This is a genomic window from Pseudomonas sp. PS01270, assembly GCF_029959775.1.
In the GTDB taxonomy this organism is placed as follows: Bacteria; Pseudomonadota; Gammaproteobacteria; order Pseudomonadales; family Pseudomonadaceae; genus Aquipseudomonas; species Aquipseudomonas atacamensis.
The window spans coordinates 1-48,926 of record NZ_JASCPT010000029.1 but is presented as its reverse complement, the minus strand read 5'-3'; the positions used below and the strand labels follow the sequence as shown (position 1 = coordinate 48,926).

At 60.8% G+C, this 48,926-nt stretch carries 51 protein-coding genes; 5 read left to right on the top strand and 46 right to left on the bottom strand.

Features of this window, described 5'->3' with window-relative positions; translation table 11 throughout:
* Positions 1–80: 80 nt before the first annotated feature.
* The 26 genes from QMX86_RS11515 to QMX86_RS11390 form a co-directional block, all read right to left on the bottom strand.
* Positions 81–1,079 (bottom strand): ADP-ribosylglycohydrolase family protein, encoded by a 999-nt coding sequence (locus tag QMX86_RS11515; RefSeq protein WP_071173205.1) that lies wholly within the window; start codon positions 1,077–1,079, stop codon positions 81–83.
* Positions 1,076–1,789, bottom strand: coding sequence for a GntR family transcriptional regulator (locus QMX86_RS11510; protein WP_073472290.1), 714 nt, complete (start codon positions 1,787–1,789; stop codon positions 1,076–1,078). The genes QMX86_RS11515 and QMX86_RS11510 overlap by 4 nt, the downstream gene beginning before the upstream one ends.
* A gap of 272 nt (positions 1,790–2,061) precedes the next feature.
* Positions 2,062–3,030, bottom strand: a complete 969-nt coding sequence (araH, locus tag QMX86_RS11505; protein ID WP_038861078.1) for an L-arabinose ABC transporter permease AraH — start codon at positions 3,028–3,030, stop codon at positions 2,062–2,064.
* Positions 3,031–3,042: 12 nt separating this feature from the next.
* Entirely contained in the window at positions 3,043–4,590 is a 1,548-nt protein-coding gene (gene araG, locus QMX86_RS11500) for an L-arabinose ABC transporter ATP-binding protein AraG (protein ID WP_041479431.1), read from the bottom strand.
* A 53-nt stretch (positions 4,591–4,643) separates the two neighbouring features.
* Positions 4,644–5,648: a substrate-binding domain-containing protein gene (locus tag QMX86_RS11495; RefSeq protein WP_016770973.1), complete on the bottom strand. Its 1,005-nt coding sequence runs from the start codon at positions 5,646–5,648 to the stop codon at positions 4,644–4,646.
* 137 nt (positions 5,649–5,785) lie between these two features.
* Entirely contained in the window at positions 5,786–6,604 is an 819-nt protein-coding gene (locus tag QMX86_RS11490) for an SDR family oxidoreductase (protein ID WP_243240954.1), read from the bottom strand.
* A gap of 3 nt (positions 6,605–6,607) precedes the next feature.
* Positions 6,608–6,760 (bottom strand): hypothetical protein, encoded by a 153-nt coding sequence (locus tag QMX86_RS11485; protein WP_218574829.1) that lies wholly within the window; start codon positions 6,758–6,760, stop codon positions 6,608–6,610.
* A 114-nt stretch (positions 6,761–6,874) separates the two neighbouring features.
* A complete protein-coding gene (locus tag QMX86_RS11480; RefSeq protein ID WP_282384543.1) occupies positions 6,875–7,750 on the bottom strand; it encodes an SMP-30/gluconolactonase/LRE family protein in 876 nt (291 codons plus the stop codon).
* Positions 7,751–7,883: 133 nt separating this feature from the next.
* Positions 7,884–8,600, bottom strand: a complete 717-nt coding sequence (locus QMX86_RS11475; protein WP_016770977.1) for a FadR/GntR family transcriptional regulator — start codon at positions 8,598–8,600, stop codon at positions 7,884–7,886.
* 192 nt (positions 8,601–8,792) lie between these two features.
* Positions 8,793–9,353, bottom strand: a complete 561-nt coding sequence (locus tag QMX86_RS11470) for a DUF1285 domain-containing protein (RefSeq protein WP_122602287.1) — start codon at positions 9,351–9,353, stop codon at positions 8,793–8,795.
* Positions 9,354–9,367: 14 nt separating this feature from the next.
* On the bottom strand, positions 9,368–9,973 hold the full coding sequence (locus QMX86_RS11465) for a DUF4823 domain-containing protein (protein ID WP_016770979.1): 606 nt from the start codon (positions 9,971–9,973) through the stop codon (positions 9,368–9,370).
* A 127-nt stretch (positions 9,974–10,100) separates the two neighbouring features.
* The gene (locus QMX86_RS11460; RefSeq protein WP_076563802.1) at positions 10,101–11,069 is read right to left on the bottom strand and encodes a radical SAM protein; all 969 of its coding nucleotides are present in this window, start codon (positions 11,067–11,069) and stop codon (positions 10,101–10,103) included.
* A 138-nt stretch (positions 11,070–11,207) separates the two neighbouring features.
* The gene (locus QMX86_RS11455; protein ID WP_016770981.1) at positions 11,208–11,846 is read right to left on the bottom strand and encodes a TetR/AcrR family transcriptional regulator; all 639 of its coding nucleotides are present in this window, start codon (positions 11,844–11,846) and stop codon (positions 11,208–11,210) included.
* Between the two features lie 351 nt (positions 11,847–12,197).
* Entirely contained in the window at positions 12,198–12,989 is a 792-nt protein-coding gene (locus QMX86_RS11450; protein ID WP_122707409.1) for a TatD family hydrolase, read from the bottom strand.
* 15 nt (positions 12,990–13,004) lie between these two features.
* Entirely contained in the window at positions 13,005–13,361 is a 357-nt protein-coding gene (locus QMX86_RS11445; protein ID WP_016770983.1) for a PilZ domain-containing protein, read from the bottom strand.
* A 42-nt stretch (positions 13,362–13,403) separates the two neighbouring features.
* Positions 13,404–14,387: a DNA polymerase III subunit delta' gene (locus QMX86_RS11440; protein ID WP_073472277.1), complete on the bottom strand. Its 984-nt coding sequence runs from the start codon at positions 14,385–14,387 to the stop codon at positions 13,404–13,406.
* Complete coding sequence (tmk, locus tag QMX86_RS11435) at positions 14,380–15,012, bottom strand: dTMP kinase (protein ID WP_016770985.1); 633 nt, start codon at positions 15,010–15,012, stop codon at positions 14,380–14,382. The genes QMX86_RS11440 and tmk overlap by 8 nt, the downstream gene beginning before the upstream one ends.
* A gap of 19 nt (positions 15,013–15,031) precedes the next feature.
* The gene (gene mltG, locus QMX86_RS11430) at positions 15,032–16,201 is read right to left on the bottom strand and encodes an endolytic transglycosylase MltG (RefSeq protein ID WP_110645996.1); all 1,170 of its coding nucleotides are present in this window, start codon (positions 16,199–16,201) and stop codon (positions 15,032–15,034) included.
* A gap of 3 nt (positions 16,202–16,204) precedes the next feature.
* On the bottom strand, positions 16,205–17,020 hold the full coding sequence (gene pabC, locus QMX86_RS11425) for an aminodeoxychorismate lyase (RefSeq protein ID WP_073472272.1): 816 nt from the start codon (positions 17,018–17,020) through the stop codon (positions 16,205–16,207).
* Entirely contained in the window at positions 17,020–18,264 is a 1,245-nt protein-coding gene (gene fabF, locus QMX86_RS11420; protein ID WP_038860467.1) for a beta-ketoacyl-ACP synthase II, read from the bottom strand. Before fabF ends, pabC begins: the two co-directional genes overlap by 1 nt.
* A gap of 108 nt (positions 18,265–18,372) precedes the next feature.
* Positions 18,373–18,609, bottom strand: coding sequence for an acyl carrier protein (gene acpP / locus QMX86_RS11415; protein WP_003175607.1), 237 nt, complete (start codon positions 18,607–18,609; stop codon positions 18,373–18,375).
* Between the two features lie 196 nt (positions 18,610–18,805).
* Positions 18,806–19,549, bottom strand: a complete 744-nt coding sequence (fabG, locus tag QMX86_RS11410) for a 3-oxoacyl-ACP reductase FabG (protein ID WP_016770989.1) — start codon at positions 19,547–19,549, stop codon at positions 18,806–18,808.
* Between the two features lie 16 nt (positions 19,550–19,565).
* On the bottom strand, positions 19,566–20,504 hold the full coding sequence (fabD, locus tag QMX86_RS11405; protein WP_024013921.1) for an ACP S-malonyltransferase: 939 nt from the start codon (positions 20,502–20,504) through the stop codon (positions 19,566–19,568).
* Positions 20,505–20,627: 123 nt separating this feature from the next.
* Complete coding sequence (plsX, locus tag QMX86_RS11400; RefSeq protein WP_073472269.1) at positions 20,628–21,638, bottom strand: phosphate acyltransferase PlsX; 1,011 nt, start codon at positions 21,636–21,638, stop codon at positions 20,628–20,630.
* Between the two features lie 4 nt (positions 21,639–21,642).
* On the bottom strand, positions 21,643–21,825 hold the full coding sequence (gene rpmF / locus QMX86_RS11395; RefSeq protein WP_003179396.1) for a 50S ribosomal protein L32: 183 nt from the start codon (positions 21,823–21,825) through the stop codon (positions 21,643–21,645).
* A gap of 13 nt (positions 21,826–21,838) precedes the next feature.
* On the bottom strand, positions 21,839–22,366 hold the full coding sequence (locus QMX86_RS11390) for a YceD family protein (RefSeq protein WP_003204262.1): 528 nt from the start codon (positions 22,364–22,366) through the stop codon (positions 21,839–21,841).
* 105 nt (positions 22,367–22,471) lie between these two features.
* Here QMX86_RS11390 and QMX86_RS11385 point away from each other — a divergent pair, with 105 nt between their 5' ends.
* Positions 22,472–23,050, top strand: coding sequence for a nucleoside triphosphate pyrophosphatase (locus tag QMX86_RS11385; protein ID WP_110645993.1), 579 nt, complete (start codon positions 22,472–22,474; stop codon positions 23,048–23,050).
* An 85-nt stretch (positions 23,051–23,135) separates the two neighbouring features.
* Here QMX86_RS11385 and sppA read toward each other — a convergent pair whose 3' ends face one another.
* From sppA to rluC, 3 genes are read right to left on the bottom strand one after another with little or no spacing between them, the layout of a single operon-like run.
* Entirely contained in the window at positions 23,136–24,125 is a 990-nt protein-coding gene (sppA, locus tag QMX86_RS11380) for a signal peptide peptidase SppA (protein WP_071173216.1), read from the bottom strand.
* 24 nt (positions 24,126–24,149) lie between these two features.
* Positions 24,150–24,812: an HAD-IA family hydrolase gene (locus QMX86_RS11375; RefSeq protein WP_016770993.1), complete on the bottom strand. Its 663-nt coding sequence runs from the start codon at positions 24,810–24,812 to the stop codon at positions 24,150–24,152.
* Positions 24,799–25,758, bottom strand: coding sequence for a 23S rRNA pseudouridine(955/2504/2580) synthase RluC (gene rluC / locus QMX86_RS11370; RefSeq protein ID WP_071173217.1), 960 nt, complete (start codon positions 25,756–25,758; stop codon positions 24,799–24,801). Before rluC ends, QMX86_RS11375 begins: the two co-directional genes overlap by 14 nt.
* Positions 25,759–26,457: 699 nt before the next feature.
* On the opposite strand from rluC, the gene rne reads away from it, so the two are divergent.
* A complete protein-coding gene (gene rne, locus QMX86_RS11365; RefSeq protein WP_282384542.1) occupies positions 26,458–29,724 on the top strand; it encodes a ribonuclease E in 3,267 nt (1,088 codons plus the stop codon).
* 190 nt (positions 29,725–29,914) lie between these two features.
* Here rne and QMX86_RS11360 read toward each other — a convergent pair whose 3' ends face one another.
* The 12 genes from QMX86_RS11360 to QMX86_RS11305 form a co-directional block, all read right to left on the bottom strand.
* Positions 29,915–30,511 carry a nucleotidyltransferase family protein gene (locus tag QMX86_RS11360; RefSeq protein WP_282386559.1) on the bottom strand — a complete coding sequence of 199 codons (597 nt, stop codon included), beginning with the start codon at positions 30,509–30,511 and terminating at the stop codon, positions 29,915–29,917.
* Positions 30,508–31,488 (bottom strand): XdhC family protein, encoded by a 981-nt coding sequence (locus QMX86_RS11355; RefSeq protein ID WP_282386556.1) that lies wholly within the window; start codon positions 31,486–31,488, stop codon positions 30,508–30,510. The genes QMX86_RS11360 and QMX86_RS11355 overlap by 4 nt, the downstream gene beginning before the upstream one ends.
* Positions 31,488–33,809: a xanthine dehydrogenase family protein molybdopterin-binding subunit gene (locus tag QMX86_RS11350; protein WP_282386554.1), complete on the bottom strand. Its 2,322-nt coding sequence runs from the start codon at positions 33,807–33,809 to the stop codon at positions 31,488–31,490. The genes QMX86_RS11355 and QMX86_RS11350 overlap by 1 nt, the downstream gene beginning before the upstream one ends.
* Positions 33,806–34,276, bottom strand: a complete 471-nt coding sequence (locus QMX86_RS11345) for a (2Fe-2S)-binding protein (RefSeq protein ID WP_073472255.1) — start codon at positions 34,274–34,276, stop codon at positions 33,806–33,808. Before QMX86_RS11345 ends, QMX86_RS11350 begins: the two co-directional genes overlap by 4 nt.
* A 250-nt stretch (positions 34,277–34,526) precedes the next feature.
* Entirely contained in the window at positions 34,527–35,546 is a 1,020-nt protein-coding gene (murB, locus tag QMX86_RS11340) for a UDP-N-acetylmuramate dehydrogenase (RefSeq protein ID WP_122746710.1), read from the bottom strand.
* Positions 35,543–36,007, bottom strand: coding sequence for a low molecular weight protein-tyrosine-phosphatase (locus tag QMX86_RS11335; protein WP_282386548.1), 465 nt, complete (start codon positions 36,005–36,007; stop codon positions 35,543–35,545). Before QMX86_RS11335 ends, murB begins: the two co-directional genes overlap by 4 nt.
* Entirely contained in the window at positions 36,007–36,771 is a 765-nt protein-coding gene (gene kdsB, locus QMX86_RS11330) for a 3-deoxy-manno-octulosonate cytidylyltransferase (RefSeq protein WP_073472249.1), read from the bottom strand. The genes QMX86_RS11335 and kdsB overlap by 1 nt, the downstream gene beginning before the upstream one ends.
* Positions 36,768–36,953, bottom strand: a complete 186-nt coding sequence (locus tag QMX86_RS11325) for a Trm112 family protein (protein ID WP_003179363.1) — start codon at positions 36,951–36,953, stop codon at positions 36,768–36,770. Before QMX86_RS11325 ends, kdsB begins: the two co-directional genes overlap by 4 nt.
* Positions 36,954–36,976: 23 nt before the next feature.
* A complete protein-coding gene (gene lpxK / locus QMX86_RS11320) occupies positions 36,977–37,987 on the bottom strand; it encodes a tetraacyldisaccharide 4'-kinase (RefSeq protein ID WP_110645987.1) in 1,011 nt (336 codons plus the stop codon).
* Positions 37,987–38,415 (bottom strand): biopolymer transporter ExbD, encoded by a 429-nt coding sequence (locus QMX86_RS11315; RefSeq protein ID WP_016771006.1) that lies wholly within the window; start codon positions 38,413–38,415, stop codon positions 37,987–37,989. The genes lpxK and QMX86_RS11315 overlap by 1 nt, the downstream gene beginning before the upstream one ends.
* Entirely contained in the window at positions 38,412–39,047 is a 636-nt protein-coding gene (locus tag QMX86_RS11310) for a MotA/TolQ/ExbB proton channel family protein (protein WP_016771007.1), read from the bottom strand. Before QMX86_RS11310 ends, QMX86_RS11315 begins: the two co-directional genes overlap by 4 nt.
* Before the next feature lie 101 nt (positions 39,048–39,148).
* Positions 39,149–41,383: a DNA internalization-related competence protein ComEC/Rec2 gene (locus QMX86_RS11305; protein ID WP_282386542.1), complete on the bottom strand. Its 2,235-nt coding sequence runs from the start codon at positions 41,381–41,383 to the stop codon at positions 39,149–39,151.
* Between the two features lie 136 nt (positions 41,384–41,519).
* Between QMX86_RS11305 and QMX86_RS11300 the strand changes: the two genes are divergently transcribed.
* A complete protein-coding gene (locus tag QMX86_RS11300) occupies positions 41,520–42,038 on the top strand; it encodes a DUF2062 domain-containing protein (RefSeq protein WP_016770668.1) in 519 nt (172 codons plus the stop codon).
* A 139-nt stretch (positions 42,039–42,177) separates the two neighbouring features.
* Here QMX86_RS11300 and QMX86_RS11295 read toward each other — a convergent pair whose 3' ends face one another.
* The 4 genes from QMX86_RS11295 to QMX86_RS11280 form a co-directional block, all read right to left on the bottom strand.
* Positions 42,178–42,957, bottom strand: coding sequence for an ABC transporter permease (locus tag QMX86_RS11295; RefSeq protein WP_282387260.1), 780 nt, complete (start codon positions 42,955–42,957; stop codon positions 42,178–42,180).
* The gene (locus tag QMX86_RS11290; protein ID WP_282387262.1) at positions 42,954–43,886 is read right to left on the bottom strand and encodes an ABC transporter ATP-binding protein; all 933 of its coding nucleotides are present in this window, start codon (positions 43,884–43,886) and stop codon (positions 42,954–42,956) included. Before QMX86_RS11290 ends, QMX86_RS11295 begins: the two co-directional genes overlap by 4 nt.
* A gap of 133 nt (positions 43,887–44,019) precedes the next feature.
* Positions 44,020–44,643 (bottom strand): glutathione S-transferase, encoded by a 624-nt coding sequence (locus QMX86_RS11285; RefSeq protein ID WP_024013937.1) that lies wholly within the window; start codon positions 44,641–44,643, stop codon positions 44,020–44,022.
* A gap of 43 nt (positions 44,644–44,686) precedes the next feature.
* A complete protein-coding gene (locus tag QMX86_RS11280; RefSeq protein WP_282387264.1) occupies positions 44,687–45,346 on the bottom strand; it encodes a transglutaminase family protein in 660 nt (219 codons plus the stop codon).
* Positions 45,347–45,593: 247 nt separating this feature from the next.
* Between QMX86_RS11280 and QMX86_RS11275 the strand changes: the two genes are divergently transcribed.
* Positions 45,594–48,041, top strand: a complete 2,448-nt coding sequence (locus QMX86_RS11275; RefSeq protein ID WP_110601722.1) for an acyl-CoA dehydrogenase — start codon at positions 45,594–45,596, stop codon at positions 48,039–48,041.
* A gap of 73 nt (positions 48,042–48,114) precedes the next feature.
* Complete coding sequence (locus tag QMX86_RS11270; RefSeq protein ID WP_039760212.1) at positions 48,115–48,522, top strand: PA2817 family protein; 408 nt, start codon at positions 48,115–48,117, stop codon at positions 48,520–48,522.
* Positions 48,523–48,675: 153 nt separating this feature from the next.
* Here the strand turns inward: QMX86_RS11270 and QMX86_RS11265 are convergent.
* Positions 48,676–48,926 (bottom strand): hypothetical protein (locus QMX86_RS11265; RefSeq protein WP_282390392.1); only part of this gene is annotated, 251 nt, incomplete at its 5' end.

Here is a 48,926-nt window from a genome sequence, read left to right as displayed (position 1 = left end):
AGCAAGCTCGCTCCCACAGGGTATGTGAACGTCACAAATCCAATGTGGGAGCGAGCTTGCTCGCGAAGGCGGCAGCCCAATCAGCGCAAGGCCAACAGCCCCTGCACCAAAGGCTCAAGCTCCAGCTGATTAACAGCTTTCACCGTTTCGATCATCGGCTGCGGCCAGCACTCAAGCCCCAGGCAAGCCCCGAGCATGGCGCCGAGAATCGCAGCGATGGTATCCGTGTCGCCGCCCAGGCTGGCAGCCATGCACAACGCTTCGAATGCCGTCATCTCGCCGATGGCCACTTGCTGGGCCAGGGCGAATGAAACCACCACCGACTCCTGCGAAGCCACCGATGTGCCGATTACGTCGTAGAGCAGATCGGCAAGCAATGCTTTGTCGCTGTCGACGCTGATACTGCGCGCCCAACTGATACGCGAGGCGATGCGCCCGCCAGCCACCCAATGCCCGTGCGCTTCGGCTTGCTGCGCGATCTGCTGGCCGAGGTTCAGCGCCTCGCCGAGATCGACGTCATTGATGCCAGCGGAGACCACCGCCGCCACCGCCGCCGCACTGGAAATTCCCAGCGTGGTGTTATGCGTCACCTGGCAAGCCTGCACGACCGCCGCAATGAAGCGCTGCGGATCGGCCACGTTCGCGGCAATGCCCACCGGGGTGATGCGCATCGCCGCGCCGTTGGTGGTGCCGTAGCGCCCGGCTTCTTCCGGGGAATGCCCGGCGAGGATCATCTCAATGGCGCGTTTGGTCGAGGGGCCGAGCAAGTCCTGCGAGCCTTTGGCCTGCATCTCGGCTTCCCACTCGATCAAGCGCTGGGCGAGGACCGCCGGCTCGATGCGGCCGTGACCTTCGACCAATAACTCGCCGACCAGGATCGCCTGCTCGGTGTCATCGGTGATCGAGCCTTTGGGCATGTTCGCGGCGATCGGTTGCAGTGGGCCGGCGTCTTGCAGATCAGTGATCTGGCCGAAGCGCGCCTTGATCGTTTCACGATCGAGCGACTGCGTCGGCATGCCCAGCGCGTCACCCAGGGCCAGACCATAGAAAGCGCCAAGCGCACGGTTGAGCGCGGTCATTTCGATTCTCCGAATTGCAGGTGCAGACGAAAGTGCACCGGGTCGAGCAGGCTTTCCACCTGTTCCATGAAACGGTTCTGCCGGTCGTAGGTGGTGCGCAGGGCTTTGAGAAACACCGTGCCGACCGGACGGCCGAGCAGCTCGGCGTCTTCGGCATTCAGCGGCTCGGCGCCGATCCACTGATCGCCGCGCTCGCCGATGTAGCCGTAGGCGGCCAGGGTGATGGTCAGGGAATTGTCGATCAAACCGACGCGAGGCAGGCTTTCCAGGCCGCCGTTGGCCGGCATCAAGGATCGTTCGAGAGACACCAGCGTACCGTCGGTGGCGCGCCGGCGACGGTCGAGGGTGATGAATTGATCGGTGCCGAAATGCACCAGCAGATCCGGGCGAGTCACGGCTTCGAGGCGCAACACTTCGGTATTGATCAGCGCCCCGCTGTCGGCCAATGCCTGCGCCCAGCCGCTGCGCTGATCCAGCGCGACACCGTCGAAAGTGACGATGGAACCGACACCGCTCTGCGTGGCGATGTAATTACGCCGCTTCAGTTCGGCCAGCGCCTCACGCAAGGTGCCACGGCTGACCTGGAATTCTTGAGCCAACTGATGTTCGCCGGGCAACAGAAAACCGTCCTCCATGAGGCCGCTCTCGATGCGTCGGACGAGCTCGTCGACCACCCTTTGCTTCTTGTCGAATCGTACCTGTCTAATCATGTACAAATTGATAACCGAAACGGTGCGTGGCGGGCAACAAAAATTTGAGCGAGGTGACCGGTGGAGAGAGCAAAATCAAGAACCCCTCACCCTAGCCCTCTCCCGGAGGGAGAGGGGACTGAATGGGGGATGCTCAAGAGATACGCCGACCTGAAAGTGCTTCGCCGAATCCATAATCGACGAGAGCTTTCAGGTCGACGGATTACGCAAGACACCTCGGTCGGCCCCCTCTCCCTCCGGGAGAGGGCTGGGGTGAGGGGTAGCTTTTGACGTTACCGTTGTTTCAAGCGGTCAATGACCACGGCCAGCAACAGAATCGAACCCCGAATCACATACTGATAAAACGTGTCGATGTTCTTCAGGTTCATCGCATTCTCGATGATCGCCAGAATCAACACCCCGGCAATCACGTGGCGAATCATGCCGATGCCGCCACTCAGCGAAACCCCGCCCAATACGCAGGCAGAGATCACCGTCAGTTCAAAACCCTGACCAATCATCGGCTGCCCGGAAGTCATCCGCGAGGCCAGAATCACACCCGCCAGCGCACCGATCAAACCATGCACGGCGAAGATGATGATCTTGGTCCGGTCAACGTTGACGCCCGCCAGCAACGCCGCTTCCTGGTTGCCACCGATAGCCATGGTGTTGCGCCCGTAGGTGGTGTAGTTCAGCAGCCAGCCGAAGAACAGGAAGCAGACAATGGTGATCAGGATCGGCACCGGCACACCGAACAGCTGGCCGTTACCGAAGACGAAGAACGATTCCTGCGAAACACCGACCGCTTTGCCGTTGGCAAAAATATAGGCCAGACCGCGAACGATCTGCATGGTCGCCAGCGTCGTGATCAAGGCATTGACGCGCAACTTGGCAATCACGATGCCGTTGATCAGACCAACGATCAGGCCCATCACCAGTGCTGCGCTGACCCCGAGAAACACGCTGTTGGTGTCACGCATCACCACCGCCGCGACCACGCCGGCACAGGCGATCACTGAGCCGACCGAGAGGTCGAAGTGCCCGGACGCCAGGCAATAAAGCATGGTGCACGCGGCGATGCCGGTGGTGGAAATCGCCAGGCCCAGGCCACGCATGTTCAGCGGCGAGAGGAAGTTGTCGATCAGCAATGTGCAGGCGACGAAGATGCCGATCGCCGCCAGCAGCATGACCCAGTCATCGAGGAAGCGCCGCAGGTCCAGCGGTTTGCGCTCGGTCGGCAGGGTTTCGTTTTGCGTAGTCATCATAGTCACCTCTCAGTTCGCCACGCCGTCAGCGCGGTGGCGTGGCAAAGCCAGTTGCAGCAGGTTGGATTCATTGGCCTGGTCGCGGCTGACTTCGCCGCGCAGGGCGCCTTCGCACAGCACCAGGATGCGGTCGGAAATGCCCATCACTTCCATCAGATCGCTGGACACCACGATCACCGAAATGCCGTCGGCGGCGAGGTTATGAATGATCTGGTAGATCTCGGCCTTGGCGCCGATGTCGATGCCACGGGTCGGTTCGTCGAGCAGCAGGACTTTCATCGGCATCGACAACCAGCGGCCGAGAATGGCCTTCTGCTGATTGCCGCCGGAAAGGAACTTGATCTGCTGGCCGGCGTGCGGGGTTTTCACTTTCAGGGCCTTGATCTGCTTGTCGGCGTTGCCCTTTTCCCACAGGCCGCGAATCAGGCAGCCGAGCCCGGAATGCGCACCGCGGGCACTGATGTTGATGTTCTCGGCGACGCTGGCCAGGGGGATGATGCCTTCTTTCTTGCGATCTTCCGGGCAGAGCAGAATGCCGGCGGCAATCGCGTCACGGGGCGAGCGCAGTTTCAGCTCATGACCGCGCAATTCGAGACGGCCGGCGGTGTTGCGCTCCAGTCCGCTGAGCAGGCGAAACAGCTCGGTGCGCCCTGCCCCGACCAGTCCGAACAGGCCAAGGATTTCGCCTTTGTGCGCTTCGAAACTGATCGGCTCGCGCAGGCCCGGGCCGAGCAGGCCGTCGACTTTCAACGCCACGGCGCCACGCGGGCGATGGCGGTAATCGTAGATGTCCTGAATGTCGCGGCCGACCATGCAGGTCACCAGTTGATCGTGGGTCAACTGGCTCATGTCGTCGAAGGTACGCACGTAGCGGCCGTCCTTGAACACGGTGACGGCGTCGCAGATACGGAAGACTTCTTCCATGCGATGGGACACGTAGAGCACCACTTTGCCTTCGTCGCGCAGACGACCGATGATCGCCATCAAGCGGTCGATCTCGCGTGCCGAGAGACTACTGGTCGGTTCGTCGAAAGCGATAACGTGGGCGCCGCGCGACAGCGCTTTGGCGATTTCCACCAACTGCCGCTGGCCCAACGACAAGCGTCCGACCTTGGTTTGCGGATCGATTTCGTCGGCCAGGCCTTTCAGGCAATTCAAGGCTTTCTGGCGCAGCTCACTGCGATTGATCAGGCCGAAACTGGCCGGCAGATGCCCGAGAAACAGGTTTTCGGCCACGGTCATTTCCGGAACCAGATGCAGTTCCTGGTGAATCACCGCGACGCCACTGCCGATGCTGTCAGCGGTGGACTTGAACGCCATCGCCTGCTCGCCGATCTGCAGCTCGCCGCTGCTCGGAATGTAGGCGCCACCGAGGATTTTCAGCAGGGTCGATTTGCCCGCGCCGTTCTCGCCCATCAAGGCATGAACCTGGCCGGGGTGGGCGACGAAGCTGATGCCGTCGAGCGCTTTCACGCCGGGAAAGGTCTTGCCGATCCCGTTGAAGCGCAGGCTGCCGCTGGCGCCGTGTTGTTCTTGTGTCTGTACTTGCGCGTGCATAAAGCCACCTCTTCACACCGAAAAACGGCCCGGCTGCCCGGGCCGTCGCTGCCTCAGTTCCACAAGCCGATTTTTTCCAGCTCTTGCTTGAAGTTTTCGCGGGTGATCAGGGTGACGTCATCCATGGCGGTGTACTTCGGTGGCTCTTTGCCGGCGGTGATCCACTCGTACATCATCTCGGCGGTCTTGTAGCCCTCGATGTGCGGGCTTGGCAGCATCGAACCGAAGAAGCCGCTGTTAGGCTTTTTCAACTCGCCGATGGCGTCGGTGCCGTTGATGCCGATGCCGATCACGTTGCTCGCGGCAAAACCGGCCGCTTCGGTGGCGCGCACGCCGCCGAGCACGGTGTTGTCGTTCATGCCGCCGATGATCAGGTTTTTCGCCGCGCTCGGCAGTTTCACCAGCGCCGAGTTGGTGGCGTCCATGCTGCCCGGTACGTCGAGGGTTTTCAGCGCGGCGAAAAGGATGTGGTCCTCAGGCATGCCGGCCTTCTTCAGGGCATCGACCGAACCGTCGGTGCGCTTCTTGCCGGTGTCGAGTTCGTTGTAGGTGTTGACCACCGCGTAGGTGTCTTTCCAGTCCCAGTTACGCTTCTTCGCTTCGGCAGCCATGGCGGCGCCCTGCTTCTGGCCGACTTCAAACGCGGCCATGCCCAGGTACGGCACGTCTTCCATGAATTTGCCGTTGGCGTCGACAAAACGGTCGTCGACGGCAATTACTTTCAGGTCGTTGATCTTGGCTTTGGCCATGATCGCCGGGCCGAGGGACACGTCAGGCGGGCAGATCACAAAACCCTTGGCGCCGTTGGCGGCCAGGCTGTCGATCGCCGAGAGGGTCTTCTCGCCATCCGGCACCGCGATCTTGATCAGTTCAAAGCCTTTGTCCTTGGCGGCTTTTTCGGCAAAAGCCCATTCGGTCTGGAACCACGGTTCTTCGGCCTGCTTGACCAGAAAACCGATCTTCACCGCGTCGGCGGCGAGCAGCGCACTGCTCAGGCTGAACGCAGTGACCGCCAGGGCAGTGCTGCACAGGGTACGAATCCCGAAACGACGTTTCATCAGATGACTCCTTGTTATTTTTTTTGAGCAAGGTTTGAAAAGCGTTGAAGCGTGTTCTCAGTGAAGCTGTTTGAAAATAGTCATATCGTATGATGATTGGATTTCAAGCGTAGTTCAGCGCTGGAAATCCGTTTTGTTCAGTCGTGGTACATCACCGAGCGGCCACCATCGATGGTGATGCACGAAGCGTTGATAAACGGTGCCTCATCGCTGGCCAGAAATACCGCCGTCATTGCCACTTCGATCGGCTGGCCGATGCGCTTGGGCGGGTGCAGGTCAAAGGCGCGTTGACGCTCGGCATGCGGATCGGCAAAGCCATTCCAGTAATCGACGTTCAGCTGCGTTTCGATGTAGCCCGGCGCGATGGCGTTGACGCGAATGCCTTTGGCCGCGTATTCGATGCCGAGAGCGCGGGTCAGGCCGAGCAAGCCGTGCTTGGCTACCGGGTACGGGAAGCAACCGGGAATGATCTGGCTGGAATGGGTCGAGGCGATGTTGATAATGCTGCCCACGCCCTGCTCGATCATCTGCGGCAGCACCGCTTTGCAGCCATACCAGGCGCCGTCCAGGTCAATGGCGAAGCAGCGGCGCCAGTCTTCTTCCGTCATCTGCAAAGGATCGCGGAACACATTGACCCCGGCACAGTTGACCAACACATCGATGCGGCCATGCAATTCCACGGCGCGTCGGGCCAGGGCATGCAGATCCTGCTGATTCGATACGTCGACCTTGAGCGCCTGCACGTCATGGCCCTGATCGCGCCAGTGAGCGGCGACCTGCTCGACCTTGTCGGCCTGGATATCGCTGATGAGTAATCTGGCTTGCTGCGAGGCGAACGCGGCAACGATAGCTTCGCCGATGCCCTGAGCGGCCCCGGTCAACACAACGACCTTGTTTTTCAGGCGCTCGCCTTTCGGCGGCGCCGGCACTGGTGGCAATGTCAGCGCTTCAGCCATGGCTCAGGCCTCCTGCACGCAGGCGCAAAAAAAACGGGCATCGGTCGATGTCCGGTTCTGACGGCTGGGGAAAACAAACAGGCAAGCGTCGCCGACGGCATTAAGCCGTGACAAAAGGCGGATCCCGCTTGCGCGGGCGAGAAGAATTCGCTGCATCACTTCACCTGTTTTGTTCTTTTTAAGTGTGAGTGCGTGTTACTGCTGGAGCCGACTATAAACCCGACCGCCAAATAATCTCAATATATAATTTTGCATCCCATATTTTGGGATTTATCCAGCAAAACGCGTACAGAGTTTTCCTGCAACGTCGACGCGCATGCTCAGCACCGCGCCATCCAATGGATGATTCAGTGGACTCTTGGCGCTGGTGATGAATAAGGTTTTCAAGTCTTCGCCACCGAACACGCAACTGGTCGGGCGACTGACCGGCAGATCGATTTTTCGATCCACCTGCCCGTCCGGCGTCAGGCGCAACAGGCAACTGCCGTCCCAGCGTGCATTCCACACATAGCCTTCGGCGTCCATCGCCGAGCCATCGGGACCACCGTGTCGATCGGACGAGTGGAACACCTGCGGAGCATCGAGACTGCCGTCGGTGCGGATGAAATATCGATTGAGCGTGCTGTCGAGACTTTCACCAAACAGCAGCGTGGTGCCGTCGTCACTCCACAGCAGGGTGTTGGGGATGCCCAGACCGAGCAGCAGCGGTGTCACGCGCTGATCGGGATCAATGCGGAACAGGCCTCCGGAACGGCGCACCAGCGGCAGATCCTCACCGTGCTCGCCGATGTTGTTCTGCATGGTGCCTAACCACAACCGGCCCAAGGCATCGCAACGGGCTTCGTTGGGCCGGTTGCCTGGTTGCGGGTCGGCGACGCAGAACAACGTCAAGCGTGGCTCGAGGCCGGGCGAATCGAGATCCAGCCGATAGACACCGCTGCTCAGCGTGACCAGCGCATCGCCGCTGGCGCAAGGAATGAAGGCGGAGATGTGCTCGGGCATCTGCCAGATCTGCACGTTCTGACCGATCAGGCGCAACGCTTGTTTACCGGCGATATCGACCCAGTACAACGCCTGGGTCGACGCATCCCAGAACGGGCCTTCGCCGAGTTGCGCGCGGTGTTGGGTCAGGGCGGTGAACGGCATATCAAGTCCTTCTGAGTTGTTGTTTTACTGTGGGAGCGAGCTTGCTCGCGAAGGCGGAGTGTCAGTCAATGATGATTTATCTGACCTGATGCATTCGCGAGCAAGCTCGCTCCCACAGGATGTCTCGACATTTTCAGCTAGCTTTTCTACTGGCCATGACTTTCGGGTAAAAGCGTTTTATCGCCAGGTCGGCGTTGTCGATCAAGGTCATGCATGCCCACACGCCACGGGTCGAATCGCGCGCGGCGATGGCGTCGGCCATGTCTTTATGGATCGGCAAGGTGCGGCGCAGTTCATCGGGGTCGGCGGCGGAGACTTCGAACGACACCGCCAGCAACGCGCCGAGGGCCGGGACCATTTGTTCGATGAACTGATTATGGCTGGCGGCCAGGATGCATTCGTGGAAGGCCTGGTCGGCACGGTTGTAATCGATGCCACTGTCGACCGCACGCTCCAGTGCATTGAAAGCCAGTTGCACCGCTTCGATCTGCTCCGGCGTTGCGCGCTCACAGGCCCAGCGCACCGCCATCGGCTCTATGGTGCGGCGCAAATCCAGCAGATCATCGACGAAGTTTTCCGGCAAGCCGTTGCGCGATAGCCAACCGACCACTTGCGGATCGAACAGATTCCAGCGCCGGACCGGCAACACCCGCGTGCCGACTTTCGGCCCGACTTCGAGCATGCCTTTGGCGACGAGGGTTTTGATGGCTTCGCGAATCACCGTACGGCTGACGCCAAGCTGTTCGCCCAGATCCGCCTCGACCTTGATGGTCTGCCCCGGCTTGACCTGACCGGCAGCAATCCAGCTGCCCAGCCAGTCAACGGTCGACGCATGAAAGCTGCTGGACATGAACACCTCAAGGCGAATCGCGATGGGTGCCTACGCTAATCATCATACGAATAACAGTCAATCGGATTTTTTCAGCTTGCGCAAACCATTGTGGGAGCGAGCCTGCTCGCGAAAGCGTCGCGTCAGTCAACATTGCTGGCGACTGATACAGCGCGTTCGCGAGCACGCTCGCTCCCACATTTTGATGTTGTGTCAGGGTTCCAGACCGATGCGAAAGAACTCGCCGCCACTCCACACGCCCAACCAGCGCTGACCATCGATCTCGCGGCTCACCGCCAGTTCCACCAACTGGTAAAACACATTGCGGTGAATCAGCGCTTCAAGGTTGCTGCGCACATGCACATAAGGCGCAGGCTCCTGGGTCTCAGGATTGATCTCGACACGGATCGGATGCTCGGCCCCCGCCTCGATGGTTTCCTCGACGTTGCTGGTAAAGCGCAAAACCTGCGCCTCGCCCTCGCCTTGCACTTCCACGGCAACCGCTACGAACGGCGCATCATCGACCTTGATCCCGACCTTCTCGACCGGGGTGATCAGGAAGTAATCATCGCCGTCGCGGCGGATGATGGTGGAGAACAGTTTGACCATCGGCTTGCGCCCGATCGGCGTGCCCAGGTAGTACCAGGTGCCGTCGCGGGCGATGCGCATGTCGATGTCGCCGCAGAAATCCGGGTTCCACAAATGCACCGGTGGCAGGCCTTTGGTCTTGGGGATCTGCCCCAGCAGGTCATTGGCTGTTTGCGGGTCACTCATGGCGTACTCCTTGATTACTGGTCGCCGATCCCCAGCAGGCTGCGTGCGTATTGCGCCAGCGGCGGACCGATGAGGTCTTCGGGTTTGGAGTCATGGAACGTCAGTAAACCGCCACGACTCTTGATCCGTGCAGTATCAATCAAATACTGGGTGCTGGTCTCGATCAACATGATCTGAATCACGCCGCCGTCGATACCGAGGCGATCCACGGCTTCCTGGTCCAGCCACTCGTCAGAGTTGCCGATGCGGTCGTCAGCCTTGGCGAAACGTGTGTACAGCAGATAATGCGCGCCGGCATCACGGGCTTCGCCCATGGCTTGATCGAGGCCTTCCGGCGCACGGGCGCGGCGGACCATCGGGAAATATTCGACAAAGCCCTTGAAGGCTTCTTCGGCGACCACGTTCGGCCGTGGATAGGAACCACCCGGTGGCGCGAACGCGCCCTGGGCGATGAAGATGAACGAGTCCGGCTGAATGCGGAGATTGTTCACCCGGCGGCTGTCGCTGTGGTCCAGAAGCCCCGCATCGCTCATGTGATAACGAGTGCCTTCGGCCATATCGCTGACATTCATGCAGCCGCCAAGCGCCAAAACGGCCAGCAGCAAAACCAGGCTACGCATCCTAATCCTCCAGAAGCCGGTGTCGGAAAACCGGCGAATGGCCGTTCGATGCAGCTTTTGCGCCAGCTCGGGATTTTCCTTGAAAGGCGTTCCCTGTGGGAGCGAGCCTGCTCGCGAAAGCGATTTTTCAGCCACCAATAATCTTCATGACAGTAGCGCCGCCAGAGAACGCCACCTCCTGCTTGTCACCCAACGCCTTGACCAGCAAACGTTGCAGTGCCGGCAAAGCCTGGTGGCGCGGCTTGTCGAGCAGATCGCCGACATAGTGGCGGTTGCTCGACGACAAACAGCCATGCAGCCAACCGGTCGACGACAGGCGCAAGCGCGAACACGTGCGGCAGAACGGCACGCTTTCGTTGGCGATCACCCCGAAATTGCCGCGACCGGGAATCGCATAGCGAACGGCCGTGGCGTCCACCGGTGCGTCGGTCTGGGCGTATTCATAGCGCTCGCCAATCAGGCCGAGCAACTGCTCAAGGCTGACGAACTGCTGCAGAAAAGCATTCGAGTCCTTGGCCAGATGGCCCATGCGCATCAGCTCGATGAAGCGCAGTTCGAAGCCGCGCTCCAGACAGTAATCAAGCAACGGCATGACCTGATCGAGGTTTTGCCCGCGCAACGGCACCATGTTGACCTTGATCTTCATCCCGGCGGCAGCAGCCTGATCCATGCCATCGAGCACGCTGGCCAGGTCGCCGCCACGGGCGATGCTGCGAAAAGCAGCGGCATCAAGGGTATCGAGGGAAACGTTGATCCGGCGCAGACCGGCATCGACCAGCAGCGGCAGTTTTTTCGCGAGGAGTTGACCATTGGTGGTCAGGCTGATGTCGTCGAGGCCCATCTGGCCGACGGCAGTCATGAACGATTCGAGCTTGGGGCTGACCAGTGGCTCGCCGCCAGTGATGCGCAGGCGCTCGATGCCGGCCGCTTCGATCAGGTATTCGACGCCGCGCGCCATGGCTTCGGCCGACAGTTCATCCTGCGCAGCGACCAACCGCTTGCCGTTGGGCACGCAGTAGGTACAGGCGTAATTGCAGGCAGAGGTCAGGCTGATGCGCAGATTGCGAAAACGCCTGCCTTGACGGTCAACGATCATGAAACACTCCGGCGAAAGAAAATCGAGCGAGCAAAACTTGACTGAGAAATCAGGTTTTAGCAAGCCCTATGCCTGAGTATATTCCTGCGCTATTGCGCCATGTTGTGAAAACACGGCGCAATCAGCCCGCTGAATGACTTAGGTGCTCGGCGTTTCCGGGTCGCGCTTGCGCTTGTTGCCCATGCGCACGCCGATGTCCATCAGGAACTGGAAGAAGCCTTCCTGATCTTCCAGCACATTGCTCCAGAATGGCGAGTGATACAGCGCCACCGCGCCGTGCACCAACGCCCAGGATGCGCAGTAATGGAAGTACGGCGGCACGTCTTCGAGCTTGCCTTCGCTGATGCGCCCCTTGATCAGCAAGGTCAGGCGTTCGAAGTTCGAGGCACGGATCTTGTGCAGTTCCTCGACCATCTCCGGCACCTGATTGCCCTTGACCACTTTCTCTTCGAGGCGGTCGAACAGGCGATAGCGCTGCGGGTCGCGCATGCGGAATTCGAAGTAGGCGCGCGACAGCGCTTCCTTGTCCTTGTCGACATCCGCCGAATGCAGCAGCTCGTTCAGATCGCGCTCGTAGTCGAGCATCAGGCGCAAGTAGATCTCCGCCTTGGATTTGAAGTGCTTGTAGATCGTGCCTTTGCCGATACCCACGGCATCAGCAATCATCTCGACGGTGACACTGTCTTCACCCTGGTCGAGGAACAGCTTGAGCGCGGTATCGAGAATTTCCTGCTCGCGGCGACGAAATTCACGGACCTTACGAGGTTCTTTATGCATAAGAAAAAGGTCTGAAGGGTCAAAATTCGAAGCCGCGTATTATGCCTAACTTGCGCAAAAAAGCACGGTTCATCGACCAAATCTGTGTTTCTTGTTCATTTCGAGAACGATTCGGGTGCAATGAGAACTCAACTGAAGCAAACGTATTCCAAATTTGTTTAAAAACCCCGACCGGCTCACTGGACTGCACGCCAGACTGATCAATACTTGAACTGTCGGGCGACATCTCCCCCAAGTGTCGCGCCGGTAAAGGTACCAACGGACCGCGTGCCTTTGTTTTACTCCTAATGGTCTTAACCCGGATTCACCCCCCAGAACCCGGGTTTTTTTTGCCTGCGATTTGGCCAGCCGTCATACGGCAGATTTAACACTCGCCAGCGGGAACAGACGCTTGAAGTTCTCTGTGGTCTGCTCGGCAAAGCGCTCGTAGTTCTCACCACGCAGCATCGCCAGAAACTCCGCCACTTCGCGCACGTACTGCGGCAGGTTCGGCTTGCCGCGATACGGGATCGGCGCCAGGTACGGCGAGTCGGTTTCCACCAGCAGGCGATCGGCCGGCACTTTGCTCGCCACGTCACGCAAGGCGTCGGCATTGCGGAACGTGACAATGCCCGAGAGGGAAATGTAATAGCCCATGTCCAGCGCCGCTTTGGCCATGTCCCAGTCTTCGGTGAAGCAATGCAACACACCCGCCTGGGGCAGCGCCGCTTCGCGCAGCAGTTCCAGGGTGTCGGCACGAGCGCCACGGGTGTGGATGATCACCGGTTTGCCGGTCTGCTGCGCCGCTTGCAGGTGCAGGCGAAACGATTCCTGCTGCAACTCGGCAGCTTCCGGCTCGTAGTGATAGTCGAGACCGGTTTCGCCGATCGCCACCACTTTCGGGTGATCGAGTTCGTGCAGCAGCCAGTCCAGCGCTGGTGCCGCGCCCGGCTGCACATCCAGCGGATGCACACCGACCGAGCAATCGACATCGGCATACCGCTCGGCGAGGGCTTTGACGTCGGCGGCGTTGTCGGCACTGACGCCGATGCACAGAAAGTGTCCGACCCCACGCTCGCGGGCCGCAGCGAGTGCGGCATCCAGCGAGCCGTCATGGGCGGAGAGGTCGAGACGATCAAGGTGGCAATGGGAATCTACGAGCATAAAAAGGACTGCAACTTACATCGTATGAGTGGGACGGTCGGATTTCAGCGCTCCGGCCAGATGAGTTTCGATGCGACTGCGCGCGGTGTCGTCGCCGTCGTTGAACTGCACGCCGACACCGGCGGCGCGATTGCCTTGTGCGCCTTTGGGGGTGATCCAGGCGACTTTGCCGGCGACGGGAATTTTTTCCGCTTCATCCATCAGGTGCAACAACATGAACACCTCGTCGCCCAACCGGTAGCTTTTGTTGGTCGGGATGAACAGTCCGCCATTCTTGATGAACGGCATGTAGGCGGCGTAAAGCACCGACTTGTCCTTGATGGTCAGGGACAAGATGCCGTTACGCGGCCCCGGGCTGACAGGTTCAATCATGTTCACCTCCACTGCTGATCTTCAGAGTCTAGGTACACATTCTTATCTTTGACCAGGCAATCCCACCCATTGCACCAACAATGCTTCCAGCAAAAGCGCCGGATTGAGGTTGGCCTTGCTCAACACTTTCTGCCGTTGGGCGAGAATCCAGTCCTGAATATCCAGCACTTTGCCCTGCGCGCTTTTCTGCGCCAGGTACTGCACGACCTTGCGCATATCGGCCAGGCCGAGGCCGCCTTCGTCCTGTGTCAGTTGATAGCGCAGGATCAGGCTCGACCAGTCGCAGAACCAGTCGAACAGACGCAACATCGGAATACTTTTCCACTCTTCCGCCAGTTGCGTCGGCGATTGCTGGCCCTTGAGCAACTTCTTCACGCCTTCGACAACTTGCGCGCGCTGTTCACGCACACCTTGCGATTGCAGGCTGACCGCCATCAGCGGCGACCCGGCGGCCAGCGTCAGCAGTTCGACGCGTTCGTCTTCCGCGCAATCCGGCAGCGCCTGGGCCAGCCATTGCAGGCTCATCGCCTCGCCCGGCAGCGGGCAGGCCTGCTGCACGCAACGGCTCTTGATGGTTGGCAACAAACGGCTCGGCTGGTGACTGACCAACAGCAGAACAGTATCGCCGGACGGCTCTTCAAGGCTTTTGAGCAAGGCGTTGGCAGCGTTGATGTTCATCGACTCGACCGGCTCGATCAACACCACTTTGCGCCCGCCGAGCTGCGCAGTCTGCACGACGAAACTGACCAGATCACGAACCTGATCGACCTTGATCGCCTTGTCCGCCTCTTCCGGCTCCAGGATGTAATTGTCCGGATGACTGCCGGCCTTGAGCAGCAAGCAGGATTTGCACTCGCCACACGCCTCAGGCGTAGGACGCTGACACAGCAGGCTGGCCATCAAGCGTTCGGCCAGAGCACGTTTGCCAATACCGGCCGGACCGTGCAGCAGGTACGCGTGGGCATGCTGACTGCGTCCGGCCAGTTGCTGCCAGAGGCTGTCCTGCCATGGATAGGCCTCAGCCACGGGCCAGCTCCAGCAAATTCGGTAGCAAGGTGTCCAGCGATTGCTGGACCTTGGCCAATGGCTGGCCGGCATCGATGCGCACATAGCGCGAAGGATCGGCTTCGGCGCGCTTCAGAAACGCATTGCGCACGTTCTCGAAAAACGCCCGGCCTTCGAGTTCGAAACGGTCCAGGCGACCACGGGCACTGGCGCGGGCCAGACCGATCTCTACGGGCAGATCGAAAATAAGTGTCAGATCGGGCCGCAAGTCGCCCTGCACGAAAGTTTCCAGGGTGGCGATGCGTTCCAGCGACAAACCACGACCGCCGCCCTGGTAGGCGTATGTCGAGTCGGTGAAACGATCACACAGCACCACAGCGCCACGAGCGAGCGCCGGGCGAATCACCTCGGCCAGATGCTGCGCGCGGGCGGCGAACACCAGCAACAGCTCGGCGTCCGGATGCATCACTTCGTCGGCCGGGGTCAGCAACACGTCACGAATCCGCTCGGCCAGCGGCGTACCGCCAGGCTCACGGGTGAGCAGCACTTCGATACCGGCGGCGCGCAGGCGCTCGGCGAGGTATTCGCGATTGGTGCTCTTGCCCGCGCCTTCCGGGCCTTCCAGGGTAATAAACAAGCCAGTCACAGGCAGTCCTTCATCAAAGTCATTGCGCGTTCTGTGGTGCAGCGGCGTCCGGTTCCGGGGCTGGCGCAGGTTCTTGCGACGGCACTTGCGGCAGCGCCTCGGGCGCGGTGTTCGGCGAGGCCGCCGGAATCGCCTCATCGGTGGCCGGCGCGGTTACTGGTGCCGGGCTGGAACGGTAATCGGCACGGCGCTTGAGCTGGTATTCGCGCACTGCGTTGTTGTGCGCATCCAGATCATCGGAGAACACATGGCTGCCATCGCCACGGGCGACGAAATACAGGCTGCTGCCTTCCACCGGGTTGAGCGCAGCATGAATCGCTTCGCGCCCGACCATCGCAATCGGCGTCGGTGGCAAACCGGGAATCACGTAAGTGTTATAGGGTGTCGGTTCTTTCAGATGCGCGCGGGTCAGCTTGCCGGTGTAGCGATCGCCGAGGCCATAAATCACCGTCGGATCGGTCTGCAACTGCATGCCCAACGCCATGCGCCGTACGAACACACCGGCAATCTGCCCGCGCTCCTGCGGAACGCCGGTCTCTTTCTCGACCAGCGAGGCCATGATCAGCGCTTGATAAGGTTCGCTGTAAGGCACATCAGCAGAACGCTGCGCCCACTCTTTGGCGAGCACTTCATCGAGGCGATCAAAGGCTTTCTTCAACAGCTCGGCATCGGACATGCCGCGCACGAAGCGATAGGTATCCGGGAAAAACCGGCCTTCAGGGAACAAGCCTTTGTGGCCAATCTTCGCCATGACGTCGCTGTCGCTCAGGCCGGTGAGGGTCTGCTCGAGCTTGTCGTCCTTGGCCAGGGCGGCGCGCACTTGATGGAAAGTCCAGCCTTCGACCAGGGTCAGGCTGTACTGAACCACGTCGCCGCGCTTCCACGAATCGATCAGACCGTTGACGGTCATGCCCGGCTGCATGCGGTACTCGCCGCTGTGAATCGGCGTGCCAGCAAGATTGAAGCGCCAGTAGACGCGCAGCCAGAACGCGTCCTTGATGACGCCATCGGTTTCGAGTTCAAGGAAGGTACGGGTCGGTGTAGAGCCTTTCGGCACATCCAGCAGTTGTTCCTGCGGGATGTTCAGGGGCTGTTCCAGCGCCGAATGAATTTTCCAGGCGCTGGCGCCCAACAGCAGCCCTGCCAGAACCAGTCCGGTTTCCAGCAGCAGCAAAAGTTTACGTCTCACGAATCAAGCATCCAGTAGCGCGCGGGCAATGGTTTGCAGTTTACGGGTGAGCGGGCCAACCGGCCAGCTCAGTGCGGCACAGGCGCGTACCGGCCAGACGCCATAAACGCTGTTGCAGACAAACACTTCATCAGCCCATTGCAGCTGTTCGAGGCTGATATCGGCGATTTGCGTGGGGATGGCCAGTGACTCGGCCTGAAACAAAATTTCCGCGCGCATCACACCTGCGACGCCGCAGCGTTTCAAGTCGGGCGTGATCAAGCCACCGTCGCGCGCCAGGAAAATATTGCTGAACACGCCCTCAACGACGCGCCCGGCCTGATCAAGCATCAAGCCTTCGGCATGCTCGCTGTCCTGCCATTCGGCGCGGGCGAGTACCTGTTCCAGTCGATTCAGATGTTTGAGCCCGGCCAACAACGGCTGCGTAGATAAACGCGTGCTGCAGGGAAACAGGCGGATGCCGTACTCGGCATGGGCAGCGGGATACGATGCCGGCGGATTGCCTTGCAGTATGCGTCGGCCCTGCGCCGCAGGATCGGGCGCATAACCGCGCAAGCCGTCGCCACGCGTGAGGATGAGCTTGAGCACGCCCTCGCCCATCGCAGCGGCATAGCTGAGCAGCTCATGGCGAACCAGCTCGAGGTCGGTCGCAATGGCCAGACGCGCGCAGCCATCGGCCAGGCGCGTCAGGTGTCGATCCAGCAGGACCGGCTGTCCACTGCGCACGGCAATGGTCTCGAACAGACCATCGCCGTAAGCCAGGCCGCGATCTTTCAGCGACAGCGCGTCAGCCGGTTGACCGTCGACCCAGCTGTCCATCAGCCGGCGAACCGACGGAACGCCAGCGTGCCGTTGGTGCCGCCAAAACCGAAGGAGTTGGACAGCACGACATCGATGTCCATGTTACGCGCGGTGTGCGCAACGAAATCGAGATCGCAGCCTTCGTCCGGTTCATCAAGGTTGATGGTCGGCGGTGCCACCTGGCTGTTGATCGCCAGCACGCTGAAAATCGCTTCGACCGCGCCCGCCGCACCCAACAGGTGGCCGGTCATCGACTTGGTCGAGCTGACGGCCAGCTTGTAGGCGTGATCGCCGAACACCGACTTGATCGCATTGGCTTCGGCAAGGTCGCCGGCCGGGGTCGAGGTGCCGTGGGCGTTGATGTACTGCACTTGATCGACATTGATCTTCGCGTCGCGCAGGGCATTGGTGATGCAGCGCGCGGCACCGGCGCCATCGGCGGGTGGCGAGGTCATGTGGAACGCATCGCCACTGGTGCCGAAACCGATCAGCTCGGCGTAGATCGTAGCGCCACGAGCCTTGGCGTGTTCGAGCTCTTCGAGAACCAGCGCACCGGCACCGTCGGACAGAACGAAGCCGTCACGGCCCTTGTCCCAAGGACGACTGGCACGGGTCGGCTCGTCGTTGCGGGTCGACAGCGCACGGGACGCGCCGAAGCCGCCCATGCCCAGACCGCACGCGGCCATTTCCGCACCGCCGGCAATCATCACGTCGGCTTCGTCGTACATGATGTTGCGCGCCGCCATGCCGATGCAGTGCGTACCGGTGGTACATGCAGTAGCGATGGCGTAGTTAGGCCCCTGTGCACCCAGGTGGATGGACAGGAAACCGGAAATCATATTGATGATCGAGCCAGGCACAAAGAACGGCGAGATCCGTCGCGGACCGGTCTCGTGCAGGGTGCGGCTGGTCTCTTCGATGTTGGTCAGACCGCCAATCCCCGAACCCATGGCCACGCCAATGCGTTCACGGTTGGCATCGGTGACTTCCAGACCGGCGTTGCGCACGGCTTGAAAGCCTGCGGCGAGGCCGTACTGAATGAACAGGTCGAGCTTGCGCGCTTCCTTGACCGACAGGTATTCCTCGACATTGAAGCCTTTGACCGAACCGCCGAAGCGGGTCGAATAGGCAGAAAGGTCGGTGTGTTCGATCAGACCAATGCCACTGCGGCCAGCCAGAATGCCCTGCCAACTGCTCGGCACATCCGTGCCCAGTGGCGACAACATACCCATACCGGTGACTACGACGCGTCTACGCGACACAGCACTCTCCTTTTTCAAATGACGACTTTGCATCAGGCCTAAAGAAAAAACCGCACGCCATGATGGCAGTGCGGTTTTTCCATGACAGCAAGCAACGATTACAAACTGTTACGCCTGGTGGCTGGTAACGTAGTCGATTGCAGCTTGTACAGTAGTGATCTTTTCAGCTTCTTCGTCAGGGATTTCGGTCTCGAATTCCTCTTCCAGAGCCATCACCAGCTCAACGGTGTCAAGGGAGTCGGCACCCAGGTCTTCTACGAAGGAAGCGGTGTTGACCACTTCTTCTTCTTTAACACCCAGTTGCTCGGCAACGATTTTCTTGACGCGCTCTTCGATGGTGCTCATACCTTGTTTTCACTCCTAATGGACAAATTCAGGCAGCTGGCCAGTGGGTAAGTGTATAGAAAGCCTTTTCAGTTTTTCAACTGAAAGCTTCACTCCTCAAACCCTGCGGCCCTCTGCCTATAAATAGATTGCAGCTTTATAACGGATTTTAGACAGCTCGTATGACATTTTTTTGAAGCAATCCGTCACATTTTACTTACATGTACATCCCACCGTTCACCGGGATTGTAGCCCCGGTAACGTATGCCGCACCGTCGGATGCAAGAAAAGCGACCACGGACGCGATCTCTTGAGCTTGCCCCAGACGACCCAGCGGAATCTGCGTCTGCAAGGCTTCACGCTGTGCTTCAGGCAGCTCGCGGGTCATATCGGTGTCGATGAACCCTGGGGTTACCGAGTTGACCGTAATCGAACGCGAACCGACTTCACGCGCCATCGCCCGGCTGAAACCTTCCAGACCGGCCTTGGCGGCTGCATAGTTTACTTGGCCGGCGTTGCCCATGGCACCCACCACCGAGCCAATACTGATAATTCGACCCCAGCGCGCCTTGGTCATGCCACGCAAAACGCCCTTGGACAGGCGATACAGACTGTTCAGGTTGGTATCGATCACGTCGTACCACTCGTCGTCTTTCATGCGCATCATCAGGTTATCGCGGGTGATACCGGCATTATTGACCAGAATCGCCACCGGCGCACCGAACTGCTCCTGAATGCCTGCCAGCACGGCGCTGACCGATTCGTCGCTGGTGACATTGAGTTCGAAACCGGCGCCCTGGATACCGTTTTCCTTCAGGGTCGCAGCAATGCGCTCGGCGCCCGACGCGGAGGTCGCGGTGCCGACAACGATGGCGCCCTGACGACCCAGTTCCAGCGCGATGGCCTGGCCGATACCGCGGCTTGCACCGGTAACCAGTGCAACTTTACCTTGCAGACTCATGCAAGTTTCTCCTGATTCAGGCCTGCGCTGCGCGAGCGGCAGCGAAGGCGTCTGGGGTATTGAGATTGGAAGTCGAAACGCCTTCGGCGCAACGTTTGTTCAGGCCAGCGAGGACTTTGCCCGGGCCGCACTCGACCAGATTGGTCGCGCCCTTGGCGGCCAACGTCTGTACCGATTCAACCCAGCGCACTGGCTTGTAGAGCTGTTCGAGCAGATCACGCTTGAGGGTTTCCAGATCGGCCGGCACTTGTGCGCTGACGTTCTGCACCACCGGGATCTGCGGCGCCTGCCAGTCGATGGCGGCGATGGATTCAGCGAAGCGCTCGGCAGCCGGACGCATCAGCTCGCAGTGCGACGGCACGCTCACCGGCAACGGCATGGCGCGTTTGGCACCACGGGCCTTGCAGCCTTCGATGGCGCGCTCGACAGCGGCCTTGGCACCGGCGATCACCACTTGGCCCGGCGAGTTGAAATTCACCGCGCTGACGACTTCGCCTTGCGCCGCTTCGGCGCAGGCAGCCAGCACGTCGGCATCTTCCAGACCGAGGATCGCGGCCATGCCGCCCTGCCCGGCCGGCACCGCTTCCTGCATCAACTGGCCACGGCGCTCGACGAGCTTGACCGCGTCAGCCAGGCTCAGGCTGCCGGCGGCAACCAGCGCGCTGTATTCACCCAGGCTGTGGCCGGCGACAAACGCCGGACGCGCGCCGCCTTCGGCCAGCCACAGACGCCACAGGGCGATCGAAGCGGTCAGAATGGCTGGTTGGGTTTTGTCGGTTTGATTGAGCAGCTCTTCCGGACCCTGTTGGGTCAGTGCCCACAGGTCGTAGCCCAGCGCAGCAGAGGCTTCTTGAAAGGTTTCGAGGATCAGCGGATGTTGCGCGCCCAGCTCGGCCAGCATGCCGAGGGACTGCGAACCCTGTCCTGGAAAGACGAATGCGAGGGAAGCAGACATGTAACAAGCCCCTAATGATCTTGTCGTCGGAAAATAACGCCCCGTTGGGGACGCCAGAAACTGACAGTTTGGATGGCCCTTTGAACCGGGCGGTCACATTTAAGCATTGTCCGACGAAAACGCCTAAGACAACAGTTCCTCCAGACGACCGTGGAGACGCTCGGGCAGGTTCTCCTGAATCTCGATCAGCGCCCGTTGAATCGCACTCTGAAAGCCTTGAACCCCGGCCGATCCGTGGCTTTTCACGACGATGCCCTGCAAACCGAGAAAGCTTGCGCCATTATGTCGCGCCGGGGCCAGATCAGCCTGCAGACGCTTCATTAACGGCAGCGCGAGAGCGCCGACAGCGCGCGAGGCCAAGTTTTTCTTGAACAGGGCCTCGATGCGCATCGCAATCATCGTCGCCAGGCCTTCGCTGGATTTGAGCAGGATATTGCCGACGAAGCCGTCACACACCACCACGTCGGCCTCACCGCGGTACAAGCCGTCACCTTCAATGAAGCCGATGTAGTTGATCCCGCGCGCAGCCTGCAACAGCGTTGCGGCCAGTTTGACCTGCTGATTGCCCTTGATGTCTTCGGTGCCGATGTTCAGCAACGCAACACGTGGACGGGCAATGCCCAAAGTCTGTGCAGCGACCGAGCCCATCACCGCAAACTGCAACAAGTGCTCGGCACTGCAATCGACGTTGGCGCCCAGATCGAGCAGCTGGCAATAACCGGTCTGCGTCGGAATCGCCGCGACCATGGCCGGACGATCAATGCCGGGCAATGTCTTCAGCACGAATCGCGACAAGGCCATCAACGCACCGGTATTGCCGGCACTGACACAGGCCTGCACCTTGCCATCGCGCAGCAGTTCAAGAGCCACGCGCATCGACGAATCCGGCTTGCCACGCAGGGCCTGGGCAGGTTTCTCGTCCATGGTGATGACTTCGCTGGCCGCAACAATCGTCAGGCGCGCGCGATCGGCAGCCGACTGGCCGTGGATCAGTTCTTCAAGAAGGGAGGGTTGACCGACGAGGGTCAGGTGCAGCGAGGGTGTAGCAGACAGGCAAGCGAGACTGGCCTGAACAATGCTGCGGGGACCGAAGTCCCCGCCCATTGCGTCAATCGCGATGACTTGAGCAGACAAGTGATTACTCGTCAGCGCCCTTGTCGATCACTTTACGGCCACGGTAAACGCCTTCTGGCGATACGTGGTGACGCAGGTGAACTTCACCAGTGGTTTTTTCTACAGACAGGGTGCTAGCCTCGAGAGCGTCGTGCGAACGGCGCATGTCACGGGCAGAGCGGGATTTTTTGTTCTGCTGAACAGCCATAATTGATTAACTCCTAAACGTTTGGGTCACGCTTTAACTGCGCCAATACACTGAACGGGTTGGACCGCGTTACCTCGTCCTCGCTCGGTTCGGGCTCATCTGCTCCCGCCGGCTGCTGGCATTCTTCCGGATGATGAGCAGGCACAATGGGCAAGGCGAGCAGAAGCTCCTCCTCGATCAGTGACTGCAGATCCAATGGATCTTCGCCCAGTTCCAGCACGTCATAACCTTTCGGCAACGACTGGGTATTCGCACCCTCCTTCACCACCGCGTAACTGCATTCGCTGTGGATCGGCAGGGTGACCAGCTCAAGACAACGCTGGCAAACCATTTTGACTTCGGTGTCGATAAAGCTGTGGATGACCACAGACTTACGTTCATCTCGTTCAAAAACGAATTTGGCCTGCACCGTACCGACATCGTCGGAAAGCGGGTCGCAGAGTCTCTTCAAATCGGCCAGCAGCAGTTCACCTTGAAGGGTGGTGCCACGGTCAGCCAATTTGCGCGGGTCAACGTGAGGTGGAATCGGGTCATTCAACATAGGCGCAGCATTATAGGGATGCACCCACCCATGTCAAAGGAAATTGTGCCCTGTCCGTCACTTGCGCGCCTCCGCTAGAATCCGCACCTGCCTCAGGAGACGTCCATGCTGCCTTTATTACTCGCTTCAAGCTCGACTTATCGCCGTGAATTGCTCGCCCGCCTGCACCTGCCGTTCGTCTGCAGCTCGCCGGACATCGACGAAAGCCACCGCCCGGGAGAGTCCGCGATCGATCTGGTCAAACGCCTCGCTGAGGAAAAAGCCCGCGCCCTGGCGGACAGCCACCCTGCTCATCTGATCATTGGCTCGGATCAGGTCGCCGTCCTCGGCGAACAGATCATCGGCAAGCCGCACACCTTCGAGAAGGCTCGCGAGCAATTGATGGCGGCCAGCGGTGCGAGCGTAACCTTCCTGACTGGCCTGACGCTGCTCAACAGCCAGACCGGGCAATGCCAAGTCGACTGCGTGCCGTTTACCGTGCACATGCGTCAGCTGGATCAGGCGCGCATCGAACGCTACCTGCGCATCGAGCAACCGTACGACTGCGCCGGCAGCTTCAAGGCCGAAGGACTGGGCGTGAGCCTGTTTCAATCGACCGAAGGCCCGGATGCCACCAGCCTGATCGGCCTGCCGCTGATTCGCCTGATCGATATGTTGTTGGTCGAAGGCGTGCAAATCCCTTAAAAGCAAAAGATCGCAGCCTCCGGCAGCTCCACACCGATCCGTGCAAGAGTTGCCGCCGACTGCGATCGTTCGACCTTCAAACGTCTTAACGCAACGAAGGCCCGTGGAAACCCATCCACATCGCCAACTGCTCGGCCACGCTGGCGCCGAGCTTTTTCGAGAAGCGATCGAACGGCGATTCCTGCACGGTGAAGTCCACCAGCTCCTTCTCGCCAATCACATCACGCGCCACCGAACTGGCACTGCCCAAGCCATCGATCAGGCCCAGCGGCAGCGCCTGCTCACCCGACCAGACCAGCCCGGAAAACAGCTCCGGATGCTCTTTGTCCTTCAGGCGATCACCACGCCCCTGCTTGACGCTGTTGATGAACTGCTTGTGCGTGGTGTCGAGCACGCTTTGCCAGAATGCGGTTTCTTCAGGCTTTTGCGGCTGGAACGGATCCAGAAATGCCTTGTGTTCGCCCGAGGTGTAGGTGCGACGCTCAACGCCGAGTTTCTCCATGGTGCCGACGAAACCGTAACCCGCCGCCGTCACGCCGATCGAGCCGACCAGACTGGCCTTGTCGGCGTAGATCTGATCCGCCGCACTGGCGATGTAATAGGCGCCCGAAGCACCAAGATCGGAAATCACTGCGTAGAGCTTGATCTCTGGATGCAGGCCACGCAGACGCTTGATCTCGTCATAGACATAACCGGACTGCACCGGACTGCCGCCCGGACTGTTGATGCGCAGGACCACGCCTTTGACCTTCTTGTCTTCGAACGCCGCGCGCAGGCTGCCAACGATATTATCGGCGCTGGCCGGCTCCTTGTCGGCGATTACGCCGTCGATCTCGATCAACGCCGTGTAGTTCGGGCCGCGGGTGGCGCTTTTTTCCATGTCCATCAGCGGCGTGAACAGCAGCAGCGCAACAAACAGATAAACAAACGTCAGCAGCTTGAAGAAAATCCCCCAGCGCCGCGAACGGCGTTGTTCCTGCACGCCGGCCAGCAAAGTCTTTTCCAACAGCTTCCAGCTTTTCGCGTCACCGTCGTCGGCACTTGCCTTGGCCGGTGCTTTCCATTCGTCGGTCATGCCATCTACCCCAGCAAAAACGTATTAAGCCCGCTGACCCAGCCAGGCGTGCAATTCAGAAAAACGGTCGATCGACAGGCGTGGCTCGAACTGCTGCAGGGACTCGATCGATTGCGCGCCATAACTGACCGCCACCGAATCCATCCCCGCGTTGCGCGCCATCAGCAGATCGAACGACGAATCACCGACCATCAACGCCTGCTCCGGGCGTACGCCGCAGTGGCTGACAATCTGCTCAAGCATCAGAGGGTGTGGCTTGCTGGCAGTTTCATCGGCAGCGCGGGTGATATCGAAATAATCTTCCCAGCCATTGGCCTTGAGCACCCGATCCAGTCCGCGACGATTCTTGCCCGTCGCTACCGCCAGGTGATAACCCTGCTCGCGAAACGATGCCATCGACTCGACCACACCCTCGAACAGCGGCGAAGGCACGGCTTCGGCAGCGATGTAGTGATCGGCGTAGTACTCGCGAAACGCGAGCATTTCTGCGTCGCTGATTTCGGGATACAGGGTGCGAATCGCTTCCGGCAAGCCAAGACCGATGATGCCTTTGACGGCGAAGTCATCGCGCAGCTCGAAACCGGAACGCCCGGACGCCGAGTGCATCGCCTCGACGATCCGATGAATGGAATCGGCGAGGGTGCCGTCCCAGTCGAAAATCAACAGCTTGTAATCAGATGGGCGCACTCAATCGCTCCACGGTCTTGGCCCACATTTCATCGACGGGCGCTTGCAGATTCAGCTTGCCGCCGTCGGGCAGCGGCACGGTCAGCATGTAAGCGTGCAGGAACAGACGCTTACCACCCAGATCGCGGATTTCCCTGGTGAAATCCTCGTCGCCATACTTGCTGTCACCGGCAATGCAATGGCCAGCATGCAAGGTGTGCACGCGAATCTGGTGGGTACGACCGGTAACCGGTTTCGCCTCGACCATGGTGGCAAAATCGCCGAAACGGCGCAGCACCTTGAACAGCGTCAGGGCTTCTTTGCCCTCGTCATTGACCTCAACCATGCGCTCGCCGGAGCGCAGATTGCTCTTGAGCAACGGTGCGCGAACCTGCTTGATCGAGGTTGCCCAATTGCCACGGACCAGCGCCATGTAGCGCTTGTCGACGCCGTCGCCGCGCAACTGCTCGTGCAGGTGGCGCAACATGCTGCGTTTTTTGGCGATCATCAGCAGACCGGAGGTGTCGCGGTCGAGACGGTGAACCAGCTCCAGCTCCTTGGCGTCGGGACGCAACTGACGAAAGGCTTCGATCACGCCGAAATTCAGCCCGCTGCCGCCATGCACCGCAATGCCGGCGGGCTTGTTGATCACGATCAGGGCCTTGTCTTCGAAGACGATCGAGGCTTCCAGGCGCTGCAACAGCCCCTGGGCCAGCGGCACCGGTTCGTCGCGCTCAGGCACGCGAACCGGCGGCACGCGCACGATATCGCCGGCCTGCAGCTTGTATTCGGGCTTGATCCGACCTTTGTTCACACGCACTTCGCCTTTGCGCAAAATGCGGTAAATCAAGGTCTTGGGCACGCCTTTGAGCCGGGCGAGGAGAAAGTTGTCGATTCGTTGGCCGGCATACTCCGGCGAGACTTCAAGCAGTTGAACGCCTGGAGTCGAAGGGGCAGTAGTTGTCATGCCGCGGATGATAACAATTTTTATGGAATTGAAGCACTTAATCATTGCTGCTATAGTCGCGAACGCCGCCAAAAGCGGCCTGGACAGCGGAACCACGGTCAAAGACCGGCCCTGACCAACGCAATTCACCAGGGCGCGAGGCCGTCCTACGGGGCTTTCGCTACGTAACGGTGGAGTTTGCGGTTGTAACGAGCGCAGGTGACATGAGGCCTGAATTACACCGCCGAGCAGAGTTCTCACTCGCCCGGCAGGCAACATTCAAGGCCAGTTCACAAAGTGCAGTCGACTGCGAATGACCCCGAGCGATTGCTTCGGAAACATCGCCTGAATTAGCCATGATGCGTGACCTCCCCTTTCGGAGCTCACGGTAAATGCCAACCCGCTGCGGATTCTGCGCGCGGCAGCACCCGAATTATCAGGGATACGTGTAGGGTGGAGATGCACAACCGCCGGACTGTGTAGCAACAAGCTTTGATCAAGACGCTTCATCTCGTCCACAGCCGCTGGTTGATTCCTCCTCCTGACTGAGTGCTTAAGTAGCCACAGCAAGCAGGACGCGTACGTCGCGGTATCGGCCCAATTGGCCGCACATCGCTGGACACGGGAATGGCCAACCACTCCCGACGCACCTGACACCGACCGTGAGAAGTCGTGTGTGCCGAACGCCGTTTCCGGCAGCCCGGAAACCGACGGTACTACATGAAAAGAATGCTGATTAACGCAACTCAACCCGAAGAGTTGCGTGTTGCACTGGTAGATGGCCAGCGCCTCTACGACCTGGATATCGAATCCGGTGCACGCGAGCAGAAAAAGGCCAACATCTATAAAGGCCGTATCACTCGCATCGAACCAAGCCTTGAGGCTGCCTTTGTCGATTTCGGCTCCGAGCGCCACGGCTTCCTGCCCCTCAAAGAAATCTCCCGCGAATACTTCAAGAAAGCCCCAGAAGGCCGCGTCAACATCAAGGACGTCCTGAGCGAAGGCCAGGAAGTCATCGTTCAGGTCGAGAAAGAAGAACGTGGCAACAAGGGCGCCGCCCTGACCACCTTCATCAGCCTGGCCGGTCGTTACCTCGTACTGATGCCGAACAACCCGCGTGCCGGCGGCATCTCCCGTCGCATCGAAGGCGAAGAGCGCAACGAACTGCGTGAAGCGCTGAACGGTCTGGTTGCTCCGGCCGACATGGGTCTGATCGTGCGCACTGCCGGCCTGGGCCGCAGCAGCGAAGAAATGCAGTGGGACCTCGACTACCTGCTGCAACTGTGGACCGCCATCAAAGAAGCCTCGCTGGATCGCTCCGCGCCATTCCTGATCTACCAGGAAAGCAACGTGATTATCCGCGCCATCCGCGATTACCTGCGCCAGGACATCGGCGAAGTGCTGATCGACAGCGTTGAAGCCCAGGACGAAGCCCTTACCTTCATCCGCCAGGTGATGCCGCAGTACGCCAGCAAGATCAAGCTGTACGAAGACAGCGTGCCGCTGTTCAACCGTTTCCAGATCGAAAGCCAGATCGAGACCGCATTCCAGCGCGTCGTCGAACTGCCTTCCGGCGGCTCCATCGTCATCGATCCGACCGAAGCCCTGGTGTCCATCGACATCAACTCGGCGCGCGCCACCAAAGGCAGCGACATCGAAGAAACCGCCCTGCAGACCAACCTTGAAGCCGCCGAAGAAATCGCCCGTCAGTTGCGCCTGCGCGACATCGGCGGCCTGATCGTCATCGACTTCATCGACATGACCCCGGCCAAGAACCAGCGCGCCGTGGAAGAGAAAGTCCGCGAATGCCTGGAAGCTGACCGCGCCCGCGTGCAGATCGGTCGCATCTCGCGTTTCGGCCTGCTGGAAATGTCCCGTCAGCGCCTGCGTCCATCGCTGGGCGAAAGCAGCGGCATCGTCTGCCCGCGTTGCAACGGCACCGGCATCATCCGTGACGTTGAATCGCTGTCGCTGGCCATTCTGCGCCTGATCGAAGAAGAAGCCCTGAAAGACCGCACCGCCGAAGTTCGCGCGCAAGTGCCGATCCCGGTCGCCGCGTTCCTGCTCAACGAAAAACGCAACTCGATCACCAAGATCGAACTGCGCACCCGTGCCCGCATCGTCATTCTGCCGAACGATCACCTCGAGACGCCGCACTTCGAAGTTCAGCGTCTGCGTGACGACAGCCCGGAAGCCGCGACCAACCAGTCCAGCTACGAAATCGCTGCGGCCGCTGCCGAAGTCGAAGAAGTCCAGCCAGCCGCTGCGACCCGCACTCTGGTTCGCCAGGAAGCTGCGGTGAAAACTGCGCCGGCCCGTGCCAACGCACCGGTGCCGACTGAAGTTGCCCCTGCCGCACCTGCTCCGGCACCCGCTGCCGCGCCTGAGCCAAGCCTGTTCAAGGGTCTGGTGAAGTCGCTGGTCAGCCTGTTCGCCACCAAGGAAGAGCCAGCCGCACCGGTCGCCGTTGCGAAACCGGCTGCCACCGAGCGTCCTGCCCGCAACGAAGAGCGCCGCAACGGTCGTCAGCAGAGCCGCAACCGTAACGGTCGCCGCGATGAAGAACGCAAGCCGCGCGAAGAACGTGCTCAACGTGAAGAGCGCGCACCACGCGAGCCGCGCGAAGAGCGCCAGCCACGCGAAGCCCGCGAGCCGCGTGAAACCCGCAGCGAAGCGCCGGTAGCCCGCGAAGAACGCGCACCACGTGCCCCGCGTGAAGAACGTGCACCGCGTGCACCGCGTGAAGATCGCAAGCCGCGTGGCGAGCGTGAAGAACGCGTGCGTGAACTGCGCGAGCCACTTGACGCCGCGCCAGCCGCAGCCGTTGCTGCCGTGACCGCTGAAGAGCGTCCGGCGCGTCAGCCACGCGAAGAACGCGCTCCGCGTCCACCGCGTGAAGAGCGTCAACCGCGTGCCGAGCAGGCCGCTGCTGCCGTCGCTGAAGAAGAAGTGAACAGCAACAACGAAGAGCAACTGCCGGAAGACGGTCAGGACAACGCCGAAGGCGATCGTCCACGTCGTCGCTCCCGTGGCCAGCGTCGTCGCAGCAACCGTCGCGAGCGTCAACGTGATGCCAACGGCAACGTGATCGAAGGTTCGGAAGAATCCGAGTCCGCTGAAAACGCTGGCGAGCCAAGCACCGCCGATCTGGCCGCTGGCCTGGCCGTCACCGCCGCCGTTGCCAGCAGCACCATCAGCGCTCCGGCAGAAGCCGAAGCTCACGAGCAGGCTGAACGCGCCACCGCCGCCACACTGGAAACTGCTCCAGTCGAAGCGCCGGTTGTCGAAGCCACCACTCCAGTGGAAGTGACTGCTGCACCGGAAATCGAAGTCGCTCCGGTCCGCGAAGCTCAGCCTCAGGTTGAAGCAACTGCCGAACCAGAAGCTGTCGTCGAAGCACCAGCGGCCGTCACTGAGCCAGCGGTAGAAACCGTCAGCGAAAACGTGACCAAAACCGTGCGTGAAGTTCGCGAAGAGCAGACTGCGTTCAACTGGGTTGCCGAGCCAGCCGTCACCGAAGCCCCAGCGCCAGTCGCTGAAGCCGAAGTGCCGCAAGCCATGGTTTCCGAGCCAGTAGTTGCAGCAGCAGAGCCGGCGCCGACACCAGTAGTTGAAGCTCCGGTTGCCGAAGCTCAGGTTGAAGAAGCACCAGCCGCAGTCGAAGCGCCAGCGCCAGTGGTTGAAGCGCCGGCTCCGGTCAGCGCCCTGACGCCGAACGGCCGCGCGCCAAACGACCCGCGTGAAGTGCGTCGTCGCAAGCGTGAAGCCGAGCGTCTGCAGAAGGAAGCCGAACTGGCTGCCGCTGCAGCGCCAGTGGCTGCCGAACCAGCCGCTGCGGCTGAAGTGATCGAGGCAGCCCCTGCCCCGGTCGCGGAAGAAGCATCGGTTGAAGCGGTGATCGCTGAAGCACCACGCTCCGTTCAGGACGCGGTTGAACAGCGCGAAGAAGCCCAGGAAAAAGAGCACGAGCCTAAACCACTCGTGTAATTCCTGAAGCCAATAAAAAGCCCCGCCCGGTGAAAGCCTGGCGGGGCTTTTTATTGCCTGAAATACCGGCATCATCCACAACCTTTGTGGGAGCGAGCCTGCTCGCGAAGGCGGTGGGTCAGACAATATTCATGTAACTGAACCAGCGCATTCGCGAGCAGGCTCGCTCCCACAAGGGATACAACACGGCTCAGGGCCGAGGAAATACCAGAGATTCAGGCACATCGATATCCCACAACACCCCCGGATCATCTACCGCCACCTCAACCACCCTACCCTGCGAAAACAACGGCCGTGCGCCACGATCGCCGGTCAGCGCCTGCAACTGCGCGCCAAACGAACGACCAAACCCCACTGGATGGCCAAATTCGCCATCCAGCACCGGCACGCTCACCGCGTCATCAGCCATCGCCGCAACCACTCGCTCGATACTCGAAGGCAAGATAAACGGCATATCGCCGAGCACAATCAACCAGCCATCCGCCTCCGGGCAAACGGCAACACCTGCGGCAATGCTGTCGCCCATGCCGGTCGATTCGATCGACACCACGTCGCAGCCATAAGCCTGGGCCATGCGCATCGCCTGCGGTCGCGCTTCGGTGGTGACCAGCACGCGCTTGTCGAGACTGGCCGGCAGATTCATCAGCACCTGCTCGATCACCGAGCGCACGGCGCCGTCGCGCCCGGTGCAGTCAGCGAGCAATTTGTCTTTGTCGGGGCCGGCGATCTGGCGAAAGCGTTTGCCCTCGCCCGCCGCCAGCACAATCACTGCGATGGATTGGCTCACGCACCCTCCAGCGGTTTTTTCTGTTTCAGCTCCACACCGTTCTTGATCGCAACAATTTCCGCCAGCAAGGACAAGGCGATTTCAGCCGGCGAATGACTGCCGATGTGCAAGCCGATCGGTCCGTGCAGGCGATCAATCGACGCTTGCGACAAGCCTAGCTGAGCCAGATTTTCCCGGCGCTTCTGGCTGTTGACCCGCGAACCGAGCGCGCCGACGTAGAACGCCGGCGAGTCGAGCGCGGTGAGCAAAGCCATGTCGTCCAGGCGTGGATCGTGAGTCAAGGCGACAATCGCCGTGCGCTCGTCGGTCTGGATGTTCAACACCGCCTCGTCCGGCATGCCGGGGACGAAACGGCCATGCTGCTCTTCCCAGCCGTGAACGAACTCGGTGCGCGGATCGCAGATCAGCACTTCGAAATCCAGCAGCCGCGCCATGTCGGCGACGTAGCGCGACAACTGCCCGGCACCGATCAGCAACAAGCGCCAGCGCGGGCCGTAAATCGCTCGCAGAGTCTTGCCGTCGAACACCAGCGAATCGGACTTGCTCGCCGGAGCCAGCCGCACCTCGCCGGTTTCGATGTTCAGTTCTCGGGCAACGATTTCATGGTTTTCGCAACGCTGCAGCAGCTCGGCGACCCACGCCGGGTCACCGACGCGCTCTTCGGTCAGGCGCAGAGTACCGCCGCAAGGCAGGCCGAAACGCGCGGCCTCCTCGCGAGTCACGCCGTAGGTAATCATCTGCACTGGCGGACCATCGGTGGCAATGCGGCCGTCGTGCAGCCGCGCGATCAGGTCATCTTCGACACAGCCACCTGACACCGAACCGATCACCACGCCGTCCTCGCGCAAGGCGAGCATGGCACCGGGCGAGCGCGGCGCGGTGCCCCAGGTCTGCACCACGCTGAACAGCACCACCCGCTGTCCGGCGCGGCGCCACTCGAGGACGCTGCGCAGAACGTTGAGATCGACGCTGTCCATTACGCTTGCGCCTTCTGCCAGCCCTGCAACTGATACCGCACCGGCAGATTGCGGATGCGCTTGCCGGTGGCGGCGAAGATCGCATTGCACAGCGCCGGGGCAATCGGCGGCACACCCGGCTCACCAACGCCACCCAACGGCACGTCACCCGGCGGCGTGACCAGATGCACCGCGACTTCCTTGGGCGCCAGCGACATGCGCGCGACCTCGTACATATGGAAGTTGTCCTGCTGGACCTTACCGTCCTTGAAGCTGATCTCACCGAGCACGGCGTTGCCCAGGCCCATGACGCATGCACCTTCGAACTGCGAACGGATGCGCTCAGGGTTGATCTGCGGCCCGCAGTCCACGGCGATGTCGGCCTTGTGCACGATCAGCGAACCGTCGTCCTTGACCTCGACTTCAATCACCGCCGCCACATAGGTGACGAAGCTGTAATGCACCGCCAGACCGAGACCACGACCCTTGGGCAGTTTGCGCCCCCAACCAGCGGCCTTGGCGGCAGTTTCCAGAACCGTGCGCATGCGTCCTGTGTCGATCGGGTAACGCTCGGGCGATTCGCCGTAGTTCCACTCTTCGCTCAAGGTGCGCGGATCGATCTGCCGGTCCGGGCCGAGCAATTTGATCTGGTACTTGAGCGGATCTTCCCCGGCCTTGTGCGCCAGTTCGTCGACGAAGCTCTGAATCGCAAAGCCGTGGGGAATGTTCGACACCGAGCGATACCAGCCGACGCGGGTGTGTACCTTGGCTTCGGGGTTTTCCAGGCGGACGCTGGGAATCGCATAGGCCATGTTGGTAAAGCCCATGCCCAGCTCGAACGCCGCCTCATGGTTCATGTCCGGCGCAAACAACGCGGTGATGCTCGGCGCCACGGTGCGATGCAGCCACCCGGACGGCATGCCGTTCTTGTCGATGCCGGCCTTGAGATATTCCGCCGACACGGTGTGGAAATACGAATTGTGGATGTCGTCTTCGCGGGTCCACTGCACCCGTACAGCCTTGCCCGGAAACTCCTTGGCGAGGATCGCGGCTTCAACGACGAAGTCCGGTTTCGACTTGCGCCCGAAACCACCGCCCAGCAATGTCACATTGAAGGTGACCTTTTCGAACGGCACGCCCAGGCGTTCGGCGATGCGCTCGCGGGTGACCTGCGGTGCCTGACTCGGCGCCCAGGCCTCGCAGACGCCGTCCTTGTAACGGGCGATGGCAACCATCGGTTCCATCGGTGCCTGCGCCAGATGCGGCAGGTAATACGAGGCTTCGAGAGTGCTGGCAGCGCCGCTCAAGGCCTTGTCGATATCACCGGTATTGCGCACCACTTTGCCGGCCTTCAGCGACGCGGCTTCGAGTTCCTTGCGATAGGCAATCGAGTCATAACTGGCATTCGGGCCGTCATCCCACTCGATCTTCAGCGCCTCGCGACCCTTGATCGCCGCCCAGGTGTTGCTGGCCACAACCGCGACGCCGCCCAGTGGCTGGAACTCTGACGGCAACGGCCGACCTTCGATTTGCATGACTTTTAGCACGCCGGGGACTTTCAGCGCGGCGCTGTCATCGAGGCTTTTGACTTTGCCGCCGTACACTGCCGGGCGAGCGATAGTGGCGTAGAGCATGCCGTCGAAATGCACGTCGGCGCCGTACACTGCGCGGCCATTGACGATATCGGCACCGTCGATGGCCTTGGTGCCTTCCTTACCGATGTAGCGAAATTCCGAAGGCTGCTTGAGTCGCAGGCTGTCACGCGCCGGTACTGCCAGCGCACTGGCGGCAGCGGCGAGTTCGCCGTAGCCCAGTTCGCGGCCGGACGGTTTGTGAATGACCTTGTGCAGTTGCGCATGGCATTCGCCAACCGGCACTTTCCACTGCGCAGCGGCCGCCTGTTCGAGCATGGTCCGCGCGGCGGCGCCGCAACGACGCATCGGCTCGTACCAGTGACGCATGCTGCGCGAACCATCGGTGTCCTGGTTGCCGAAGCGCACTTCGTCACCCGGCGCCTGCTGCACTTTGACCTGAGCCCAATCGGCCTCAAGTTCATCGGCAACGACCATGCTCAGGCTGGTGCGCACGCCCTGGCCCATTTCCGAACGGTTGCACACCACGGTGACGCTGCCATCGGCAGCAATGCTCACGTAAACCTTGGGATCGTCTATCCAGCCATTGGGCATGCCGTCGGCACCGAACTTCTTCGGCGCGTCATCGGCCAGCGCATCCTGCCAGCCCCAGCTCGCGGCGAGGACCAGCGCACTGGTGGCACCGACGCCTTTGAGAAAACCACGGCGGCTGAGGTTGCTCAGGGCGAAATCATTCGGGACGCGGCTCATGCCTTCACCTCCTTCAGTTGGGTGGAGGCCTGGCGGATCGCGGTTTTGATCCGGTTGTAAGTACCGCAGCGGCAGATGTTGCCGACCATGGCTTCTTCGATCTGCGCGTCGCTCGGGTTCGGGTTGGTTTTCAGCAGAGCGGTGGCCGACATGATCTGCCCGCCCTGGCAATAACCGCATTGAGCCACGGCGCTGTCGAGCCAGGCTTGCTGCACGACCTTGCCTACCGGGTCGGCGTGGAGATTATCGATGGTGGTGACGTTCTGGCCGATTACCGAGCCGATCGGCGTGATGCAACTGCGTGCTGGCAAACCGTCGATATGGATGGTGCAGGCGCCGCACAGGCCCATGCCGCAACCGAATTTGGTGCCGTTGTAACCGGCGACGTCACGAATCGCCCACAACAGCGGCATGTCTTCGGTGACATCGAGGGAGTGGTCTTGACCGTTGAGTTTCAGGGTAATCATGGGCACGCCCGCATATTTTTTAGTGGTTATGGGGTCGAGCAATCTGCCGCCGGAAAATCAGCGGTGGGTTCGCGCAGATCGACTCAGGCTAATCAGGCTCTCTTGCGCCGACGGGAACGTCTGCACCGGGCCTTTGGGTGGAGCAAATGGTAGGTATCGTTAGGTCGCTAAGTTAACCCAGCATTAACAAAAAAGCCCTGCACTTTTTTCATCAGTGCAGGGCTTTCGATGGCATCAGGCAAGCGTAGCCTCAATACCGATTGGGCTCCATTTCCAGTTCGACATGGAAGCGCTCGGCGATGTCTTTCTGGATACGTTGCGCCAGGTCGAGCAGTTGCAGGCCGGTGGCCGTGCCGTAGTTGACCAGCACCAGCGCCTGCAACTTGTGCACGCCGGCATCGCCATCGCGGAAGCCTTTCCAGCCAGCGCGTTCGATCAGCCAGCCAGCGGCCAGTTTCATCTGCCCATCCGCTTGCGGGTAAGCCACCAGATCCGGGTGCTGCGCTTTGATCTGCGTGACCACAGCGGCAGGCACCAGCGGATTCTTGAAAAAGCTGCCGGCATTGCCGAGCACCGCCGGGTCCGGCAGTTTTTCGCTGCGGATGCTGCAGATGGCGCGGCTGACGTCGCTGGGCGTCGGCTGCTCGATGCCCTGCTCGCTCAGGCGCTGACGGACCGGGCCGTATTCCAGATGCAGGTGCGCGGCGCGATCAAGCTTGAAGCGCACCCGCAGGATCAGCCAACGTCCCGGCTGCTGCTTGAACAGGCTGTCGCGGTAGCCGAAATTGCACTGCTCCAGGCTGAAATCCCGCAGCTCGCCGCTCTCGCGATCCAGTGCGGTCAGGCCGGCAAACACGTCCTTGATCTCGACACCATAGGCGCCGATGTTCTGCATCGGCGCGGCGCCGACGGTGCCGGGAATCAGGCTGAGGTTTTCCAGCCCGGCAAAACCCTGGGCCAGCGTGTGCTGCACGAACGGATGCCACGGTTCGCCCGCTTCCGCCTCGACCACCACACGACTGCCATCGTCGCTGAGCACGCGGATGCCGCGCGTAGCCATGCGCAATACCAACGCCGGAATATCCGCCGTGAGCAGCAAGTTGCTGCCACCGCCGATCACCAGCAACGGCACGTCATGGGACGCGGCATAGGCCAGCGCTTCGCGGACATCGTCATCACTGTGGGCTTCGGCAAACAGCTGCGCGCGCACATCGACGCCGAACGTATTGAAGGCCTGCAAAGATACTTGCGGTTGCACCTGCAAACTCATAAACGGCCCTTCACTTCGATCAGCAACTGGTCGCAGGCCGCTTCGATCAGATCGAGCACCTGCTCGAAACCCTGATCGCCGTCGTAATACGGATCCGGCACTTCATCGAGCAGCCCGGAATAACGACGCAAAAACAGATCCAGCTCGGCCCTGCCGGTGGACGGCTGCAGGGCCTTGAGGTTGCGCAGGTTGCTGTTGTCCATGGCGAGAATCAGGTCGTAGCTGGCGAAATCGGCCCGGCTGACCTGCTGCGCGCGTTGCGTCGACAGGTCATAACCGCGCAGTTTCGCCGCGGCCTGGCTGCGCTTGTCCGGCGGGTTGCCGACGTGCCAGTCACCGGTGCCGGCGGAGGCCACTTCGACCACATCGGCCAGCCCGGCTTCACGCAACTTGTGGCGCAACACGCCTTCGGCGGTGGGCGAACGGCAGATGTTGCCCAGGCACACAAACAGAACGCGCATCAGGCCCCCAGCAGGCGACGAACCCGCTCAAGGTCTTCAACGGTGTCGACACCGGTCGGCGGCGCGATCAGCGCGTCGGCAACATGGATACGCACGCCGTGCCACAAGGCACGCAGTTGCTCAAGAGATTCGGTATTTTCCAGCCAGCACGGCCCCCAGCTCACGAAGTCGTGGAGGAACCCGGCGCGATAGGCATAAATACCGATGTGGCGGCGATAGGGCACGCCTTCAGGCAGCTGCTCGCGGCTCTTGGCAAATGCATCGCGAGCCCACGGCAAGGTTGCACGACTGAACGTCAGGGCCAGACCGTTGATATCGCTGGAAACCTTCACAACGTTGGGGTTGAACAGGGTTTCCACGTCTTCGATCGGCTCGGCCAGCGTGGCCATGCGCGCTTCGGTGTGGGCAGCAAGGTTGGCGGCGACCTGGTCGATCACGCTTGGCGGAATCAGCGGCTCATCGCCCTGGACGTTGACCACAATCGCATCAGGCGCAAGACCGAGTTTCGCTGCGACCTCGGCCAGACGATCAGTGCCGGAGTTGTGATCTTCACGGGTCAGCACCACTTCGGCGCCAAAGCTTTTGCATGCCTCGACGATGCGTGCATCGTCAGTTGCAACAACGACGCGGGTCGCGCTGCTTTTGCTCGCCTGTTCCCAGACATGCTGGATCATCGGTTTGCCGGCAATATCCAGCAACGGCTTGCCCGGCAGACGGGTCGAGGCGAACCGCGACGGGATGACAACGGTGAAGGCTGTGGTCATTTATCCAGACGCTCGTCGGTGGTCAGGGTGCGCGCTTCGCTTTCCAGCATCACCGGGATGCCGTCGCGGATCGGATAGGCCAGGCCGGCGCCCTTGCTGATCAATTCGGTCTTGTCGGCGCTGAGCTTGAGCGGGCCTTTGCACACGGGGCAAGCGAGGATGTCGAGCAGTTTGGTGTCCATGAACATTCCCAGAAATAAAAGAGTTAAGGCAGCAGACGATCCGGCAACAGGCGCATCAGCTGAGTGTCGAACCAGGCCACGAAGGCCGGCGACGGCACGGCATCGACCGCCAGATACCACCAGTCGGCAGCAGCAAAGGCACGGCACTTCACCGCGTCCTTTTCGGTCATCACCAACGGCAATGACGGGGTGAAATTCAACGCCTGCACGCTGTAATCGGCGTGGTCGGCAAATGCATGGGCGATCGGCCGCCAGTCTAGCGCTTCGAGGGTATTGAAGAAACGTTGCGGGTTGCCGATCCCGGCCACCGCATGCAGCGCTTGCCCGGGCGGAAAATGATCCAGCGACCGACGTTCGCCGCTGCGCAGATTGACCAAGGCCGTGGGTTGCAGGCGGAAGGCGAAACCATCGTCGCGATCATCAAGGGCACCGTTGAACAGCACGCCATCGACACTTTGCAGGCGCTCGACCGGCTCACGCAAAGGCCCGGCCGGCAGACAGCGCTGGTTGCCCAGGCCACGTGCAGCGTCGATCAGCACCAGTTCCAGATCCCGCGCGAGGCGATAATGCTGCATGCCGTCGTCAGACAGAATCAGATCCAACGGTTCGCTGGCGATCAAGGCTTTGACGGCGGCGCTGCGATCGGGATCGATCATCAGCGGCACGCCGGTGCGCTGGACGATCAGCAACGGTTCGTCACCGGCAATCTCGGCGCTGTGCTTGGCCTCAACCCGCCACGGCAGTTGCGGCGGTTTGGCGCCGTAACCGCGACTGACCACGCCGACGCGCAGTCCACGGCGTCGGCAATGTTCGATCAGCCAGAGAATCATCGGCGTCTTGCCGGTGCCACCGACGGTGATATTGCCGACCACGATCAGCGGCACGGGCGATTGGTAGATCTCTCCGTCACCGTCGAGAAAGCGCTGACGCTTGTTGATCACCACGCGGCGATACAGCATTTCCAGCGGCCGCAGCAGCGTCAGGGCCGGATGCCCCTGATACCACGCGGCGAGCAGGCGATCAGACAGGCTCATCAGGATTTCGGCGCCGCCTCGACCGTGGTCATGCGCAGATGGCTGAAACCGAGCTTGCCGGCCGCGTCCATGGCGGTGATCACCGATTGATGCTGGGCCTTGCCATCGGCACTGATCGACAGCGGCATGTTGGTGTCGCCGTTGGATTCTTTCTGCATGGCTTCCATCAGCGTCGCCAGATCATTCTTCGGCAGAATCTTGTTGTTCACCGAGAACACGCCTTCGGCACTGATCGCGACGTCCAGCTGTTTGACCTGCTGGTCTTCGGCAGGCGAACCGCTGACCGCTTCCGGCAGATCCACGCGCAACTGGGTTTCCCGAGTGAAGGTGGTAGTGACCACGAAAAACAGCAGCAGAATGAACACCACGTCAATCAGCGACGCGAGGTTGATGTCTACGGTTTCCCGGGGCTTGCGACGGAATTTCACGCTTTGCCCTCGGCCAGATCGACATCACGGTCGCCCTGCACCACTTCCACCAGTTTGATCGCTTCCTGCTCCATACCCACCACCAGCTCGTCGATGCGGCGCTGCAAAAACCGGTGGAAGAACACCGCTGGAATCCCGACCATCAGGCCCGCTGCGGTCGTGATCAGCGCTTTGGAAATACCGCCGGCCAGTACCGAAGCATTGGTAGTCATGCCGGAGCCGGTGAAGGCACTGAAAATGTCGATCATGCCCAACACGGTGCCGAGCAGGCCGAGCAGCGGCGCCATGGCGGCGATGGTGCCGAGTGCGTTGATGTAGCGTTCGAGTTCATGAATGACCCGCGCGGCGGCCTCTTCGATGCACTCTTTCATGATCTCGCGACCATGCTTGGAATTGGCCAGGCCTGCGGCGAGAATTTCCCCCAGCGGCGAATTGGCGCGCAATTCCTTGAGTTTTTCCTTGTTGAGCTGCTTGTCCTTGATCCAGACCCAGACCTGACCCAGCAGATGCTCGGGGGTGACGCGACTGGCGCGCAGTGTCCACAGGCGCTCGGCAACAATCGCCATGGCCGCGATGGAACTCAGAATGATCGGCAACATCATCCAGCCGCCGGATTTGACCAATTCCCACACAGTGACAGTCCCCTCGAAAAAGTGCGCCACTTTACCATACCGATCCGCGATTAAGAGTCGCCGCCCCGACGACCGTGAGGTGGCACCCATGCTGGCACTGATCAACGGCCAGCCACCGGCGGATCGCGCCAGAAACGCCGCTGTTGACGCATCGTCCACGGCGGTTTGAAGCTGCCCAGTTGCAGATGAATGGCACCGTGCTCGGCGCTGTCGTAGATGCGCAGACCTTGCTTGCGGTAGCGCGCCAGCACGGTTGGATGCGGATGACCGAAGGAGTTGCCGTGGCCACGGGAGATCAGCACCGCTTCGGGCTGCAAGGTTTTGAGCAGGGCCATCGATGATGAACTGCGACTGCCGTGATGGGGCGATTGCAGCCACTGAGTCGGCACGGCCAGTGGGCTGTCGAGCAGGACGCGCTCGGCATGAGTGTCGATGTCGCCGGTGAGCAGCAGGCGTTCGCCGTTGGCCTCGATCTGCAACACACAGGAACGCTGGTTGCTGTCATCGGCCGACGACCATTGCCAAAGCCGGAACTGCACGCCATCCCACTGCCACTGTTCGCCACTTGCGCAGGCTTCGGCGTTCAGCTCCGGCGGCAGGTTTGGCGGATCGCCGCTGACCACTCGGTGCACGTTGAAGCCACGCATGACCGCCCGGGCGCCGCCAGCGTGATCGGCGTCGGCATGGCTGAGCAGCATCAAATCGAGCGCTTGCACATTGAGTTTACGTAACGCTGGCAGCACCACCCGCTCGCCGAGATCGAACTCGCCGAAACGCGGGCCGGCGTCATAGAGAAGCGCGTGATGGCGGGTGCGAATGAGGATGGCCAGGCCTTGGCCGACGTCGAGTTGCCAGACATCGGCCCGCCCTTCTTCTATTCGCTCTTGAGGCGGCAATGCCAGGAGCAACAGCAGCGGCCAGCCCAATGGACGCATTGGCACGCCTCGGGGCAACAGCAATAAAATCGCGCCAAGGCTGCCCAGGACCAACGCCCAAAATGGAATGGCGGCCGGTATCCACGCCGGCCATTGCCCGGCAATCAGCGCCAGCCCGATAAACAGCCAGTCGATCAAACCACCGGCCAGCCACAACAGCCCTTCGCCAACATAAGGCACGGGCAGCAATAGCGTGCCGAGCAATGCCGGCGGCAGCACCACGAGGCTGACCCACGGAACGGCCAGCAGATTGGCTACAGGCCCGCTGACGCTGATGGGCAAGCTCAGCGCCAGCAACACCGGACACAAGCCGATCGCGATCAGCCACTGCGCGCGGGTCCAGGTCTGCCACCACCGCCAGGCCCCCAGCCGCCCGCCGAAAGTGAAGATCAACACTGCCACCGCCGCGAAAGACAGCCAGAAGCCGGGACGCAAACTGGCCAGTGGATCAAGCAGCAGCACGCCATTGAACGCCAGCAATAACGGCCACCACGCGCCGAGATGGCGAAAACGCAGGCGCCACAACAATACCAGCGCCACCATCACGCAGGCGCGCTGCACTGGCACGTCGAAACCGGCGAGCAAGCCGTAACCCAGCGCCGCCGCGAATGCCAGACCACAGGCCCACGGCAACCATGGCCAGCGCACCGGCCAGATTCCGAAACGCGCCAGCCCGGCGACCAGCAGATACATCACCGCCGCCAGCAAACCGATGTGCTGGCCGGAGATCACCAGCAAATGCACGGTGCCGGTGTCTTGCAGAATCTGCCAGTCCTCGCGACTCAGCCCCGAACCGTCGCCAAGCACCAGCGCCGCCAGCGCGCCCTCGCGTCCTTGCGCATCCACCGCGAGCAGGCGTTGGCGAACGCCGTCGCGCCATGCATGCCGGGCCTCAGCCAAGCGCTGGCCATCCTTGATCGTGCCGGTTGCGCCGATCCGTTGCGCCAGCAGCCAGGCCTCGTAGTCGAAGGCGTGCGGGTTGAGCAGGCCACCCGGGCGCTTCAACTTCACCGCCAGACGCCATCGCTCACCACTATTGACCGGCGGCCCGGCGTACCAGGCCAGGCGCAGCAGCGACGGCAGCTTTTCGTGGCGTGAACGCGCATCAGCCAGCTCGAAACGCACCACGCCATCGCTGTGTTGCGGCAAACCGACCACGCGCCCTTCGAGCCAACGGGTTTCGCCGTCGAGGCTCGGTGGCAAGCGGTCATTTAGCGCCCACTGCGCGCCAACGCAGGCCCAAGTAAAGCCAAACAGCAAAAACGCCAATGGAAAGCTGCGAAACGGCAGCAACATCAGCGCCACCATTGGCAGCACCAGCAACCAACCGACCGGCGGCAAGGCCGGCAAAAAAACCGGGGCCAGCAGACCGACTGCCAGCGCCATCATCCCTGTGCGCATATGCCCGTCCTTGAGAGTCCCCTCCTTAGGCATAGCGGGTCTGCGGCACCACCGTCGTCAACAATTGTCACAAAGTCTGAATGGGCGGTTCGTAGAATCCAGACATACTTGCCGCCTTAACCGACCGAGAAGCCTTATGCCCCGGCGCTTATTCAAACGTTACATGCCCGACCCGACGAGCATCAGGGAACACAAATCCTTACGCTTTCTCGGCACGTTGCTGCATGACCCGAACCTCTGGCATCTCAACCGCCACTCGGTCGCCCGGGCGATGGCGGTCGGCCTGTTTGCGGCATTCCTGCCGATACCCGCGCAGATGCTGGTGGCGGCGGCATTGGCGGTGATGGTGCGCGGCAATATGCCGATCGCGGTGAGCCTGGTCTGGCTGACCAATCCGATCACCATGCCGGCGGTATTTTTCTGCACCTACCAGGCCGGGGCGTTCCTGATGGATGTGCCGGCGCGGCATCTGCCGGACGAGCTGACCTGGGAATGGATCAGCGGTGAGCTGTCGACATTGTGGCAGCCGTTTTTATTGGGCTCGGTGGTTGTCGGCCTGGTGCTGGGCGTCCTCGCCTATTTTCTGGTGATGCTTTACTGGCGCTGGTGGGTGGCGCGGCAATGGCGGCGGCGCAAGAAAAGCCGGCAGAAATGAATGCAAAACGGCCTCCGCGATGGGAGGCCATTTTTTGTTGTGTCCGGGCTGACCCCTTCGCGAGCAGGCTCGCTCCCACGGAGAACATCATTCCAATGTGGGAGCGAGCCTGCTCGCGATGGAAGCGCTGCGGTCGGGATCAGGTACGCATCCCGCGCCCGCTCACCAGCAACCGCGCACAGCCGAGATACAGCACCACGGTCGCCACCAGCATGAAGGTGATGGCGATGCCGATACGGATATCCGAGACGCCAAGGATGCCGTAGCGGAAGGCGTTGACCATGTGCAGCACCGGGTTGGCCAGCGACACGGTCTGCCAGAACGGTGGCAGCAAAGTGATCGAGTAGAACACGCCGCCCAGGTAAGTCAGCGGGGTCAGCACAAAGGTCGGAATGATCGAAATATCATCGAAGTTGCGCGCAAACACCGCGTTGATGAAGCCCAGCAGCGAGAAGATCGTCGCGGTCAGCACCACTACCAGAATGGTCACGCCGAGGTGATGCACCTGCAAATCTGTGAAGAACAGCGACAGGAGCGTCACGATCAGACCCACTGCCAGACCGCGCAATACACCACCAATGGTGAAGCCGATCAGGATCGTGTGCGGTGACACCGGCGAGACCATCAACTCTTCGATCGAGCGCTGGAACTTGCTGCCGAAGAAGCTCGAGACCACGTTGCCGTAGGAGTTGGTGATCACCGACATCATGATCAGACCCGGCACGATGTACTCCATGTAGGTGAAGCCACCCATGTCGCCGATCTGCCGGCCGATCAGGTTGCCGAAAATCACGAAGTACAGAACCATGGTGATCGCCGGCGGCAGCAACGTCTGCGGCCAGATCCGCATGAAGCGTTTGACCTCGCGGTAGACGATGGTTTGCAGGGCAACGAGGTTGGGACCGAACTCGGAACTCATACCGCCACCTTCGACAGATTTTTCTCCACCAGGGACACGAACAACTCCTCGAGGCGATTGGTTTTGTTACGCAGGCTCAGCACTTCGATGTTCTGCTGCGCCAGCTGGGTGAACAACGCCGTGATGCCCATGGATTTGTCGACCTGCACTTCCAGGGTATGGCCGTCGAGCAATCGGGCCGGGTAGCCGAGCAATTGCGGCGCCGCGCTCAAGTCGTTCTTCAGGTCAAGCAAAAAGGTCTCCACATGCAACTGGCCCAGCAACTGTTTCATGCTGGTGTTTTCGACGATGGTGCCGTGGTCGATGATGCCGATATTGCGGCACAGCTGCTCGGCCTCTTCCAGATAATGCGTGGTCAAAATGATGGTGATGCCTTTCTGGTTCAGCTCGGTGAGGAAGGTCCACATCGAACGGCGCAGTTCGATATCGACGCCCGCAGTCGGCTCATCGAGGATCAGCAGGCGCGGTTCATGCACCAGCGCACGGGCAATCATCAGACGCCGTTTCATGCCGCCGGACAGCGAACGCGAAGGCACATCGCGCTTGTCCCACAGGCCGAGCTGGGTCAGGTACTGCTCGGCGCGTTCCTTGGCGACTTTCGCCGGAATGCCGTAGTAACCGGCCTGGGTCACGACGATGTCGAAGGTCTTTTCGAACTGGTTGAAGTTGAATTCCTGCGGCACCACGCCGATCGAGCGCTTGAGCGCCGCCGGGTTCTTGTCCAGGTCATGGCCGAAAATATTCACGGTGCCGCTGGTCTTGTTGACCAGGGTCGAGAGGATGCCGATGGCGGTGGATTTGCCGGCGCCGTTGGGGCCGAGCAAGGCGAAAAAGTCACCTTCGGCGACGTCCAGATCGATACCACTCAAGGCCTGGAACCCGTTGCCGTAGGTTTTGGTTAGCTGCCGGATGGACAGAGCGGAACTCATATCGGATTTACGCACCAAGAAGGAAGGAAAGAAGTAAATAAGGGCGGGCGGCGAGGGAAACAACCGCAGCGCAAGTTCGCAATGGTGCTTGCCGCCGCCGCACAAGTACAGTCAAGTGTGTCGATAGTAATTATCAAGTCAACGCGGTCATGACCGCTTTCTGATAGGCCGGACGCTGTTTCAAGCGTTCATACCAGGCTTGCAGATGCGGTTGCGGCGCGCGCTCGATGGGCATTTCGAACCAGGCATAAATGAAGCTGCCCAGCGGGATGTCGCCCATGCCGATGTCATTGCCGGAGAGATAAGGCTGGCTGATCAAGGCATGGTCGGCCATGTTCAGCAATTCATCGCATTCCTTGATCGCCGCGTTGATCGCCTTCCAGTCCTGCTTCTCGGCAGGCGTACGCAGCACACCCCAGAACACCGTGCGAAACGGCCCGGCGAAACTGGAAGTGGTCCAGTCCATCCACTTGTCCGCTGCGGCGCGGGCTTGCGCATCTGCCGGATACCAGGCGCTGTCCGGGGCGTGTTTGGCCAGCAGATAGCGCACGATGGCGTTGGATTCCCACAGCACGAAACCGTCATCCTCGATCACCGGCACCCGGCCATTCGGGTTCATCGCGCGGTACTCGGGCGTGTCGACCACACCGAACGCGCCGCCGGCATCGATGGCCTCGTACGCCAGGCCCAGCTCTTCGGCAGCCCATAAGGGCTTTCTGACGTTCGATGAATTTTTCCGTCCCCAGATCTTCAGCATGACCGCCTCTTTGCAAGTGAGTGGACGGCCAGCATACGCCGGATCAGGTGCGACTCAAATCGGCCTGCATATCGCCCAGCAGCACCGGCAGTTGCTCACTGAACAGATGCGGATAGCAATTTTGCAGGTGCTCGAAGAAGAAGGTTTCCGGCACGTCGGTGAACTGGCCGTGATCGAGCAGATACTCCATCAACTGCGCGCCGTCACGGTTGAACGGGTGGAAAACGCTATCGTTGACCCCGTCGAATTCCAGCGCTGCGACGTTGAACAGCTCGCACAGTTGCTGGTTGAACGCCGGCGTCGCCTTGACCCAGCGGCCGTCGAGAAACAGCTCGGTGTAGCCATGCATGGCAAACACATCGCTTTTCAGCAACTCGAGCAGACGTGGCGTCGACAAATGATTGCGCACATCGGCCAGACCGATGCGCGCCGGAATCCCGCAATGCCGCGCACAACCGGCGAGCAGCGTGGCTTTCGGCACGCAATAACTCTCCCCCGCCGCCAGTGCATAACTGCCACACAAAGTTTGCGGATCACGACTGAAGGTGTAGGGGTTGTAGCGCACCGCCTCGCGCACGGCGTAATACAGACTGACCGCCTGCTCGCGCGGATCATTACTGGCGCCGCGATGCTGCTCGGCGAACTCCACCACCGCCGGGTGGTCACTATCGATGAAGCGGCCGGGGCTCAGATACTCGTGCATGGCGGCAATCTCCTGGATGAGTCACGAGTCTAGCGACAGCCTGAGCACAGAGATAACGACGTTTCGGCCAAACCTGAAAGCAAAGCTGCGCAGCAACGAACGATTTCCCACACGTGTTGCCCACCGAACCTACGAAAACCATCCGGGGTTTCCCACGATTTCAATCACCATGCTCTGACCACCCTTGTTTGCAGATGCCGTCTAAGCTCTGGAGGGTCGATTTGCTTTGGTTCACGGAGGACTGAATATGCTGTTGTTGTGGATACTGGTTTTGATCGTCGGCGTGGCGTATCTCGCCCATCGACGCATCGCCCCGCTGCCCGCGTTGGGCATCGTTGCGGCCTATCTGGTCGCCATGGGGATTTTCAGTCACGCGCCGGGCTGGCTGCTGTTTGTCTTCTGGGTCCTGTTGGCGGTGGTCGCCGCGCCATTGTTGCTGCCTGACCTGCGCCGCAAGCATTTCACCGCGCCGCTGTTCAACTGGTTCCAGAAAACCCTGCCGCCCATGTCGCAGACCGAACGCGACGCGATCGATGCCGGCACCGTGTGGTGGGACGGCGAGCTGTTCAGCGGCCGTCCGGACTGGGACAAATTGCTGTCCTATCCCAAGGTGCAACTGACTGAAGAAGAACAGGCTTTCATCGATGGCCCGACCGAAGAACTCTGCGCGATGGTCAGCGACTGGCAGATCGGCCAGTCCATGGACCTGCCGCCCGAGGCCTGGACGCACATCAAGGAACATGGCTTTTTCGCCCTGATCATTCCCAAGGAATACGGCGGCAAAGGCTTCTCGGCCTACGCTCACTCCCAAGTGGCAATGAAACTGGCGACGCGCAGTGGCGACCTCGCCTCCACCGTGATGGTCCCGAACTCCCTCGGCCCTGCCGAACTATTGCTGCATTACGGCACCGACGAACAACGTAATCACTACCTGCCGCGACTGGCCCGTGGCGACGATATTCCGTGCTTCGCCCTCACCGGCCCGCTGGCCGGTTCCGATGCCGGCGCGATGCCCGACACCGGGATCATCTGCAAAGGCCAGTGGGAAGGACAGGAAGTTATCGGCCTGCGCCTGAACTGGGAAAAGCGCTACATCACGCTCGGCCCGGTCGCGACTCTGCTTGGCCTGGCATTCAAGGCTTATGATCCGGATCACCTGCTCGGTGAAGAGGAAGACCTCGGCATCAGTCTGGCGCTGATCCCGACCGATACCGCAGGTGTGGAAATCGGTCGTCGTCATCTGCCGCTGGGCGCCGCGTTCATGAACGGCCCGAACTCCGGCAAGGACGTGTTCATTCCGCTTGACTACCTCATCGGTGGTCAGGAAATGCTCGGCAAAGGCTGGATGATGCTGATGAACTGCCTGTCCGTCGGGCGTTCGATCTCGCTGCCAGCCGTGGGCACCGGCGCTGCCAAGTTCACCAGTCTGGTCACAGGCCAGTACGCGCAGATTCGCGAGCAGTTCAATGTACCGCTGTCCGCTTTCGAAGGCATCCAGGAAGCCATGGCGCGCATCGGCGGTAACGCGTGGATGATGGACGCCGCCCGCATGCTCACCGCCAACGCGGTGGACCTGGGTGAAAAACCATCGGTGCTGTCGGCGATCCTCAAATATCACCTCACCGAACGCGGTCGCGAATGCATCAGCCACGCCATGGATGTGCATGGTGGTAAAGCGATCATCATGGGGCCGAACAACTACCTGGGCCGCAGCTGGAACGGCGCGCCGATCTTCATCACCGTCGAAGGCGCGAACATCCTGTCGCGCAACCTGATGATCTTCGGTCAGGGCGCGATCCGCTGCCATCCATTCGTGCTCAAGGAAATGGCCCTGGCTGGTCGCGAGGACAAGGATCAGGCGCTCAAGGAATTCGACGGCCTGTTGCTCAAGCACATCGGTTTTGCCGTCAGCAATGCCGCCAGCACACTGGTGCTGAACCTAGGTCTTGGTCACTTCGAACATGCGCCGGGCGACAGGATCAGTCAGGGCTACTTCCGCGCGCTGAACCGTCAGGCCGCCGCATTCGCCATGCTCGCCGACTTCAGCATGATGCTCCTGGGCGGCGAATTGAAACGCCGCGAACGCCTGTCGGCGCGCCTCGGCGATGTACTGAGCAACCTGTATCTGGCCTCCGCCGCGCTCAAGCGCTATCACGACCTGGATTCGCCGGCGTACATGGAGCCGCTGTTCCGCTGGGCCATGGAAGAAAGCCTCGGCCAGTCGGAGCGTGCGCTGGATGAACTGCTGAGCAACTTCCCGAACAAAGTCTTCGGCTGCCTGCTGCGGGTCATCGTCTTCCCGTTCGGTCGCCGTCACAAAGGCCCATCGGACAAACTCGGCGCCGAAGTCGCTGCGGTCATCGGTCGCGCCAAGGGCGATCCGGCACTGGAAGAACTGCTCGCCGGCTGCTACCGCCCGCAATCGGCGGACGATGCCGTGGGCGCGCTGCAACACGCCAGCGACCTGCTCAATGCCGCGCAACCGCTGCACAAGAAACTGCACACCGCACTGAAGAGCGGCCAGGTCAAACCGGCAGCCGGCGAACACGCTATCGATGCCGCGCTGGAAGCCGGCGTGCTGCAGGCCGTCGAAGCGCAAAGCCTGCGCGACGCCGAAGCGGCCCGCCGCAAGGTGATCGACGTCGATGATTTCGCCAAAGAAGAACTGACCCAGGCAGAGGGCAAAGTCCGCTGATCCCGGTTTATGTGAAAAAACGGCGCGAGGGCTTTATACTCCCGCGCCCGTTTTGCTCTTGAGGACTTATCTCGTGTCCAACGTCGTTGCCGATCATCTCGTGTTGCTCGACCACCTGCGCAGTATCCTGGTCGCCGTAGGTGAGGCCGAACAAGTGCCCGAAGAAAGCCATGCCCTGTTCCTCGAGCGCTTCGACGAACTGCTGGCCTCCCTGCCGATCGACCCTATCGAAAGCCAATACCTGGGCCAAGACATCCTCACCCAAGTCATCAGCCGCTACCCGCAAATCGCCCACCTGATCCCGCGCGACCTGCTGTGGTTCTTCGCCGGCGACTGCCTCCACTACCTCTCCGACGAAGAAATCGACCTCTACCAGGCCCTCGAAGAACGCCGCTACGAAGCCGAACAGAACGACGAACCGTTCGACTGGAACCAGGAAAAACAACTGCTGGCCATGTCTGCGCAGGACAGCAAGCACTGATATCGACAGGTAATCGAAAGGCCCGCACTGGTGATTCCATGCGGGCCTTTTTTTCAAGATCAAAAGCCCCTCACCCTAGCCCTCTCCCGGAGGGAGAGGGGACTGAGCGAGGTGTTTGGGCGAGTTACGTCGATGTGAAAGTCCGAGTTGAACTCAGGATTTGAAAAGCACACAAATCAGCTCCCTCTCCTCGGGGAGAGGGCTGGGGTGAGGGGAAAATTCACCACAAAAACAGCCAGACACCACCCGCCCCTCACCACTCAAAACAATGAGCGCAAGCTCGAGTACCGCTTTTGATCTTGATTCACAGGCGACGTCGGAAGGCTGAGTGGAGGGATTGATCCGGGCGTGGGAGCGCAGCGACCGTACGACGCAGTCGTACACAGCGGAAGGAGGTGCAGCGA

Coding starts and splice junctions, on each gene's coding strand:
- rluC (WP_071173217.1), bottom strand. CDS start 25,758: ATGACAACTACTGCCCCTTCGACTCCAGGCGTTCAACTGCTTGAAGTC.
- QMX86_RS11290 (WP_282387262.1), bottom strand. CDS start 43,886: ATGAGTTCCGCTCTGTCCATCCGGCAGCTAACCAAAACCTACGGCAAC.
- QMX86_RS11275 (WP_110601722.1), top strand. CDS start 45,594: ATGCTGTTGTTGTGGATACTGGTTTTGATCGTCGGCGTGGCGTATCTC.
- QMX86_RS11300 (WP_016770668.1), top strand. CDS start 41,520: ATGCCCCGGCGCTTATTCAAACGTTACATGCCCGACCCGACGAGCATC.
- QMX86_RS11345 (WP_073472255.1), bottom strand. CDS start 34,276: ATGATTACCCTGAAACTCAACGGTCAAGACCACTCCCTCGATGTCACC.
- QMX86_RS11335 (WP_282386548.1), bottom strand. CDS start 36,007: ATGCGCGTTCTGTTTGTGTGCCTGGGCAACATCTGCCGTTCGCCCACC.
- QMX86_RS11515 (WP_071173205.1), bottom strand. CDS start 1,079: ATGACCGCGCTCAACCGTGCGCTTGGCGCTTTCTATGGTCTGGCCCTG.
- QMX86_RS11485 (WP_218574829.1), bottom strand. CDS start 6,760: ATGCAGCGAATTCTTCTCGCCCGCGCAAGCGGGATCCGCCTTTTGTCA.
- QMX86_RS11480 (WP_282384543.1), bottom strand. CDS start 7,750: ATGCCGTTCACCGCCCTGACCCAACACCGCGCGCAACTCGGCGAAGGC.
- araG (WP_041479431.1), bottom strand. CDS start 4,590: ATGCACGCGCAAGTACAGACACAAGAACAACACGGCGCCAGCGGCAGC.
- pabC (WP_073472272.1), bottom strand. CDS start 17,020: ATGGACAGCTGGGTCGACGGTCAACCGGCTGACGCGCTGTCGCTGAAA.
- QMX86_RS11280 (WP_282387264.1), bottom strand. CDS start 45,346: ATGCACGAGTATCTGAGCCCCGGCCGCTTCATCGATAGTGACCACCCG.
- QMX86_RS11490 (WP_243240954.1), bottom strand. CDS start 6,604: ATGGCTGAAGCGCTGACATTGCCACCAGTGCCGGCGCCGCCGAAAGGC.
- QMX86_RS11305 (WP_282386542.1), bottom strand. CDS start 41,383: ATGCGCACAGGGATGATGGCGCTGGCAGTCGGTCTGCTGGCCCCGGTT.
- acpP (WP_003175607.1), bottom strand. CDS start 18,609: ATGAGCACCATCGAAGAGCGCGTCAAGAAAATCGTTGCCGAGCAACTG.
- QMX86_RS11510 (WP_073472290.1), bottom strand. CDS start 1,789: ATGATTAGACAGGTACGATTCGACAAGAAGCAAAGGGTGGTCGACGAG.
- kdsB (WP_073472249.1), bottom strand. CDS start 36,771: ATGACCACAGCCTTCACCGTTGTCATCCCGTCGCGGTTCGCCTCGACC.
- araH (WP_038861078.1), bottom strand. CDS start 3,030: ATGACTACGCAAAACGAAACCCTGCCGACCGAGCGCAAACCGCTGGAC.
- QMX86_RS11325 (WP_003179363.1), bottom strand. CDS start 36,953: ATGGACACCAAACTGCTCGACATCCTCGCTTGCCCCGTGTGCAAAGGC.
- QMX86_RS11385 (WP_110645993.1), top strand. CDS start 22,472: ATGCTGCCTTTATTACTCGCTTCAAGCTCGACTTATCGCCGTGAATTG.
- QMX86_RS11445 (WP_016770983.1), bottom strand. CDS start 13,361: ATGATTGAACCTGTCAGCCCGGGGCCGCGTAACGGCATCTTGTCCCTG.
- QMX86_RS11460 (WP_076563802.1), bottom strand. CDS start 11,069: ATGATCGTTGACCGTCAAGGCAGGCGTTTTCGCAATCTGCGCATCAGC.
- fabD (WP_024013921.1), bottom strand. CDS start 20,504: ATGTCTGCTTCCCTCGCATTCGTCTTTCCAGGACAGGGTTCGCAGTCC.
- QMX86_RS11475 (WP_016770977.1), bottom strand. CDS start 8,600: ATGTCCAGCAGCTTTCATGCGTCGACCGTTGACTGGCTGGGCAGCTGG.
- QMX86_RS11470 (WP_122602287.1), bottom strand. CDS start 9,353: ATGAGTGACCCGCAAACAGCCAATGACCTGCTGGGGCAGATCCCCAAG.
- rne (WP_282384542.1), top strand. CDS start 26,458: ATGAAAAGAATGCTGATTAACGCAACTCAACCCGAAGAGTTGCGTGTT.
- QMX86_RS11295 (WP_282387260.1), bottom strand. CDS start 42,957: ATGAGTTCCGAGTTCGGTCCCAACCTCGTTGCCCTGCAAACCATCGTC.
- QMX86_RS11465 (WP_016770979.1), bottom strand. CDS start 9,973: ATGCGTAGCCTGGTTTTGCTGCTGGCCGTTTTGGCGCTTGGCGGCTGC.
- murB (WP_122746710.1), bottom strand. CDS start 35,546: ATGAGTTTGCAGGTGCAACCGCAAGTATCTTTGCAGGCCTTCAATACG.
- QMX86_RS11285 (WP_024013937.1), bottom strand. CDS start 44,643: ATGCTGAAGATCTGGGGACGGAAAAATTCATCGAACGTCAGAAAGCCC.
- QMX86_RS11355 (WP_282386556.1), bottom strand. CDS start 31,488: ATGGACAGCGTCGATCTCAACGTTCTGCGCAGCGTCCTCGAGTGGCGC.
- QMX86_RS11390 (WP_003204262.1), bottom strand. CDS start 22,366: ATGTTGAATGACCCGATTCCACCTCACGTTGACCCGCGCAAATTGGCT.
- QMX86_RS11450 (WP_122707409.1), bottom strand. CDS start 12,989: ATGCTCGTAGATTCCCATTGCCACCTTGATCGTCTCGACCTCTCCGCC.
- rpmF (WP_003179396.1), bottom strand. CDS start 21,825: ATGGCTGTTCAGCAGAACAAAAAATCCCGCTCTGCCCGTGACATGCGC.
- sppA (WP_071173216.1), bottom strand. CDS start 24,125: ATGACCGACGAATGGAAAGCACCGGCCAAGGCAAGTGCCGACGACGGT.
- QMX86_RS11350 (WP_282386554.1), bottom strand. CDS start 33,809: ATGAGCCGCGTCCCGAATGATTTCGCCCTGAGCAACCTCAGCCGCCGT.
- QMX86_RS11455 (WP_016770981.1), bottom strand. CDS start 11,846: ATGCATAAAGAACCTCGTAAGGTCCGTGAATTTCGTCGCCGCGAGCAG.
- fabG (WP_016770989.1), bottom strand. CDS start 19,549: ATGAGTCTGCAAGGTAAAGTTGCACTGGTTACCGGTGCAAGCCGCGGT.
- lpxK (WP_110645987.1), bottom strand. CDS start 37,987: ATGAGCCTGTCTGATCGCCTGCTCGCCGCGTGGTATCAGGGGCATCCG.
- QMX86_RS11495 (WP_016770973.1), bottom strand. CDS start 5,648: ATGAAACGTCGTTTCGGGATTCGTACCCTGTGCAGCACTGCCCTGGCG.